The organism is Leyella stercorea, from assembly GCF_021531355.1.
Taxonomy (GTDB): domain Bacteria; phylum Bacteroidota; class Bacteroidia; order Bacteroidales; family Bacteroidaceae; genus Prevotella.
The window spans coordinates 1-43,472 of record NZ_JADYTS010000018.1 but is presented as its reverse complement, the minus strand read 5'-3'; the positions used below and the strand labels follow the sequence as shown (position 1 = coordinate 43,472).

54 protein-coding genes and 1 pseudogene are annotated in these 43,472 nt (G+C 48.1%); 32 read left to right on the top strand and 23 right to left on the bottom strand.

Features of this window, described 5'->3' with window-relative positions; translation table 11 throughout:
• Positions 1-550 (bottom strand): annotated as a pseudogene (locus I6E38_RS06045) (IS1380-like element IS612B family transposase); the annotation flags it as partial.
• Between the two features lie 375 nt (positions 551-925).
• On the opposite strand from I6E38_RS06045, the gene I6E38_RS06040 reads away from it, so the two are divergent.
• Both I6E38_RS06040 and I6E38_RS06035 read left to right on the top strand, forming a co-directional pair.
• Positions 926-2,068 carry an ImmA/IrrE family metallo-endopeptidase gene (locus I6E38_RS06040; RefSeq protein WP_007897423.1) on the top strand — a complete coding sequence of 381 codons (1,143 nt, stop codon included), beginning with the start codon at positions 926-928 and terminating at the stop codon, positions 2,066-2,068.
• Positions 2,059-2,616: a DUF4411 family protein gene (locus I6E38_RS06035; protein WP_005816230.1), complete on the top strand. Its 558-nt coding sequence runs from the start codon at positions 2,059-2,061 to the stop codon at positions 2,614-2,616. Before I6E38_RS06040 ends, I6E38_RS06035 begins: the two co-directional genes overlap by 10 nt.
• A 162-nt stretch (positions 2,617-2,778) precedes the next feature.
• Here the strand turns inward: I6E38_RS06035 and I6E38_RS06030 are convergent, their stop codons facing one another.
• Positions 2,779-3,408, bottom strand: coding sequence for a M23 family metallopeptidase (locus I6E38_RS06030; protein ID WP_007837448.1), 630 nt, complete (start codon positions 3,406-3,408; stop codon positions 2,779-2,781).
• A 220-nt stretch (positions 3,409-3,628) separates the two neighbouring features.
• On the opposite strand from I6E38_RS06030, the gene I6E38_RS06025 reads away from it, so the two are divergent.
• The 16 genes from I6E38_RS06025 (at position 3,629) to I6E38_RS05950 (ending at position 19,902) form a co-directional block, all read left to right on the top strand.
• The gene (locus I6E38_RS06025; RefSeq protein WP_005816235.1) at positions 3,629-4,390 is read left to right on the top strand and encodes a DUF4099 domain-containing protein; all 762 of its coding nucleotides are present in this window, start codon (positions 3,629-3,631) and stop codon (positions 4,388-4,390) included.
• 23 nt (positions 4,391-4,413) lie between these two features.
• On the top strand, positions 4,414-4,638 hold the full coding sequence (locus tag I6E38_RS06020; protein WP_005816237.1) for a hypothetical protein: 225 nt from the start codon (positions 4,414-4,416) through the stop codon (positions 4,636-4,638).
• Positions 4,639-4,675: 37 nt separating this feature from the next.
• Positions 4,676-6,271, top strand: a complete 1,596-nt coding sequence (locus I6E38_RS06015) for a hypothetical protein (protein WP_005816239.1) — start codon at positions 4,676-4,678, stop codon at positions 6,269-6,271.
• 30 nt (positions 6,272-6,301) lie between these two features.
• Complete coding sequence (locus tag I6E38_RS06010; protein ID WP_005816242.1) at positions 6,302-7,444, top strand: toprim domain-containing protein; 1,143 nt, start codon at positions 6,302-6,304, stop codon at positions 7,442-7,444.
• Positions 7,441-7,926, top strand: coding sequence for a PH domain-containing protein (locus tag I6E38_RS06005; RefSeq protein WP_235393102.1), 486 nt, complete (start codon positions 7,441-7,443; stop codon positions 7,924-7,926). The genes I6E38_RS06010 and I6E38_RS06005 overlap by 4 nt, the downstream gene beginning before the upstream one ends.
• Positions 7,907-8,608 (top strand): hypothetical protein, encoded by a 702-nt coding sequence (locus I6E38_RS06000; protein ID WP_005816246.1) that lies wholly within the window; start codon positions 7,907-7,909, stop codon positions 8,606-8,608. Before I6E38_RS06005 ends, I6E38_RS06000 begins: the two co-directional genes overlap by 20 nt.
• Before the next feature lie 17 nt (positions 8,609-8,625).
• Positions 8,626-9,309, top strand: coding sequence for a hypothetical protein (locus tag I6E38_RS05995; protein WP_005816248.1), 684 nt, complete (start codon positions 8,626-8,628; stop codon positions 9,307-9,309).
• 93 nt (positions 9,310-9,402) lie between these two features.
• Positions 9,403-10,065, top strand: a complete 663-nt coding sequence (locus I6E38_RS05990; protein WP_005816251.1) for a hypothetical protein — start codon at positions 9,403-9,405, stop codon at positions 10,063-10,065.
• 15 nt (positions 10,066-10,080) lie between these two features.
• Positions 10,081-10,902 carry a M23 family metallopeptidase gene (locus I6E38_RS05985; protein ID WP_005816253.1) on the top strand — a complete coding sequence of 274 codons (822 nt, stop codon included), beginning with the start codon at positions 10,081-10,083 and terminating at the stop codon, positions 10,900-10,902.
• 32 nt (positions 10,903-10,934) lie between these two features.
• Positions 10,935-11,207: a hypothetical protein gene (locus I6E38_RS05980; protein ID WP_007897422.1), complete on the top strand. Its 273-nt coding sequence runs from the start codon at positions 10,935-10,937 to the stop codon at positions 11,205-11,207.
• A gap of 9 nt (positions 11,208-11,216) precedes the next feature.
• A complete protein-coding gene (locus I6E38_RS05975) occupies positions 11,217-13,016 on the top strand; it encodes a hypothetical protein (RefSeq protein WP_005816255.1) in 1,800 nt (599 codons plus the stop codon).
• An 82-nt stretch (positions 13,017-13,098) separates the two neighbouring features.
• Positions 13,099-15,555, top strand: coding sequence for a MutS N-terminal domain-containing protein (locus I6E38_RS05970; RefSeq protein WP_005816257.1), 2,457 nt, complete (start codon positions 13,099-13,101; stop codon positions 15,553-15,555).
• Positions 15,556-15,559: 4 nt separating this feature from the next.
• Positions 15,560-17,116, top strand: a complete 1,557-nt coding sequence (locus I6E38_RS05965; protein ID WP_005816260.1) for a glucosaminidase domain-containing protein — start codon at positions 15,560-15,562, stop codon at positions 17,114-17,116.
• On the top strand, positions 17,113-17,295 hold the full coding sequence (locus I6E38_RS05960; protein ID WP_005816263.1) for a hypothetical protein: 183 nt from the start codon (positions 17,113-17,115) through the stop codon (positions 17,293-17,295). Before I6E38_RS05965 ends, I6E38_RS05960 begins: the two co-directional genes overlap by 4 nt.
• 72 nt (positions 17,296-17,367) lie before the next feature.
• Positions 17,368-17,973: a hypothetical protein gene (locus I6E38_RS05955; protein WP_235393101.1), complete on the top strand. Its 606-nt coding sequence runs from the start codon at positions 17,368-17,370 to the stop codon at positions 17,971-17,973.
• Positions 17,974-17,979: 6 nt separating this feature from the next.
• Entirely contained in the window at positions 17,980-19,902 is a 1,923-nt protein-coding gene (locus I6E38_RS05950; protein ID WP_235393100.1) for a zincin-like metallopeptidase domain-containing protein, read from the top strand.
• Positions 19,903-20,008: 106 nt separating this feature from the next.
• Here I6E38_RS05950 and I6E38_RS05945 read toward each other — a convergent pair whose 3' ends face one another.
• On the bottom strand, positions 20,009-20,374 hold the full coding sequence (locus tag I6E38_RS05945) for a DUF2958 domain-containing protein (protein WP_005816269.1): 366 nt from the start codon (positions 20,372-20,374) through the stop codon (positions 20,009-20,011).
• A 2-nt stretch (positions 20,375-20,376) separates the two neighbouring features.
• Entirely contained in the window at positions 20,377-20,670 is a 294-nt protein-coding gene (locus I6E38_RS05940; protein WP_005816271.1) for a hypothetical protein, read from the bottom strand.
• Positions 20,671-21,064: 394 nt separating this feature from the next.
• Here I6E38_RS05940 and I6E38_RS05935 point away from each other — a divergent pair, with 394 nt between their 5' ends.
• Positions 21,065-22,327, top strand: a complete 1,263-nt coding sequence (locus I6E38_RS05935; protein ID WP_005816273.1) for an ATP-binding protein — start codon at positions 21,065-21,067, stop codon at positions 22,325-22,327.
• A gap of 140 nt (positions 22,328-22,467) precedes the next feature.
• Here I6E38_RS05935 and I6E38_RS05930 read toward each other — a convergent pair whose 3' ends face one another.
• From I6E38_RS05930 to I6E38_RS05900, 7 genes are all read right to left on the bottom strand, one after another.
• Positions 22,468-23,874 carry an OmpA family protein gene (locus tag I6E38_RS05930; protein ID WP_235393099.1) on the bottom strand — a complete coding sequence of 469 codons (1,407 nt, stop codon included), beginning with the start codon at positions 23,872-23,874 and terminating at the stop codon, positions 22,468-22,470.
• A gap of 54 nt (positions 23,875-23,928) precedes the next feature.
• Positions 23,929-25,380, bottom strand: coding sequence for a MobV family relaxase (gene mobV, locus I6E38_RS05925; protein ID WP_005816278.1), 1,452 nt, complete (start codon positions 25,378-25,380; stop codon positions 23,929-23,931).
• Positions 25,381-25,588: 208 nt separating this feature from the next.
• Positions 25,589-26,473, bottom strand: coding sequence for a hypothetical protein (locus tag I6E38_RS05920; protein ID WP_005816280.1), 885 nt, complete (start codon positions 26,471-26,473; stop codon positions 25,589-25,591).
• 79 nt (positions 26,474-26,552) lie between these two features.
• Entirely contained in the window at positions 26,553-27,047 is a 495-nt protein-coding gene (locus tag I6E38_RS05915) for a hypothetical protein (protein ID WP_005816282.1), read from the bottom strand.
• Positions 27,037-27,450, bottom strand: coding sequence for a hypothetical protein (locus I6E38_RS05910; RefSeq protein ID WP_005816283.1), 414 nt, complete (start codon positions 27,448-27,450; stop codon positions 27,037-27,039). Before I6E38_RS05910 ends, I6E38_RS05915 begins: the two co-directional genes overlap by 11 nt.
• Before the next feature lie 78 nt (positions 27,451-27,528).
• Positions 27,529-27,975, bottom strand: coding sequence for a hypothetical protein (locus I6E38_RS05905; protein ID WP_004319947.1), 447 nt, complete (start codon positions 27,973-27,975; stop codon positions 27,529-27,531).
• Between the two features lie 24 nt (positions 27,976-27,999).
• Complete coding sequence (locus I6E38_RS05900; RefSeq protein ID WP_005816286.1) at positions 28,000-29,112, bottom strand: hypothetical protein; 1,113 nt, start codon at positions 29,110-29,112, stop codon at positions 28,000-28,002.
• A 254-nt stretch (positions 29,113-29,366) separates the two neighbouring features.
• On the opposite strand from I6E38_RS05900, the gene I6E38_RS05895 reads away from it, so the two are divergent.
• The 10 genes from I6E38_RS05895 (at position 29,367) to I6E38_RS05850 (ending at position 33,844) form a co-directional block, all read left to right on the top strand.
• Positions 29,367-29,990, top strand: coding sequence for a recombinase family protein (locus I6E38_RS05895; RefSeq protein ID WP_005816288.1), 624 nt, complete (start codon positions 29,367-29,369; stop codon positions 29,988-29,990).
• Between the two features lie 16 nt (positions 29,991-30,006).
• Positions 30,007-30,690: a DUF3800 domain-containing protein gene (locus tag I6E38_RS05890; RefSeq protein WP_005816290.1), complete on the top strand. Its 684-nt coding sequence runs from the start codon at positions 30,007-30,009 to the stop codon at positions 30,688-30,690.
• 3 nt (positions 30,691-30,693) lie between these two features.
• A complete protein-coding gene (locus I6E38_RS05885; protein WP_005816292.1) occupies positions 30,694-31,230 on the top strand; it encodes a hypothetical protein in 537 nt (178 codons plus the stop codon).
• 194 nt (positions 31,231-31,424) lie between these two features.
• Positions 31,425-31,724: a thioredoxin gene (gene trxA, locus I6E38_RS05880; protein ID WP_005816294.1), complete on the top strand. Its 300-nt coding sequence runs from the start codon at positions 31,425-31,427 to the stop codon at positions 31,722-31,724.
• Positions 31,725-31,734: 10 nt separating this feature from the next.
• Positions 31,735-32,310, top strand: a complete 576-nt coding sequence (locus I6E38_RS05875) for a DUF6155 family protein (RefSeq protein ID WP_007837469.1) — start codon at positions 31,735-31,737, stop codon at positions 32,308-32,310.
• Between the two features lie 14 nt (positions 32,311-32,324).
• Positions 32,325-32,570, top strand: a complete 246-nt coding sequence (locus I6E38_RS05870; RefSeq protein WP_005816298.1) for a hypothetical protein — start codon at positions 32,325-32,327, stop codon at positions 32,568-32,570.
• A 183-nt stretch (positions 32,571-32,753) separates the two neighbouring features.
• On the top strand, positions 32,754-33,191 hold the full coding sequence (locus tag I6E38_RS05865) for a DUF4186 domain-containing protein (RefSeq protein WP_005816300.1): 438 nt from the start codon (positions 32,754-32,756) through the stop codon (positions 33,189-33,191).
• Positions 33,188-33,394: a hypothetical protein gene (locus tag I6E38_RS05860; RefSeq protein ID WP_005816302.1), complete on the top strand. Its 207-nt coding sequence runs from the start codon at positions 33,188-33,190 to the stop codon at positions 33,392-33,394. The genes I6E38_RS05865 and I6E38_RS05860 overlap by 4 nt, the downstream gene beginning before the upstream one ends.
• 9 nt (positions 33,395-33,403) lie before the next feature.
• Positions 33,404-33,640: a hypothetical protein gene (locus tag I6E38_RS05855; protein WP_005816304.1), complete on the top strand. Its 237-nt coding sequence runs from the start codon at positions 33,404-33,406 to the stop codon at positions 33,638-33,640.
• Between the two features lie 24 nt (positions 33,641-33,664).
• Entirely contained in the window at positions 33,665-33,844 is a 180-nt protein-coding gene (locus tag I6E38_RS05850) for a transcriptional regulator (RefSeq protein WP_005816310.1), read from the top strand.
• A 300-nt stretch (positions 33,845-34,144) separates the two neighbouring features.
• Here the strand turns inward: I6E38_RS05850 and I6E38_RS05845 are convergent, their stop codons facing one another.
• Positions 34,145-34,636: an SLOG family protein gene (locus I6E38_RS05845; protein ID WP_005816313.1), complete on the bottom strand. Its 492-nt coding sequence runs from the start codon at positions 34,634-34,636 to the stop codon at positions 34,145-34,147.
• A gap of 3 nt (positions 34,637-34,639) precedes the next feature.
• On the bottom strand, positions 34,640-35,206 hold the full coding sequence (locus I6E38_RS05840) for a hypothetical protein (protein WP_005816315.1): 567 nt from the start codon (positions 35,204-35,206) through the stop codon (positions 34,640-34,642).
• On the opposite strand from I6E38_RS05840, the gene I6E38_RS05835 reads away from it, so the two are divergent.
• Positions 35,200-35,451: a hypothetical protein gene (locus I6E38_RS05835; RefSeq protein WP_225494525.1), complete on the top strand. Its 252-nt coding sequence runs from the start codon at positions 35,200-35,202 to the stop codon at positions 35,449-35,451. The two genes, I6E38_RS05840 and I6E38_RS05835, sit on opposite strands and share 7 nt — an antisense overlap.
• 306 nt (positions 35,452-35,757) lie before the next feature.
• Here the strand turns inward: I6E38_RS05835 and I6E38_RS05830 are convergent, their stop codons facing one another.
• The 6 genes from I6E38_RS05830 to I6E38_RS05805 all read right to left on the bottom strand — a co-directional run bounded on the left by I6E38_RS05830 (position 35,758) and on the right by I6E38_RS05805 (position 38,595).
• Entirely contained in the window at positions 35,758-36,036 is a 279-nt protein-coding gene (locus I6E38_RS05830) for a plasmid partition protein ParG (RefSeq protein WP_005816317.1), read from the bottom strand.
• 7 nt (positions 36,037-36,043) lie between these two features.
• Entirely contained in the window at positions 36,044-36,799 is a 756-nt protein-coding gene (locus I6E38_RS05825) for a ParA family protein (protein WP_005816319.1), read from the bottom strand.
• A 119-nt stretch (positions 36,800-36,918) separates the two neighbouring features.
• Positions 36,919-37,344: a single-stranded DNA-binding protein gene (locus tag I6E38_RS05820; protein WP_005816321.1), complete on the bottom strand. Its 426-nt coding sequence runs from the start codon at positions 37,342-37,344 to the stop codon at positions 36,919-36,921.
• Positions 37,345-37,397: 53 nt separating this feature from the next.
• Positions 37,398-37,754 carry a helix-turn-helix domain-containing protein gene (locus I6E38_RS05815; protein ID WP_007837478.1) on the bottom strand — a complete coding sequence of 119 codons (357 nt, stop codon included), beginning with the start codon at positions 37,752-37,754 and terminating at the stop codon, positions 37,398-37,400.
• Positions 37,755-37,801: 47 nt separating this feature from the next.
• Positions 37,802-38,053 carry a hypothetical protein gene (locus tag I6E38_RS05810; RefSeq protein ID WP_007837480.1) on the bottom strand — a complete coding sequence of 84 codons (252 nt, stop codon included), beginning with the start codon at positions 38,051-38,053 and terminating at the stop codon, positions 37,802-37,804.
• The gene (locus tag I6E38_RS05805; RefSeq protein WP_005816324.1) at positions 38,041-38,595 is read right to left on the bottom strand and encodes a hypothetical protein; all 555 of its coding nucleotides are present in this window, start codon (positions 38,593-38,595) and stop codon (positions 38,041-38,043) included. The genes I6E38_RS05810 and I6E38_RS05805 overlap by 13 nt, the downstream gene beginning before the upstream one ends.
• Before the next feature lie 882 nt (positions 38,596-39,477).
• Between I6E38_RS05805 and I6E38_RS05800 the strand changes: the two genes are divergently transcribed.
• Positions 39,478-39,792 carry a hypothetical protein gene (locus I6E38_RS05800; RefSeq protein ID WP_224204806.1) on the top strand — a complete coding sequence of 105 codons (315 nt, stop codon included), beginning with the start codon at positions 39,478-39,480 and terminating at the stop codon, positions 39,790-39,792.
• 355 nt (positions 39,793-40,147) lie between these two features.
• Here I6E38_RS05800 and I6E38_RS05795 read toward each other — a convergent pair whose 3' ends face one another.
• Positions 40,148-40,534: a single-stranded DNA-binding protein gene (locus I6E38_RS05795; protein ID WP_004319910.1), complete on the bottom strand. Its 387-nt coding sequence runs from the start codon at positions 40,532-40,534 to the stop codon at positions 40,148-40,150.
• Positions 40,535-40,952: 418 nt separating this feature from the next.
• Here I6E38_RS05795 and I6E38_RS05790 point away from each other — a divergent pair, with 418 nt between their 5' ends.
• Positions 40,953-41,099, top strand: coding sequence for a hypothetical protein (locus tag I6E38_RS05790; RefSeq protein WP_007837486.1), 147 nt, complete (start codon positions 40,953-40,955; stop codon positions 41,097-41,099).
• Between the two features lie 264 nt (positions 41,100-41,363).
• Here I6E38_RS05790 and I6E38_RS05785 read toward each other — a convergent pair whose 3' ends face one another.
• From I6E38_RS05785 to I6E38_RS05775, 3 genes are all read right to left on the bottom strand, one after another.
• Positions 41,364-41,546 carry a hypothetical protein gene (locus I6E38_RS05785; RefSeq protein WP_004319908.1) on the bottom strand — a complete coding sequence of 61 codons (183 nt, stop codon included), beginning with the start codon at positions 41,544-41,546 and terminating at the stop codon, positions 41,364-41,366.
• Positions 41,547-41,561: 15 nt separating this feature from the next.
• Positions 41,562-42,146 (bottom strand): hypothetical protein, encoded by a 585-nt coding sequence (locus I6E38_RS05780; protein WP_005816332.1) that lies wholly within the window; start codon positions 42,144-42,146, stop codon positions 41,562-41,564.
• Positions 42,147-43,226: 1,080 nt separating this feature from the next.
• Positions 43,227-43,394 (bottom strand): hypothetical protein, encoded by a 168-nt coding sequence (locus I6E38_RS05775; RefSeq protein ID WP_235393097.1) that lies wholly within the window; start codon positions 43,392-43,394, stop codon positions 43,227-43,229.
• Between the last annotated feature and the right edge of the window lie 78 nt (positions 43,395-43,472).

Sequence of the window (43,472 nt, the reverse complement as noted above, 5' to 3'; positions counted from 1 at the left end):
GAGCGAAGAATCTCTTATGGGTGTCTGCCTGATGAAAACGCACATTCGTGTTACCATCGCTGTTCTCGATATAGACTATCTTGTCACCGATAACATATACGCCAGGCCTGTAGCCGAGGAACTTTTTGTAGGTCGGTTTTGCATCATACTTCTCCGTTTCAAGGAACTGATGGTCAAAGTCAACATCGTATTCCTCAATTTCCTTCAACTCGCCTGTAGAAACCAAAGCGTTTATAAGCAATGTGTTGAGTTTGTCTGCAGTATTGAAATCATAGGTCTTGCCTTGGTCGGAAGTATAGGAGATGTTTTCCTGTGTCAGTTCCTTGATGGCTCTGAGGATGGTATCAGAGCTGCATGTACGAAGGGTAGGATGATACGAGAGATGGCGCATCAGTTGTGACGTTACATCTTCCACGCATGAGCCGCCACAGAAATAAACGCTCATCAGCGAACGGACTATCTCGCTGAACTGATATCCGAAGATACTGCTGCATCTCTGACCCAGTGTTGAGTCGATAACGGGTGAAAGCATGGAGTCAAATTTCTCCATGATTGAAAAAATTCCTCCAAAAGGTGTGAGTTTTTCGAATTTTATTTGTACCTTTGCAGCGCCTTGTTACGATTTTCGCTTGTTTTCTAATTGCAACACTAAGATAAGTGAAAAATCTGACATGGCAAAATCCTGGGCAACTTTTTGTTGCTCAGGAACTTATAAATAAAGTTAAATTATAGTGTTGCGGAATTAAGGTCGTCCTATTTTTGTGTCTTTTTGGTGGCAAAATGTAGCGATTTAGCAAAATAAACATAAATTCCAGTGATATTCAGCATGAAAATTCGCCCATTTAAGTGAAAATGTGTAATTTTGCAACGCAAAATTGTGCCTAAGCATTTGCATCAAAACAACAATAGTTCAATCGAGGCTGATATGAAAGTAGAGATTAACAAGAAACGTTTAGAATACCTGCTGGCATTATACAAGATGTCGGTGGATGACTTGTTGTCTCTTCTGAACAAAGGCAGGAAACGGATAACAGGAGCCGCAGACATCAGTGGAGATTCTATTGATTTGGGGGTGTTGAAGCGTATAGGTGAGATATTCGACAAAGAAGTCAGTTTCTTTCAAGACTATTCTAAGTTGTCAACCAATGCAAGCAGCAGTATCTTCTTCCGCAAGACCTCATTCGGAACAGAGCTGAACTTGGAGTCGATCCGTACTGTAAACCGATTCGAGAGTCTGAAAAACGCTTTGGATGCATACAACAAACTGTCGCAACTGGATGTGAAGTTTGACATAGAACACTACACCCTACAAGATGACCCTAAGACAGTAGCCGTACGTGCAAGAGATTTTTTTTATCCCGGGGAAACTGTCAATCATAGGCAGTTTCTTGTGAAGATGATAGAAAAAATCGCCGATCATGGCATTTTTGTCTTTGAATACATAGAGACATGGAACAAGAAAGAGAAAACCAACATTGACGGTTTTTACCTTAAGCCCAATGTGATAGTGCTTAAGCATCATAAGCATTACAAGCGAGAAATATTCACTCTGGCGCATGAATTGGGGCATTGTCTATTGGGGATTGAAGAAGTGGAGTCGGTGGACATGATGGACATCTCGGCACAGACTTCATACAGTGATGTCGAAAGATGGTGCAATGATTTTGCATATCAGTTCATTATGGGACAAGAAGCAGAAACACTTGCTAACATAGCATGTGTAGATTCCCGTAACGACTACTGCATTGACCTCTTCAAGGCTATCAGTGCACGGACGCACATTAGCCGTCTTGCCTTATATACAAGGATGTATATCGACAGGAAAATCAGCTATTCGAGCTACAGCAATGTCAAGAGTGAATTGGCAGAGGAATACAGAAGAAGAGAGGAACAGGAAAAGTTGAAAAACTCTGAGAAGAGAGGCGGGCGAACACCAAAGCCCATCATTTCTCCGCTATTCTTGAAAACCATGCAATATGCCTATTTCAATGGAGTGGTCAACGAGACCACTTTCTGTTCGAGACTCAATGTCAAACCAGCAAATTTTGAGAGGGAGTTATGGCGATAGTTGTTGATACATGCTCATTGGTGATGATTGCCAAGAATTATCTTCCCTTGGATAAGGACGGACAGTTGTACTCATTCCTGGAAGAGGCGTTCTCCCGCAAGGATTTGATGCTACTTGATGTGATTCTGGATGAATCAAAACGCACCTCCAAAGGAATTGCAGTTGAAAAGATGCCTTTCCTCAAAGACAAGAAATTGGTCATTCCGACAAAGGATCTATTTCCATGTGCCCCAGAGAGATTCAGCAACATGATAGACAACAATTTCTGTGTAAGACTGAAGAAGCAGGAACTGACTGAAGAAGAATACATAGAGCAAAAGGAAGAATACCTTAAAACAGGTGATGCTAAGATTATCATTTATGCACTGAATGTACGACACTCGGACGCTATCCATCTGGAAGAGATGCAAGTAATGACGGAGGAAACAAGGCAGCAGAATGACGGTAAGTTGTTCAAGAAACTTCCTTTGTTGTGTGAGCAGATAGGGATTGGAACACTAACCGTTTCAGAATATCTGCATAGAAACGGGTTCTTTATTGACAAATAGCATAGATATTAGTATCATCTTATGACATCTTTCACGAAATCATATTATATTCGTGAATAAAACACTTGTTTTTCAAGAATAGAAATTGTTGAGGATTAGATATTTAAGACATTATTGCAATGCGGAAGGGGTGATGTGAACGACAAAAGACAAGGCGTTCTATTAGAGTGGATGCTTGATAAGATTGAGAAGAATGGACGGGTCGATGGCTCGTCCTTTTTTTGTGTCTTTGAGTGTGAGGTGCAGGTGGGGACCAGTACTGCGACCACTGTTGCCTGTCAGCGCGATGATGATGCCGGGACGGACGTGGGTGCCTTTGGTGACGAGAGTTTGGGAGAGGTGGCAATAGCTGACGGTGAAGTCGCCGTGACGGAGGGTGACATAGAGGCCTGAACGTTTGTCCTTGCCTACCTTGATGACCTCGCCGTGCATCATGGCGTATGTGGGTTCGTAATTTGCCTTCAAATCAAGCCCGTTGTGTAGGGCTTTTCTTTTTGTAAATGGGTCTCTGCGGTAGCCGAAAGGGCTGGTGACAGAGATATGACGGAGTGGACTGACAAGTGCCGTGTGGCGGTCGGTCTGCTCCGTTTGGGTTTGTAATGGGGCAAAGGCAAGAGAGTCTCGCCGCTGATGCGGCGAGCACGGAGGCAGTTGTTCGGATGTTGCGGACTGCGTCGTTTTTGGCACAGCCTTGCGGTGTACCTTAGTCTGTGTGACGGTATTGAACTGAGCGCATACTGTTGCTGATGAACAGAATATTGCTGCTATTGTGATGAGTAGAAATCGTTTCATGGTGCAAAAGTAACAAGCAATTCTTTGACTGGCATAAAGAACAAAGGGAAGACAAGAAGATTGTAACATAATATAGCAATCGAGTTTGATTTTTGAGCAGAAATCAAACTCAAATAATAATAATCGTCAAAAATAACACGCATTATCTTATGCAATTCTGCTTGTCTCTGAATAGGTATATAACTTTGCATGAGTTTAATTTCAAATTCAAAGTTAAAGTATGAAGCAAGTACGATTTGAAGAGAGCGAGGTGCCTTATCAGACACTGGCTCGTTTTGGTCTCACACAAGAGAAGATTGAAGACCTGCCCATGTGGGCGTTGGAAGATATTGGTCAGGGACGACGTTCACCGTTGCTGCCCATTCAGGTGAATAATGATGAGGGCGAGACATTGAAGAGCCGCACCCGATTTGCGTTGGTCCGTATGGAGGACGGCAAGGTGGATGTGGTCTTCTATCCGCAGTTGGAGAAATCACCATTGGAGGCTTTTACTCAGGAACAGCAGGAGGACTTGCTGGCTGGAAAGGCTATCCTTGCCGATGTTAAGGATGCTGATGGCAGGAGCAGCAAGGCTTTCGTGCAGATTGACACGGAGACCAATCAGGTGATGTCGGTACCTACGCCTGTCATCGGGCGCAACTTGGAGGTGCTGAAGGATGAACTGAAACTGAGTTCGGCAGAACTGACCGTGATGCAGAAGGGTGAGCCGCTCACGCTCATCATGGAGGACGAACAGGTGACGGTGGGTATTGACCTGAACGATAAGACCGGCATAAGGATTAATCAAGGCGACAGTCAGAAGTGGAAGGAGAACACCAAGCGAGAGTGGGACAAATACACCTTCGGGTGCTATGGCTGTTGGGTAATGGGCGATGACGGTAATCTTGACTATGTGCCTGAAGAGGAATACACGGAAGAACTTTGGAATGAGCAGAAGAAGAATGGAGAGCGCAACCGCGCCTCTTTTTCCATGCACAAATAATCTACACATAATATAATAAGTATATGGCATCAAATAAATATTATCCAGAGGATGTGCTCGTCGAGAAGATACAGAGCGGCGAGTACGGTTGGTTGGAGTATGTCAACCATCATTCTGCTGAATGGCAGGAAGAATATGAGAGCTATTGTCTGAACAACGGACTCTGCATTTGTGAAGAGAGTGCGGAGCAGTTTGTCCATCACAAAGATGAGGAACTGGAGAAGGCAATAGAGAACGGTGAAGCATGATAAATGAAGAGTGAAGAATGAAGAGTGAAGAATAAGTATGGCGATAAGAAAGAATACGAATCCCCAACAGATGGACCTGCAACCAGAGATGCGTGACTTGCTCATGCGCAATGGTATGCAGGCTCATGTGGTGAGTAATGGCAGCGGCTATCAGCTTGTGGTGCAAGGGCATGACAGTCCGCTGCTTACCTATAACATCACCGAGAAGCAGATGTTGGCTCTGACCGACTGGGGTACGAATCATGCCAACAAGTTAGCCTACAATACCTTTACGGGCATTGTGGGCAACGACTTCTATATGCCCAAGAACTTCGTTCATGCACGCAATGCCAACGGTCGTGTAGCTATGGGGCTGCACGGCTATCGTGTTGGTATCGGCGAGTATGGACGGATGGGGCGCATCGATATGCCACCACCCTTTTTAGGTTGGACACCACGCAGTCAGGAGGGATTCCATCTTCGCAGAGTTGGAGGACGATTGTTCTTCCCCGAAGCCCCGATTGTGCCTGAACGTTGGGACGGCAGAATGAAGCCTGGCGAATTGCAGAGCGGCGGTTATGGGTTCTATTATAAGGGACAGCAACAGAGTTATAGCCCTCAGCAACAGGATGTGCTGAAAGATTTGGAGGGAATCATAATGCCTTCCATCAGCCGCACGAGAAGCACGGAGCCAGCCAAGCCTTATAAGGAACTGATTACCTCGCCTGTCTATTTCACCAATGAGAAGTGGCAGGAGTGTCTGGCATCGCATGGCATCATCATTGATGAGAATGCGAAGACGCTGACCATTCAGTCGAACAGCGTCAATGCCGACATGGTGTATGACCTGACAGATGAGGAACTGAAGAAACTCACCTCCAACTCCATCAAGGAAGTGCCCGTCGTTCAACGCTTGGAACTGCTGAATGGCATCATCAAGGACGACTTTGCTGACAAAATCCTGATGGACACACTGAATAGCAAGGAGCGCATCGACCTGCATCTGCATCCCGAACTTGAACAGGAGTTGCAGCAGCGTCAGCAACAAGACGAGGAACGGTTGCTTCCGTTGGAAGAGGACGAGACTGTCAGACGTGACGTGTTGCAAGGCGATGCCATGGTGAGAGGTGAAGACCTTGCCTTGATTAATGAGAACAAGGGTTGGTATCGTGAGGGAGCGCATGGGCGTGAAGTGAAAGTCGGTGACATCATGGTGGAGAAAGTGCCTCCGATGGAGGGAGATAAGAAAGGCGAAGATAAGTATCGCATGACCGCCATTATCAATGGAGAAGCCATCACGCACGAAATCAAGCAGAAGGACTACGACAAGTTCTTGGCGGTGGATGACTACCATCGCATGAAACTCTTCTCCAAGGTTTTCAGTGAAGTGGATATGAAGACACGCCCCGAAACCAACGCCGGACTGGGCACGAAGATATTGGCGGCTCTGACGGCAGGAGCAGTCGTTACAGCAGAGGTGGCGCATGACATAAGCCACCATCATCACCATCCAGCCCCGGAGTTCTATGCAGAGCATCATGGCGGTCCACGTCCTTACTTCAAACCGGGAGTGGATTCGCCACAGGAGATTGCGGCAAGGTACTTTGAGGCAGAAGCAAATCATGTTGCCACGGAGATAAGGAGAGGATATTAACAATGTATAATTTACAATTTATAATTTATAATGAGTAGTGAACTGACATACGATGACTTTCTGGACAGGTTGAGCATACAGGAAGTACTGGTGGACGCAGGGTATCATCTGAACAAGAGAGATGGCTTGCGTTATCCGTCGTATGTGCGTACTGACAGTGAGGGCAGACGGGTGCGTGGTGATAAGTTCATTGTCACGCAGAATGGGAAATGTTGCTTCCAACCACCGCAGCAGAAGGTGTATAATGTCATTTCGTTCATCAAGGAGCATCCAGAAATGTTTTCAGAGAACAAGGTGGGAATGTCTCCTGACCGACTCGTCAACCTCGTCTGCAACCGACTGCTCAACCAACCCATAGAGGACAGACCATCGAAGATTACAGAACCAAGAAAGGACGGAAAGCCATTCAACCTGAATGACTACGACATCCACAAGTTCAATCCGCAGGACAGGGAAACGCAGAAAAGGTTTTATCCCTATTTTAAGTTCCGAGGCATCGACCTCTATACGCAGTATGCTTTTCATCGGCATTTCTGTCTGGCTACTAAGCATCGGACGGATGGACTTACCTTTGCCAACCTTGCCTTTCCGCTTGTACTGCCCAAGACACCCGACAAGACTGTGGGCTTTGAGGAACGAGGACGACCGAAGATGGACGGTAGCGGCGGTTACAAGGGCAAGGCAGAAGGAAGCAACAGCAGTGAAGGACTGTGGATTGCCAACCTCACGGGCGAGCCGTTGGATAAAGCAAGCGAAATTGTATGGTTTGAGAGTGCCTACGATGCCATGGCAGAGTATCAGATAAATCCTGTAAAGATGGTGTATGTATCTACGGGCGGCACACCCACCGAGGGACAGATGCGAGGACTTCTGTCCGTTACTCCCAACGCACGGCACTATTTGGGTTTTGACAAGGACGATGCAGGGCGGCAGTTTGTTGCAAACTTCAGGAAGGTGGCAGCAGAGATGGGCTTCCGTCACGAGCATGTGCAAGCCTATCATCCATTGGGTTGCTACAAGGACTGGAACGATGCGCTGCTCAACAAGAAATCAGCAGAACTGATTGCCAAGGGCGAACCAGATACCTTCGACTATGCCGAGTTTATCGCAGCCGGCAAGGCAGAGAAACAAAGGGAAAAAGAAGAAAAGAACACATATCATAGAAGCGTATGAGACAAGAAGATAATAGCATCATCACCTTGTGCCCCAGCATCGGACAGTTTTTCATCAACGAACTGCCTCTGTTGCTGTTGTGCGTGGCAATGCTCCTAATCGGAGGATTGCCCGGTTGTGCATATAGTACCCTGTTGCTTGTCTTCAGCCTCCTGTTCTCCCTCTGTTTACTCTACCGATTCATCTATCTGAGGAGTATCCGCTACCATATCGGGAGCGAGCAACTCATCTGTGAGCACGGAGTGTTTCAGCGGAGCGTGAACTACATGGAGTTGTACCGAGTGGTGGACTTTGCCGAGCATCAGACATTGATACAACAGTTATGCGGACTGAAAAGCGTGACCGTGTTGTCGATGGATAGAACGACACCGAAACTGGAAATGACCTGCATCAGCAACAGCTATGACGTGGTGAGTGTGATACGAACAAGAGTAGAAACGAACAAACGAAGAAAGGGCGTATATGAGATTACGAATAGATAAGATTTGGTTCATTGTCGTGGCATTGGTACTGAGCGTGCCGTCAGCCCATGCACAGATTGTGACTGCCAACCCTTTGGAATGGATGGCATTAGCAGAGGGCAACGAAGCCATCAACGGTGAGATAGAGAAGGAAATCAAAGGTCAGACCAAGACTGCCCTGTTGCAGAATACCATCGCCGCAGAGTTCACCAAGATACACGAATGGGAGAAGAAGTACAACAGTTATCTGAAAACCGCCAGTGGTTATGCCTCTTCCCTCAAAGCCTGTACCTATCTGTACGACGATGGAGTGAAGATATTCATCACCTTGTGTAAGATGCGCAAGGCCATCAACAATAATCCGCAAGGCATCGTTGCCACCCTCTCGATGAACAACCTGTATATGGAGACCGCCACGGAATTGGTGTCCGTCTTCACACTGCTGAAAGATGCAGTCGCCAAAGGAGGCAAAGAGAACATGCTGACTGGTGCGGAAAGGAGCAAGACGCTGTGGGCACTGAACGACAAGCTGAGTGCCTTCAGCAAGAAGCTGCATCGTCTTTATCTGTCTATACGATATTACACCATGACCGATGTGTGGAACGGCGTGACGGCAGGGATGATAGACCGAAGCAATGGAGAGATAGCCACCCAAGCCCTTAGCAGATGGCGCAGAGCAGGACGTATGACCATCAGTGATTAACGATAAAGGAATCAGTCATGAAGTATTTCATATCAATTGCCATTTTTATGTTTATATCATCTTTTGCAGGAGTGCGGGCGCAGAACGACCCGACTCTTGCGGGGATGATTCTGATGTACACCAACAAGGCGGAGAAAGAACTGAAGAATCAGGAGAAAGTGATGCTGCTACAATCCACCGGCCATATCTGGACCAAGGAGGAAGTGGAAGCCACTACCGACCTGCAGCGGGAGTTCAACAACTATCTGGACTCCTTCCGTTCCATCGTCAGCTATGCCGCACAGATATATGGTTTCTATCACGAGATAGGTCAGTTGGTGGACAATATGGGTGGATTGGTGGCGCAGTTGGATGCCCATCCTGCCAACGGACTTGCCGTAGCCCTGTCAGCCAAGCGCAACAAGATATACCGCGAGCTGATTATGAACAGCATCGAGATAGTTAATGACATACGCACGGTATGCCTGTCGGGCAACAAGATGACCGAGAAGGAGCGTGTGGAGATAGTCTTCGGCATCCGACCCAAACTGAAGAAGATGAACAAGCAGTTGAAGCGACTGACGAGGGCGGTGAAATACACCACCATGGGCGATGTTTGGATGGAGATAGACGAAGGGGCAAGACCCACCAAAGCGAACAAAGCCGAGATAGCAGCGGCTGCCAAGAGGCGGTGGAAGCAGGTGGGCAAGAACGTAAACTGATGGAGCAGCGAGAGCAGAGCCGAACTTGTTCGAGCTATGCCGAGTCGTGACAGAAGAAGACGAAGTCAAACCGTGATTAAAAAACGATAAGATATGGGATTTTGGAGTTCATTATTGAAATATGGTGGCAAGGCGGCACGAGGTACTGGCCATGTCATCGGAGTAACTGGAAAGACCTTAGGCAGTGCGGCACTCCACCCGCAACGCACCCTTATGGGAGCCGGCAAGGCTATGCAGACGGCCGCAGTGGGTAGTGCCGCAGGCTATGTGACATGGGAGAAGCTGACCACAGACAAGAGCGTGGCACGCATCGTAGGTGATGCTGTCATCGGCGAGAATGCCACGGAAGCGGTGGCACAAACCGCCAACGATGTGCAACGTCTGACGGGCAAGGCTGGTGAAGCCGTTGATGCGGTGAACACTGTAGCCGGAAAGATGGACACCCAGTTCAGCGGCATCAGTGATTTCTTTAGGAATATGTTCGGAGGCGTAGGATGCGACATGATAGGCAATCTCTTTGGCAATATCGGCAAGGGCAACGTGTCGGGTATGAGCATCGTCGGACTGGTGGCTGCCGCCTTCATGGTATTCGGACGCTTTGGTTGGATGAGCAAGATTGCGGGTGCCCTGCTTGGAGCGATGATCATCGGGAACAATTCTAAGGTGGCGCAAACTCTGCCTAACAGAGGCGGTACGTCTTCACATGGGCAGAACATGAAAGAAGCAGAGACCCAAAGCAGAGGGATGAAACGATAACCAATATACAGTGATATGAGATATACAGAAGAAATGATACTGCGCTCATCGAGCGGCTACTGTATGCCGTTTGAGGAGCCTATAAAGCAGGACGTGCAGATGTCCTTGGGTTACGGAGAGCAGAAAAATCCCGTGACGGGAGAAACATTCTTCCATCACGGCATAGACTTCTCAGTGAACCATTACCTGCTGTCGGCGGTGGCAACGGGAACCGTCTCTGCCATTGGGTCGGACGCGGAGCATGGCATCTACCAGACCATCCGCTACGGCAAATACGAAGTGACTTACAGGCATCTCTCCAATGTCTTCGCCAACTTCTCCCAAAGCGTCAAGGCCGGTCAGACCATCGCCATCAGTGGCGACCTGCTGCACATGGAGGTGAGGTTTGACGGAGAGGAAATCAATCCGTTGGAGTTCCTCACCATGCTCTACGGCAATATCAAGGCATTGGAGCACAATTCCCAAATGGGCATCAATGAACTGGACATGAACATCCCTTCACCCTACGACACCGACCGTCAGGAGATAGAGGCATTGATGCTCCGCTTCCTTCCCTCCTACTTCGAGGACCTTCAACAAGGAGCATACTCTCTGCCCGAACATACGGAGCAGTCGTTGAGAAACATCTTCTCGTTGGGAGCGAGCAAGCATTATTTCTACGAGACCATGCCGAGCATGGCTAATCCCTTGGGCATCGGCAACCGCTGTATGCCTTTGGCGACTAAGGTGCAGAACCTGCTCATTGCCGACTTTCTCAACTATCTTGCCATGCGACATCAGGTATATCTCTCCACGATGGACGAGGTGTTAAAAAAAAACTCCAAGAGCAAGCCCTGACGCATGACGGCATCATCGACCCTCTTGCCGACTTGGACGTGGATATCCAGAGCTTCGACATTCCGAGGATAGTGAGCGTCTATCCCGACCGGGCTGGCGTGAGATGGTGGACAAAGGCATGGTTCAATGGTAAGGAAGAGGGGGAACCCTCCGTGGAGATTGAGGAACGTATGGCCGTGCAGTTCATCCACTGCCAAGTGGACAAGGACGCATGGTTGGAGGAACACTATCCTAAGCAGATGGAGATATATCACAATGCCATCGAGCAGACAAAGGAACAGATATTACAGCAGTATAATATATAAACAAGGTATATGGCAGTTAAGAACAGTCAGCGATTCGCAGAGATAGAGCGTCTGATGGGCGACTACTTCGGGTGTCACCTTGCCCCCGTGATGGGCAGGGTGCAACGGGACTTGTCCAACAGACAGGCAGACGAGATGCGAGCCTACTCCAACAGTACGGCTGGCATCCTACGCTCATTGGCCACTGCCAATATGCCTGGTGATGACCCATACGCCACGCTGAAGATTACAGGCAAGTGGAACAGCAAGACCACCGAAGACTATCTGGCGATGTGCAAGGAGGCTATTGTCGGCAACAAGGATATGCAGCGTGACCTTGCCGTGATGGCTGAGGAATGGCGCAAGGCGGTGGTGACAGAGATAGGACGAGAGCGGTACGATGCACTCTCTAAACAACTCGGTTGTGATTTGGCATACGCCTATATCGATCACCGCATGGAGCAGCTGATGATAGAAAAAATGGTGAAAGACCGTATGCCAACATCTTCTGCCGACTATATCATCCGCAAGGCGGCACAAAGCAGTCTGTTCGGTCTGCCCTACGAACTGAACAAGTCACCCCTTGCCGCAGAGATAGAAGCCAAAGGAGAGGCAGCCTATAAGCCCTCTCGAACAGAGAAGGCAGCGGGATGGGCAGCCGGAGCGGGTGCCGATGTCGTGGCCATGGGAGGGATTGGCTCATGGGCAACCTTCGCCAAGTTTGTCGGTATCGATATGGTGATGAATGTCGGCATGGAGCACCTAAGCAAGAAAGGTAGCAGCCAAGAGGTCTGTGTCGAGGAGTGTATCAGCAAGGGAGTTTTCGGTACGGGCACCAACGTCTTCGCCTCATTCCGCAAACAGGCAAAAGTCATCAAGAACCACGAGAACAGCTATATCAAGGCTACCAACAGCCATTTCAAGAACAAGATTCCCACGAGCAATATCACTTTTATGGATTGGACGAAACAAACCGAGCAGACCTCTTTTCCTTGGAACAAAGGTACGTTCCTTGACCCTCAGAGAAACGAAGCAACCAAACGTACAGGCAAGTACAAGGATGTGCCCTTGATAGTTGCGCCTGGACAGGAAGACGAGTATCTGGAGGTTAAGGCGAGACTGGATGCAGAGGCTGAGAAGGAGAAGAAGGCAGAACCGAAAGAAACTCCTGATTCATCGACTGAAGAGGCAACACCATCTGTAGTCCAGCAGGAGGAAACAGCCTTACAAACAAACGAAAATGGATGGGACGGGCTGTTGCAGAGTTTTGGACTGAACGGCTTTTCAGACATCGGCAAGAACCTTGGTTATGTGTTGGCGATGCTGCCCGATGTACTGGTGGGACTGTTCACTGGCAAGACAAAATCGCTGAATATGGACAATAGCCTCCTTCCTTTGGCCTCTATCGTGGCTGGAATGTTCGTGAAGAATCCTATACTGAAGATGCTGTTGATGGGTATGGGAGGTGCCAATCTGCTCAACAAAGCGGGACATGAGGTGCTGGGCAGGAAACAGCAGGAAGGCATTGCACCTACAGTTAGTCCTGCTGCATCTCGCATTCAGTACCGCCAATATCCTGATGAACCACTCAATCCTCGTATCAGCAACCCGATGCTGCAAGGGCGGTGTCTCGTTGCCAACATTGACCATGTGCCTTGTACCATTCAACTGCCTGACAGTGTGATTGGGGCGCATCAGTCGGGGGCATTGCCGCTGAATACATTGGCTAACGCCATACTTGCCAAGAACGACCAGATGCGACAGATGGCAGCAATGCAGTACGAAGAGCAGGCACGGGAGAGCGTGGTGCGACCGAGGGGAATACAGTGAAGCCCGACAACAAAATTGTCGGGAACGGTGGCTTGGTAAGCCAATTATAGAATGTGATTGAGATAAACAAAAAGATAAAAGCATGAAAGAGAAATCAGAATTTGAGAAGCGGACGGCGGAGAAGCAGGTGTCGCTGCTCACTGAGGCACTGACGAGTGCGGTGGATGCCAAGGGACATTGGTTGAATGCAAGCGGCAAACTCTATCCGAAGCTCTATCCCAAGGGCTTTTCGGTCAGTCCGTTCAATGCCCTTGTCCTTGCCCTTGACTCCGATGCCAAGGGTTGCAAGAGCAATCTGTTTACGCAGTTCTCCGAAGCGAAGGCACGGGGTGAGAGCGTGAGGGAGCATGAGAAAGGTGTGCCGTTCCTGTATTACAATTGGAATAAGTACGTCAACCGCAACAATCCCGACGATGTCATCACCAAGGAGGCATACGCAGAACTGTCGGAACAGGACAAACAGCAGTACAAGGGAGTGAAAAACCGTGAGATCCGTGTGCTGTTCAATATCGACCAGACGCTACTGCCTATGGCTAACGAAACAGCCTACACTACGGCATTGAAGAAGGATGGCACGGTGGAGGATAGAGGTTATGGCGACAAGGAGGACAAGCAGCTGCATGGGTGCGTCAACGGATTCCTTCAGAAGATGAAGGACAACCTCGTGAATGTACGTCAGGACGGCACGGGTGTGGCGCACTACGACACCGAGAAGGATGTCATCTACCTGCCACGGCAGCGTGACTTCGAGCACTACAATGACTATGTACAGGAGATGATGCGTCAGTTGGTGTCTGCCACCGGTCATCAGCAGCGGTTGGCACGTGAGGGCATGGTCATGAAGAACGGCAAAGCCCCGTCGGAGGATGCCGTGAAGAAGGAACGACTCATCACTGAGATAGCTTCGGGCGTGAAGATGCTCGAACTGGGACTGCCTGCCCGTCTGTCAAAGGACAGCCTTAGCATGGTGGACTATTGGACGAGGGAACTGAAGGAAGACCCTTGTCTGATTGATGCCATCGAGAGTGAGGTGAACGGTGCGCTGAAGGTGTTGAAGAAAGCCGAACTGGGTGAAAAGGTGGAGTATGCCACCGACCAGCATCAGCGAGAGACGGCGCAGATACAGGTGCAGTTGCCCAACCACTACTTCGTAGCAGACGAAATCAAGCAGCATCCCAACGAGGAGCAGCGTACTGTGGTCATCGTGCGTGATGATGCCAGCAAGACCGCCGATGTGGTGCTGCCACAGGGTGCATCGTTGGAGGTGAACAACGAGATCAAGGGCATGAACAAGCAACGCTTCACCAATGCCTTGCAGAAAGAGGGTTATGACAACGTGCGTTTCTACAATCCCGACGGAGCCTTGGGCTTCCGTCCCGACGACAGTTATTTCGCCGACAAGAAAATCACGGTATCAAGACTGCGCAACTGGTCTATCGAAGACCTATCCTCGTTGGATGCTTCTGAGGCCGTAACCCACAGCCGTGACATCGGTTTCGACAATGTGCAGTTGGTAAAGGATGACAAGGAGCGGTGGGCATTGTACATCAAGCCCGAAGGTAAGGAGGGCTTTGCCGTCTATCCCGACAAAGGAGACCTCAATCATTTCTTCACCACCTTGAAGCAGTCGATGGACAACATCGAGCGTGTGCGTGAGGAACTGGCACAGAAGTATTATGCTATGGCAGAGGCGAAACCCGACCTGAAGGTGGACATCTTCGGAGGTAATGAGCAGGAGGTTGATTTGAACCGCATCCAGCGTGTGGCAGTATTCCGTGCCAAATCGGGCGAATGCCTGTGTGCAGCCACTATTGACGGCAAGAAGTTGCAGCCGAGAAGTGTCAGTCCGTCACAATGGCAACGATTGTGGGTGGCTCCTGACAGGGATTCCTACAAGCAGAACCTTGCCGCCTCGCTGTTTGCTGATGTATTGCAGAAAGACAACAATGTCGAGCAAAGTACACAAGAGAAGCAGGAAGAAGCGACGGAGGTGAAGCAAGCGGAGACGGCAATTGTCGATAAGCATGATGAACAGAAGGAAGTGGTACTTAAGGAAGATAAAAGCTCTGAACAAAGGGAAGAGAAGAAACAAGAGGAAAAGAAAGAAGAAAAGAAGGATGAAAAGGCTGTCAAGGCTGCTGTCTCTCCCCTTGTCCAACAATATCTTGACTTGAAGAAGAAGCATCCTGATGCCATTCTTTTGTTTCGCTGCGGTGACTTCTATGAGACCTACAAGGATGATGCGGTGAAGGCATCCAAAATATTGGGTATTACGCTGACAAAGAGCAATGGGCGCAAGGATGATGAAGGCAAGCCGTTGGCAATGGCAGGATTCCCATATCATGCCCTCGACACCTATCTGCCGAAGCTCATTCGTGCTGGTGAACGGGTGGCCATCTGTGACCAGTTGGAAATGCCGAAGCAGACAACATCATCGAAGCGTGGAATTACGGAGATGGTGTCACCTGGAAAAGAGACAGGAAAGCAGATGGCACAGGAAAGTCAAGAAACAGAACAACACACCAGTCTAAGGAGATAGGCTTATGGGAAAGAACGCAGCGTATGCCGCACAATATGCGGAGGAAGCCAAAGAACAGATGCGGATGTATGGGATTCCTGCCTCCGTCATCTTGGCGCAAGCCATACTGGAGAGCAGCAACGGACAGAGCCAACTGTCGCGCGAATGCAACAACCACTTTGGCATCAAGGCTACGGCATCGTGGTTGAAGAATGGCGGAGAGTATGGAGTCTATACGGATGATAGGCCCAACGAGAAATTCTGTAAGTACAAAAGCGTGGGTGACAGTTATGAGCATCACTCGCAGTTCCTGAAGCAGAACAAGCGTTATGCGCAGTGCTTCACGCTGTCGCCTGACGACTACAAGGGATGGACGAAGGGCATTGAGCGTGCCGGCTATGCCACGGGCGGCGGTTATGCTGCAAGTCTGCAGCGCATCATTGAAGCCAACGGACTGGACAAGTATGACAGTGAGGTGATGGCTGAGATGCGGGCAGAAGGTCGGTCGTTCGGGGTGGAGAATAATCCTCGTAGAGAAATGCCTGCTGCCCATGTACCGCAGTCTGCCGGGTATTCCTTTCCTGTGGAGCGAGAGGAGTTTCTCTTCATCACCTCGCCTTTCGGCAATCGCCAGGATCCGATGGATGCCACCAAGCAGCAGATGCACAAGGGCATTGACATCAAGACGAACCATGAGGCGGTGTTGGCCACGGAGAACGGCGGCAAGGTGGTGGCGGTGAACCATAATGCGAACACGGCAGGAGGGAAATCCGTCACCGTGGAATACAGCCGTGAGGATGGCAGCAAGGTGCAATGCTCCTACCTGCATCTGTCTGACATAGCAGTAAAGGTAGGTGACGTGGTTAATGCCAGTCAGAAGTTGGGGGTGTCGGGAAATACCGGCACCAGAACCACTGGCGAGCATCTGCATTTCGGAGTGAAGAGTGTATCGGCTGACGGCTCAAAAAGGGATATGGATCCAGCCGCTTATCTGGCAGAAATCGGACAGAAAGGCAACATCAAGCTACAGGCCCTGCATAACGGCAATGACCTGTTGGCAAAATACAAGAGCAATGCGCCACAGGAGCAGAAGGTTTCGTCGGAGGACTGGATGAAGAAAATCCTTTCCTCGGAGGACAGCGGCGTGGGCATTTCGGGAACGAATGACCCTATACTCGACATGGCGATGACCACCTTCATGTCGCTGATGATGTTGGCAGCGCAGATTGACAGCAATGATGAGGAACGACAAAAAGGACTTATCTCTGCCATGGCAGCCAACCGGCTCGTAGATTTGACCTCGCTTGTTCCAGGCATGAGGCAATGCACCATTACTGTGGGTGAGAACGGCAAGACTGTGCTTCATGCAGAGAGCGGTACGGTGAAGATTGACCGTGAACTGACCTCCTCGGAGATGAACCGCCTGTCGCTCATTTTGGGCAATGCCAATCTGTCGGAAGAAAGCAAACGGACGAAGATTGCGGGAATGGTGACAGGCATCGTGGCGACACAGCAGGCTTCGCAGAACTTCGAGCAAGGGATGGAGGCTGAGAGTCAACAACAAAATCTGCAAAGGAAATGAAAAGGATAGCAAGTCATCTGTGTACATTGCTGGTGGGTATGGTAGCTGTGGCAGGACACTTCATGCTTACCCAATGGCTTTTCGGTCAGACCGTGGCCATCATCTATCTCGGCTTCCAACTTATCATAGCAGCGTGGATAGTCTATGAACTGATACGTGCGCTAGTATATGATGATTGAAAAGAGATTATTGTCATTGCTAAGACATTTCACTTGGACGATGGATATGTATAATTCAAATAGTATCGAGCAATGATCAAATGTAATGTAACAGTGTGCGGAACGGTCAGCAAGGCTGCGACCTGCCGCACGAACAAGGAGGGCAAGGCATTCGTGAGCTTTGCCATGAACGTAGTCATTCCAGCGAAGAGCGGGATTAACAAGACCATCGAGGTGTCGGTCATCAAAGATGGGACACTGACGGAGGTGTGCAGCTGCAACATCGGCGAACGCATTGAGGTAGCCGGTGTATTGGTACCAAGAAAATGGGGCGATGTCCTTTATTTCAACCTGTCGGCAAGCAGCATCAGCCACCAGCCTGACGAGGCAGAGGACTGCATCAAGGGCGTGATGGAGTTCCGCGGCAAGGTGGGCAAGAGCATTGAGGACAAGACGGACAAGAATGGTGTGCCGTACTGCCAGTTCTCCGCTTTCAGCGCAGAGAAAGTACAGGACGGATTTGAATACATCTGGGTAAGTTTCTTCCTATTCGATGGCAAATGCGAGGCATGGCTGCAACCAGGCGTGAAAGCGAACATCAAAGGGGCATTGTCTGTCAGTGTCTTCAATGACAAACTGGACTTCTCCTGCCGAGTGTCTGAAATGAGCGAATATGTTCCGCAGCCCTATAATGGTTAATTGACTATGGGAAAGCCTTATGCTAAGGAAGGTCCGAGTGCCGAAGACAAGGCACTCGACCTGTTTGCCGATATGATGATTGAGCGTATTCAGTCGCTGTCGGGCAAAGACGGATGGAAAAAGCCCTGGTTTACTGAAGGTGCGTTGCAATGGCCGAAAAACCTGAACGGACGAGAATATAATGGCATGAACGCTATGATGTTGCTCCTGCATTGCGAGAAGGAGGGTTACAAGATTCCTCGCTTCTGTACCTTCGACCGCATACAGCAGTTTAACAAAACTGGCAAGAAAGACGAGGAACAGAAGCCCCGTGTGTCAGTACTGAAAGGTGAGCATTCTTTCCCCGTGATGCTCACCACGTTTACGGTGGTCAATAAGGAAACAAAGGAACACATCAAGTGGGAGGACTACAAACTGCTCTCTCAGGAAGAGCGCGAAAAGTACAATGTATATCCAAAGCTTCAGACTTACCATGTCTTCAATGTGGCGCAGACCAACCTGAAGGAGGTCAGACCAGAGTTTTGGGAGAAACTGGAACAGGAATACTCGATGCCCAAGGTAGAGAAGGACGAGCAGTTTGCCTTTGAACCCGTGGATAGGATGATAGCGGACAACCGTTGGATATGTCCCATCAAACCGATGTTCGGTGATTCCGCCTATTTCTCCATCAGCAAGAATGAGATTGTGATGCCTGAGAAAAGGCAGTTCAAGGATGGGGAGTCTTTCTACTCGAACCTTTTCCACGAGATGGGACACTCCACGGGTGCGGAGGGACAGTTAGACCGCATCAAGCCCGCTACCTTCGGCTCGGCAGAGTATGCACGCGAGGAACTGGTGGCAGAACTGACGGCTGCGCTGACCGCTCAGCGGTATGGCATGACAAAGCATCTGAAAGGAGATTCGGCTGCCTATTTGAAGTCTTGGCTGGATTCGCTGAAGGAGTCGCCGCAGTTCATCAAGACCACGCTACTCGATGTGAAAAAAGCTACCTCAATGCTCACGCAGCATATCGACAAGATTGCTATGGAGATAGACCAGGAGAAAAAGGCTGAGCAGGAAAACGGGCAAGGGAAAAGTTATCTATCCATAGATGACGGCGACCATGCAGTCTTGGCATATAATGGTTCTGCTGTATATATCCAGCATCATGAGAAGGAGGACTCTGTAAAGATTGCTGTGCCGACGAGTAACGGTCTGGAAGTGAAACTCTCTGTTCCTTACGACCACGGCAAAGACCTTGACACCAATTATCAGGAGGCTTTTGCCCAGTACAAAAGCCTGACAGAGCCTTCACAATCGAAAGAAAACGTCTATTATGCCTCCATCGCCTATCTCCAATCAACGGATGACACATCGGAACTGGATAAGCTAAAGGAGAAAGGTGACTATCAAGGACTGCTGACGCTTGCCAAGGAATACTATGACGGGAACGGCATGGACGAGGAGCAGACCTACAGGAAGCCGTGCCAGAACAGAGGCGATGACCTGCTAATAGAGGACAAGGACTTTGCAGTGGTCTATAACGGGAGTGTCGGCGGTACGTATGAGGTGTTCCTGAAGCATACGGAGCAAGAAGTGCGTGACCATATCACTCGCTATGGCATAGGACGTGCCAGTGAGGACGTGAAGGCTGTGGCGAGGGAGATGACCGCCGAAGAGTTTTCGGAATTGGCGCAGCGAAAAATGCCGATATTCCAAATGCCGAATGGTGGTTTGCTGAACCTGCAATATAACAAGGATAAGGATAGCCTGGATGTGGGGACTGTGACCAATGCAGGACTCTCTGTGAAGCATACCTTCCCTTTCAGCCACAACCATTCTATGGACGCAAACATCAGCTCTGCGTATGAGCAACTGCTTGACATGGAGGAGTACCAGAAGGAAGAGGTACAAGAGGAGCACGTTGCCAAGTCCGCTTGCCGAAGATGAGAGTAGTATCGTAGTATATACTAATCGTAGGCTTTACTACTCATAGTAGGTACTAACAATAGTCAGCCGCAAGGAGTAATGTCCCTGCGGCTGATTTAATTTGGGGTCATTCCATATTATGAAGGAATGCTTGTAAATCCTCGTCTGGAATGCTCTTCAGTTTCACCGGCTTGAAGCCGTCCAACTGCTCCACTTGAAATATCTCGTCCACTCCATATTTGGAGCCATCCACCTTTACGCTCTCCATTTCATTGACGGAGGTATAGCCATACTCCGTTTCATGCAGACCGCATACGATGGTGAACAACGTGGTGTCGTTACCTTCCGGCTGTCCTTCAAGTACGAACCAACGGACGTGTCCGATGAAGAATATTGCCACACAAACGGCATCCTTGCCTTTGCCGTCCTGTGAATACAGAGGATAGGATTTCAGTATCTCCTCCAATACGGGTGTAATCAATCTGCTTGCCATAGTCAATCGTTGTTAAGTGTTCTGTAATACATTCTGTTCTCTACAAGGTGTTCGATGGCCTCTGCTGCCAATCGGCACACCCACTCGTCACGCTGGTCATAACGACCTTTTTGATAGTCGTTGGCAAGGCGTTCCAAGAAGGCAAACACCACCTTGCCCTTTTCGTTGATAAGATAGCGATGGTCATCTGCAAGGGCATTGCCTACCTTGGCGGCTGACCCCATCTGACCGTTTACGAACCGTGAGAAGCACTCGACAAATGCCTGCTCGTTTTCTGATAATCTGTGTAATTCCATACGCAAAGAAATTATTTGTTCAACTTGTTTTTCTTCCCTCCTTTTGAAGCCTTTCGGCTCCTCTTGTCGGGAACTGATTTTTCGTGCATCAAAAGACTGCGGAATGAGGGCGATAAGGCAAGAAAACAGACGGAGGAGTTAATGAAATACCCAAATCTTTGATTTGCGGAAAGCTGTCGTTCAGTCCTCTGCCTGTTAGCATGGCGGTACTTGACCATTCGCCCGGGCAGTAACTTTGCAAAGAAAAATGGGCATCGGCAAGTGGAATAGACACTACAAAACAGGAAAATCATTGATTTTTAGTGCATTTTTCTTTATTTCTTTCTTTGATTTAGGATAAAATATATAACTTTGCCTCCGAAAAAGTGTCACAAGTGACAGTTTTTCGTAAAATATGATAGTAAACAGATATAGATACATAGAACAGTTGAGCCGTTCAAAGAACAACGGGCTCATAAAGATAATCACAGGATTGCGACGTTCAGGCAAGTCGTTCCTTCTGAAGAAACTCTTTCATCAGCATCTATTGGATGAGGGCGTGAGAGAAGACCATATTCTCGTCATCGACATGGAGAGTAGGAAGAACAGAGAGTTCAAGAACCCGGACTACCTGTTGGACTGGGTGGAAAAGATGATGATTGACTATGAGACTTATTATATCATCATCGACGAGGTGCAGGAGGTGGAAGACTTTGTAGAGGTGCTCTCTTCCTTGTCAGTTACCGAAGGGGCGGATGTGTATGTCACAGGCTCCAACTCGCGTTTCCTGTCCTCTGACCTGGTGACGGAATTCCGAGGCAGAGGTGACGAGATACATGTGTGGCCACTATCCTTCAAGGAGTTCATGACGGTGTATGATGGTTCGAAAGAAGACGGTTGGGCTGAATACAGACTGTACGGAGGTTTGCCGCAACTACTTACACAGGTTGGGGATGAGAAGAAGGCTGATTTCCTGCGTCGCCTTTATCGCACGGTATATCTACGTGACATCTACGAGCGGAACAACATAGAACTGAGACCTGAATTTGAAGAATTGTCGAAGACCGTAGCATCCAGTATAGGAGCACCTGTCAATGCACTGAATATAGCCAATACGTTCAAGTCCGTAAGCAATGTGCAGAGCATAACCGACAAGACAGTGTCGGCTTATCTGGAATATATGCAGGATGCTTTCCTTATCGAAAAATCCGAAAGGTTCGACATCAAAGGACGGAAATACATAGGTTCGTTGTCCAAGTATTATTATCAGGACGTAGGTCTGAGGAATGCTATTCTGTCGTTCCGTCAGAGCGAGCCGACACATATCATGGAGAACGTCATCTACAATGAGATGCGTATGCGAGGATGGCTCGTGGATGTGGGTAACGTCTATCATCGAGTGAGGAATACGGAAGGAAAGCAGCAGAGGGTGACATTGGAAGTGGATTTTGTCTGCAACAAAGGGAGCGAGCGGATCTACATCCAGTCGGCGTGGCGTATGCCCGATGCAGAAAAGATGGAACAGGAGAAACGGTCGTTGCGTCTTGTAGATGACTCTTTCCGCAAACTGCTGATCGTGGGAGAACATACCAAGCAGTGGAGCGACGAAAACGGCATACAGATAATGAGTATATATGACTTCCTGCTTGACTGGTCAAGTACTGAGAAACACGGATAAAAAAAAGATATGCGCATAGAATATGCGTTAATACATATATGATTAAGGGAGGGCCTATCCATCACGGACAAGCCCTCCCTTTCTAAAATTTATCAATGAAAAAAAAGTTTTAGTGCTCTTGTTCGGAGCTGTATGTCTGGCTATAGATACAGCAGGATTCTGGTATGGCGGTTCGCCTCATTGGGCGAGTAATCGTCAATGCCGCCATCGAAAATCTGAGAGATGGTGCCATTTTCCATACCACGTTTCATCAGTTCCTCTGCAATGAATCTGGCACGGGAACGGCTGAGGTTATCATTGATGGCTTCACTGCCTGTGGCACTGTCGGCAGCGCCGATGACCTTAACTTTCAAGCCATATTTCTTGGCGATGCGTGCTACTTCGTCGAGATTGACGAGCTGTGACCTGTTGAGCAACCTGTCAGTGCCAAGTTCAAAGAAGAAATAGATGGGCGCACCTATGCAAGCCTTTCCTGAGTGGATGAGCGATAGGTAATCGTCTTCCGGCTCACCTTCAGCATTGCCATATTCTTCTGTACAAGAGGCGGACTCCATGACCTTTGTCTTTTGACCATTACCATACTTGTCTCTCATTTTTGCACGCAGCGAGTTGAGACCGCTGTAGTCGTTTCGAGGATAGCCATTTGTGACGGAAGAAGCGGCATCGTCAGAAAAGAGGTGGCCGTACTTGTCCAGAAGTCCCTCGATGGCAAGAATCTTGCGCAGCTGCTCCAGAGTCTGACAATCTCGATCGTGCTGGGCGTGATAGCGGCTGTTGCTGTCAGAAAGGGATGAGGCGTATGCCGAAAGCCATTCGTTCTGTGCGATGTACGGGCGAGCGTCTATCACTCGCTTCCAGCCAGTCTTGCCGATGCGGACAGAGAGGCCGAGGGATGCGGACAGCAGATGGTCGCCAAGGCGGTGTGCCTTGCCATAGCCGTCAAAATCCTGCATGGTGGTCATGTTGCCTATCTCTGCCGTAACAGCAATGCGTGGGGAGAGATGATACTGCCCCTGTATGCCGTAGGAAATGGCAAAGGGCTTGTGGGCATTCACCTTGTTGTGCAGCATACCCACGCCCACGTATGGAATGACACTCCATCTGGCAAGAGTGTGTACATCGTCCTTGTAGAGGTTGCCGAGGACATTCCACATGAAATCAGCACGCAGGTACTGGTAGTCCTGCGAGGAGTTGTTGCAGTCGTTGAACTGCATACCGCCATAGTTCAGACGACCGCCGACGGAAGGTGTGAACCATTTGCCGATCGACACGGAGAATGCCGGTTTCATGCGACCGAATAGGTCGTTGCATCCGAGCGGTTTGCCGAGGAAGACCGTAGTTCCTCCTGCCGCTTGGACAAACCAGTTGTCCGTCCATGGCGAAGCTACCAATGCCCCTTTCATGTAGGAAGGTTTAAGCGGACGAAGCATACCGTCTGCCGAAAGTCTGCATACAACGGTGGTGGTGTCCGCCGTGCGGTGATAGTCTTTGGCTTGCGCACCCAATGAAAGGGCGAAGCCAAGGGATAGAATAAGTATTTTTCTCATGTTGTTCAATTTAATCTGGTGAATACTATAACAGGTGATACGTGACAGTGCCGCTTATCGTTTCTTCCTTTTGCCGGAAGAGGGGCGCATCATGCGTGCAGCTTTCATCATGCAACGGCGTGCCCAAGCGCGTTCATCCTCGTCATCGTCACGTCCCCATTTGAGGTCGGACGAACTGCCGCCACCGCCATGACCTTCGGCAAAGGTGGTGGCATCATCGACGTAGCCGAGGAATAGAAGCGTGGCACAGTACATCACCTCCGTTCCATTCTCCGCAAAGGCCTGAAGCAGGGAACCGTCAAACACGTCCTTGCCCTCATTGGAAAGCCGTGCCACACGTTCGGAGAACTCGCTGACCATGTTTTCGAGAAGGGCATTTCTGAGAACGGTGTCCGCACCTTGTCGGATAGTATCGGAATATCTGTGTGCCTCCTGCCGCAACTCCTCCGTGCGCTCCTTCATGGCGGTCATCTCCTCACGCAGGGCATCGAGCTTGCGGTCAGCCTCTGAGAGCTTCTCCTGCTTGTCGTCCAGTTTCGACTGGATAGCGGACAGTTCCTGCTCCAGCTCTTGGACTTGCTGACGGAGAGCATCAGGATTGTCGTGACCTGCAAGAATCTGCCGATGCAATTCAGCAAGTGCCGCCTCCTTCTCAGCCTTCTCCTGCAAGAGGTTGTTGACCATTGAGGTGAGTCCTTTTACTCTCCGCTCTGCCAGACGGATGTCCGATTGGAGCGAGGCGAGTGTCCGCTGATGGGTGGCGACGGACTGCTCAATGGTGGTGCACTGTTCTGACAGCTGGCGGCGGTATTCTTCGGTGGTGCGGTGGCGTGCTCCCGTCTCTGAGACGGAAGTTCCGCGCTCCATGCCCCAACGCTTGTTGACATCGGCAAATTCGCTGTGCAGGGCTTTCATCCTGGCAGAAAACTCGTACTTGTCCTTTCCGGCGAATATCTGTTTGTATGCAAACTTGCCGTCCTTGATTGGCAAGAGGGTGCAGTGAACGTGCGGATTGGTTTCGTCCAAGTGTAAGATGAAAGCGACGATGTTCTCCTCACCGTATTTGTCCGCAACAAAGCGGTAAACATCCTTTGCCCATTCCTCAATGTCCTTGCATCGGGTTAGATGCGAATTGTCCGCTCCGTGAGTGAGATTCACCTTCTGGTCACCGAATGCCAATTCTGTCATACGTTCTCGTGAGCCTCCGAAGATGAAATTGACCACTGTGCGGAAGCGTGGCTCTGCCAGTCCCTCGTTGGGGTCTTTGATTCCACGGCTCCGCAGGATGTCTGCCATGCGCTCCGGGATGCTTCGGCTCTTGTCTATAGGACAAACCTTGCCGCCCCGAACCTCGAAGTTGAGCCGCTCACGGCTGCGGTCGTAGTTGCCTGTTGATTCAGCGGATCCCCAACCCTTTTCCGTCCAACGGCGTTGGTGCTCGTTGCTCTGTGCTGTGGTGATTCCCTTAGATGGTCGGAAATCCATAACCTGTTTTGGTGTTGCCATAACCTATTTCCTTTTATGTGTGTACAACTCTCCTGTCTCCAGCTTGCTGCTTGTAAGGACAGCCTCCCGATGGTCGGAGACCAAGAGGGGTATTAGGCTACCCAAATTCCCTCATTTCCGACCAACGGGCAAGCCCGATTATTTTACAGCAATGGCAGACGTGTAAACACTGTGCCAGTAGAAAAGAAGAAGCGTTGTACGGTGATTATTAGAGGTTAATACAGCCTTTTGATGGACAGGAGCCCTCTTGGTTGGCTACAATGGCAAGGAACGGTCGGCAGAGTGACTGAAACTGTGACTTGATGGCTGCGCTTTCCTGATGCAAGGCTGGTGAGCTGCCATCCAATGCCAATTCTGATATTGCCTTTGCCGCCTCGATGAATGAGAGCCAGTCTCCTCCCAGGTCTTTGTAAAAGAAGGGAAGAAGGGAGGTAACGAGGGCGTTATCTGTTTCCTGCGAAAGCACCTGATGGAAGGTGGCTTCGCAGACAGCTGTGAGTGCAGTCATACAAAAGGCGTGTCCTACAGATTCGGGAATGTTTCTTCCGCATGGCACCTTGCCAATTGAATTGCCATTGTCGGCTTTCTGCAAGATAATGGCTACTTCCTCTGTTGCATCTTCGTAGAGTTGTTCACATTCCGAGGCGCAAGCCGATGCGGACATCTTGCCGCTTCGCCATTCGTCCAATGCGGTACACATCTTCTGGCGGAACACATCCAAGGCTGCGTCAATCGGAGAAACGGCAGGTGTCTCAGCCAACATCGGGATGGTGATGATTTGGCTCTTCGTGAGACGGGTGACGGAAATCTGGTTCATCTTCTCCAACTGCTCGATGAAGGTGCGGACAGTGGCGCGGTGCCAATGCCAGCATCCTGCCAGTTCGGTAATGGTGATTACAAACTGCCCGTTGGACAGGCTGAACTCCTGCTTGCACAGATCCTTGGGGATGTACTGTACAGAAGCCTTGTCTACAAGGTCAAGGTAGGCTTCGAGCTTCGACAGCCTTATCCCGGACCTCTCTTTCAAGAACTCCAACAGGGACATCCGTTCAGACATCTTGCCGGAACTCGTTCTATGTTTCTGTTTCTTCATTTCAATAATCTGTTTGGTGAATACTGTTGTTTGTCGCCAGCTCCATTATACAAAAGGAACGGCATGATACAGGTGATACTTAATAGTAGTATATGATGAGCATTTCTGTGTCTTCGAGGAGCATCTTGCGGTCAGCCTTGTTCTTCCACAGCGATATGACTATGCGCGAGGGATAGAACAGTGATGCCAGAAGGACAAAGGAGATGGTGACAGCAAGCGTGAACAGATGAGGAGTGAAGACAAACACCACTGCCGCCAACGCGGCGATGCAGAAGGGTGTCCGCTCCTCGTGCAGACGCTGTAGCCACCTCTCCACATCCATAAAGACAAAGAATATGGCAAACGCTATGGTGGAAGCCACTACGCCTATGTCGTTATAGTGTACACAGAGGTAGAGGAAGTGGAACACGTACAGCAGGATGAGCAGCATCAACCGGTAGAGCTTCCTTGCTGTCACAAGCGCGGTCATGCGCAGATAGAACCGTGTCATAAACTGTCTGCGGCTTCTGTGCAGAATCATCGTCACAAAGAAGAACGCTGACATCAGGATGAGAAACAGTATCTTACTTGTCATAATATGTATAGCATGTGAATAATGGAAGTGGACTCAGGTCGGGCTGGACGACACCGTGTGTGGCAGTGGATATGATACGCTCCACATCCTCCAGTGTCAGTTCTCCCTTGATTATTCTCTGACGGAAAGCTCCGTCGGTTGTCCGAAGGCTCTTGATAGCCTGTTCCAAGTCGTACTCGGCTATCTGCCACACTTGCCCTCTCGTGTAGGGGAAATGATGGTGGATGGCCTTGACCACAAGCACACGGCTGAGGATGTCGGTCATTCTGCCGTTCCTGACTATCGTGTGGTTGCGGACAGTGGCGATGCTCTCAATCTCCAGCCATGTGCGGTGACGGTCGAGAAGATGGATAATCTTCATGTAAAGCGTTTCCTTCATCAGATGGTCGGGAGCTTGTGGCATGACTTTGGCCTTTGTTGTGGACAACAGAATGGAGCGTTGTTGCGGTAGAACAGGACTGTCATCTGGCAAATGTAACTTTCAAATGAAGTCGAGCAGGACTTCCTCCTTGGGCTTCATGTATTTGAAGAACCCGTTCTTGCAATGCAGACTGAGGTCGAGGCATACATCTGCCGACATGTGCTCCAGCGAGTCATAGATGGTCACTTTTATCTGGCTGACCATGCCACGCTCATCTGTGGAGCCGTTGACCTTGAACATCCGTCCGAAAGAAGGGTTGGAATAGGCACAGCAGCTGTGTCCGAACTCCGTATGACGGCTTGGAATGTGGTGATAGAGGATTATCATTTCCATCTCGTCTTCGAGCATATCCATCACCTCCTCTATCGTGAAAGGGGTGTTCAACTGGAAAGTAAGAAGCACGTAATCGTCATACTTGACAGGCTTCTCCATCTTGCGCTTGTCCAGCAGTTCTGGCAACTGCAAAGGCACGACGGCAAGGAAATCATCGCAAAACTGTTCTAACATAATCGTATTCTCTGTTTGGGGTGTTTATAATCTTGTGACATAAATCTTCATCATGAGCATGGGCATATCCGACAGGCGTTGCTTGTCGAGGTGCAGTTTCTTGGCCAGACCGTCCATCTCCTTGGGGAGCGCATCGGCTATTTTGTAGAGGTCTGCCTTGTCCTTGTCGGAGAGCACGCTCACGGAAAGGTCATCCATCGTCATGAACGGCTGCATCATCATCAGGAGGTAGGCGTGCATGGTGTGCTCGTCCTTTACCCTGCCACTATTCAGATCCTCGATAGCCGCTTGTGCGTTGCGCAGCAGACGGTGGTTGGTGCGCATGGAGAGGTATATCATTGCATCCTTGTGGGACAAATCCTTGCGGTCGGCGGCACGGAGTATCTCCCGACAGCAGTGTTCGGTGTTTCGTCTGATGTCACCGATGTCATCGTCAGCAAAATCCGGCAGGTATTGCAGGAAGGATTTGAAATACAAATGCTCTTCCTTGATGAAAGCGAGCAGGTCTTCCTTGCCGTGAATGCCTTGCTTGGCGGATTTTTGCAGGAACAGCAGGTAACGCTTCAGTACCGCCTGTTTACCACCTTTATTATATATAGGCAGGCTATCCAAGGAAGCGAAGAATGGCTGTGCTTCCTTCACGGCTTGCTGTAGTTCCTCATCACCAACATGGGAAGAGGTCTGTTCTCTGAGATAGAGCAGGTCGTGAAAGGTGCGTTGCTTAGACATCGCCATACGGCACAGCTCGATGTGGATGGAGTCGTTCAACTCATGATATACCGTGAACGGGTATGAGTGGGCTTTCCTGACAGTGTCACGTGAGATGCACGATGTCACGGAATCGTCCAACACGCGCCATTCGTTGACAATCTTAACTAATGTCTGAATTGAGACCTTGCCGTTCTGTCGAAGAGTGGTCAGAAAGCCATGATACTCTCTGATGGCTTCATCGCTCGAATGGAACGACTTCGTGCCGTTTCCGTCTGAACATGCTGTCAGCATGACTACGGCAAACGCAGTGGCAATACAAATGGCAAGTCTGATACAGCCATGCGAGTTTGATTTTGCATTATGCAATATTTGCTTCATGCAATGGAGGTTGGTTTGTCCTCCGAAAAGTTGGGTTTCATATTTCATTGTTGTCATTATTTTGAGTCTGATTTTGAAATTGACGGTGCAAAGTTAATGCGTTTCAGCGATATATTTGCAAGAATGACAGTAAGTTTAATCTTATTTGTGTATCATACTTGCGAGTATGATTTTCAATGAAATCAAGTGAAAAGAAAATGGCAAATTATCGTGTTTAAGTATGATTTTTCGTTCAAGTATGATTGTTTCTCGGAAAAATAGTGTACCTTTGCACTTGATTTCATTTAATAGCGTACAACAGTATGGCAAAAGTAGGTTACATCTTTATCGCCACCAATGGCGAAGAGTATGCAGAAGACAAGGCTTGGATGCAGCAATACGGCTGTGTTCAGGTGATAGAGGAACTGTCCGAACACGAGAGGCTGCGCCCGATGTGGAAGCAGCTCATATCGAGTCTGGAGCGCGGCGACGAGCTGGTGGTGTCGAGGTTCAGTAACGCACTGCGTGGCACCCGTGAACTGGCTACATTCATAGAATACTGCCGTGTGAAGGTGGTTCGCATCATCTCCATCCAAGACCGCATCGATACGTTTGACGAACTTTTCCCCGACACCAAGCCCTCACAGGTCATCCGTATGTTCGGGTCACTCTCTGAGGAGTGTGCCGTGCTGCGCAAGGCATCGGCACACATCATCCATCTGCAACAGAATATCCGGCCGCCCAAGAAGTCGGAAAGGGCACTGTCGAAACTGGAGCGTGAGAAGAATATCGTGAACATGTACAACGAGGGGCACAGCATAGATGACATCTTTGCCATCAGCGGCTTCACAAGCCGAAGTTCCGTGTTCCGCATACTCAACAAGCATGGTGTGACGCTGAACCGTGGACCTCATAGTGGACCGCTGAAGAAAAGGAATAAAGAATAAACAAAAAACAGATACAATGAATAAGACATTCAACATCTACTGTGATGAAAGCACCCACATGGTGCATGACGGTCATCCCTACATGCTTTTGGGATGTACAAGTATAGCATACACACAAATCCGCATGGCAAAAGATGCCATAAAAGATATTAAGAAGAAGCACGGCTATAGTGATGAGCTGAAATGGACAAATGTCCACGAGGCCACGTATAAAGTCTATGCAGAGCTTATAGACTGGTTCTTTATGAATGACATGGAATTTAGGGCTGTGGTTGTTGACAAGAGTCAGATTGACGAGAAACGAGAAGACTATACGTTTAATGATTTCTACTTTCGCATGTACTACCAATTGCTGCATCACAAGATGGACATGGATTATACATATAACATATATATGGATATCAAGGACACATGCAGTAGCGATAAGCTGGAGAGGCTCAGAAAAATAATGGAATACAACTCTTCCATTGGCAGGTTTCAGTTTATACGTTCACACGAAAGTGTCTTCATCCAATTGGCAGATGTTCTAATGGGAGCCATCAACTACAACCTTAGATATGAAAAGGGAGAAGTTGAAGGAAGGGTGAGAGCCAAAATGAAGCTGATTGAAAAGATAAAAAAACACAGTAATATCAGTCTCAACACCACAACTCCCAAATTTAGAAAGAAGTTTAATTTGTTTTTTATCGCACTGAAATAGCCAATGAGCAGTTTGAATATTATCAAGAAATACCCTGAGCTGCTGGAACTGGCATATCTCAGTGAACGAGAAAGAGAGCATGATCTTCATGCAATATTCAAGCGTGATATAGAAGATAACTGTCAATTCTCATTCAGAGGGTGGCGCATCTATCCTATAAAGACAGATGGCGAGATTGACATGGCAAGATTGTTCAAGCATCTTACCTGTGAAGAAATCATGGTTGAGAACGAAGACGGTACGACTTATCCAAAGCGAGTATTCGAGATGGCTCGTTCACAAAGGCTTCATTGGATAAATCACCATGTGAGAGAATTGACACCAGACAATCTGGATGTATTTACCATAGAAGAGAGGGACGGCAAAAAGCGTAAGGTCAAGAAAACATACATCTATGATAAAGTGGAAAAGTATGTTATTGTCTTGGAACAACAACGTAGCAACGGATTCTATCTGTTGACAGCATACCATCTTAACAAAGAGTATGGACTAAAGGCTTTGGAAAAGAAGATGAAAAAGAGATTGCAGACACCACTATAAAACGCAAGACCCGAATTGCATCAAAGGCAACCGGGTCTCGAAACTCCTTCTATCTATAGATGAGCGCTGCAAAGGTACGAATATTCTTTGAAATAACGAAGGTTTTTCATTGAATTCTTCTCGATTTTAACATTTGCAGGGCAGTATTGTAAGATAACAGGAAAGAAAATAGCATAATTTTACAGAAAATCGTAATGGAAACATTCAAAGACGTTATATCAAGTGACCAACTTGTCTTGGTCGATTTCTTCGCCACCTGGTGCCAGCCATGCAAGATGATGCACCCCATCCTTGAGCAGGTGAAGGAAGTGTTGGGTGACAGAATCCGCATCATCAAGGTAGATGTGGACAAGTATGGGGTGACTGCAAGTCAGTATGGCATACAGTCTGTGCCCACATTGATGCTGTTCAGACGCGGCGAAGTGTTGTGGAGGACGAGCGGTGTGATGCAGAAATCAGAGTTGCTGGCAACGATTGACCCGTTTTTAAGATAAAAGAGCAGAAATGTCAAAATCTAAATTAAAGTCTGTCCTCATGTCCATGGACAAGAGTGAAATAATAAAAATGGTATTGGAACTTTATTCTGCACGGAAAGAGGCAAAGGAATATCTTGACTTCTATGCAGAGCCGAATGAGGGCCAGAAGCTGGAAGAGTATAAGCACATCATACGGGAAGAGTTCTATCCGAGCAGAAACAGAGAGCCAAAGACACGCTTCTCAGTGTGCCGCAAGGCATTGTCCGACTTCAAGAAACTGAAGCCTTCGGAAGATTCAGTCGCAGAATTGATGGTGTTCTATATGGAGAATGCCTGTCAGTTCACTTATGACTATGGAGACATGTGGGAGCAATTCTATGATTCTGTTGAGAGTAATTTCGACAAGACATTGCGCCACATCGTGCTTTATGACCTTTGGGACAAGTATGATTCCCGAATCAAGCAATGCCTTCGTTGGGCAAGCCCTTGTGGATGGGGATTTCCTGACGCACTGAATGATATGTATGAGGAAATGAAGGCGCAAAATGAGGAACTCCGAAAGAAATACAGGAATTTCAAGATGCCCATCAACGCTGATTATTAAACGAATATACTCAAATGGGGAAACCAAAGAAAAAACATAAGAAAGCGAAACAACTGCCCTTAAGCAAAGAAGAGCAGATTTTTCAAGCGGCAAGAGACCTTGCAGCTGAAATTGGCATATCCTATTCTGAGGCATTAGGGTTTACTTTGGGCATAAAGGACGTAACGTATGGTTGGGAAGAAGACTATACGGAAGAAGAGTTTCAGGCACTGATTGACCACGCTGTGGGAGACACTGATTATGAGCACACCCTCTATTGAATCATCTACACGAGAGGAACGTTTGGATTACGTTCTGAATGAATGGAGATGTCTGCACAACTGTGAGCTGTGCGGTAAGTGCCATATTCTGAAAGGCAGAAGCGAAGAAATACTCTATGCAGACTATATAGACGGCAAGCGGTCATATATGGATATAACATTAGAAATCAGAAGCAACAGATAATGATGTCACAGAAATACATATATCCATCGTTGTTCCAAGAGGAAGAGCCGCAAGAAAGCGTTCCTGGTGATAAGAAAGAGTATGACCTGACGAATCTCTTTGAGAGATTGGCAAAGTCTGATTTTCGCAGCCGGTTCCATCTGTCCAAGCAAGACAGGGAGTATGTAATGGAAAAGGGATTGCCGACGATACGAAAACACGCAGAGGACTTTGTGGCAAAAAGACTTGCTCCGGCTGTCATACCGAACGACGGCAAGCAGACTCCCATGCGTGGGCATCCTGTTTTCCTGGCTCAACATGCCACTGGCTGTTGTTGCCGGGGATGCTTCTTCAAGTGGCATCACATCTCAGCAGGCAGGGCACTGACCAAGGAAGAACAGGAATATGCTGTTGCCGTATTGATGGCATGGATTGAAAAACAGATGAATAAAGGATGAAGATAGAAGAAGCCATAGTATATGTGATGGTAAAGCGAAATGGCGGCATGACAACCGACCAGATTGCCGATGCCATCAATCGTCATAGGCTGCACCTGAGAAAGGACGGTCAGCCTGTGACAAGCAAGCAGGTGTATGCAACAATCTGCCGTTTCCCTGAAATGTTCACAAAAGAAGCTGGCAGAATCATGTTAATGATATGACGTAACGATATGACAATAGATACAACCAACATGTGCTCACACCTTCAGAAGAAGTTGTTTGAACCAGAAGGTGTGTATTATCCTATATGGCAAGCCATGCAGGATGATGAGACCTTGACAGCAGTGGTACGAAGCAGACAGCTGCACATCTACAGAAACGGGAAGAAAATTCTCGTTCTGGCAGGTAAGGCACAACCGAAGATTATAAGGGAAGACAAAATACAAGAGTTAATAACAAGATTATAAACAAAACATCAAATCATCAAAACAATGGACGCAAAAGAAAAAGTATTGGCAACAATGAAAGAGGCTGGTCAGCCTCTCAACGCAGGTAAAATCGCAGAACTCAGCGGTCTCGACCGCAAAGAGGTAGATGCAGCCATGAAGCAGCTGAAAGCAGAGGGTGCAATCGTCTCTCCTGTGCGTTGCAAATGGGCACCTGCAGAGTAAGGTTTATACTGCTGTCTTGAAATATAGGCAGCAGTATCTTTATTTTTATCAAAATGTTAAGGTGAGGAATCTGAATATCCTTGCCTACGGACACAATTATCCGCTGCATCTTTTTGGGGTAAGGTGCAGACGTATGGCTGTCAGCGTATCTTGGTTTAAAGACGCTTAGCGGTCACGGCGGAAGTCGTTTCGTCTCTCTCCGCCGAACAAAGCTCTGAGCACATTGCCCAAAGCTCCGAACACGAAGTAGCAAACGATGATTGCAACAATATCGTCCATAAGCATTTTCTGTTTTATGGGTTATACACTATTATGAAGATTCACTATGTCCAATCCCTGCCTCTTGGCTTCTCTGACGGTGTAGAACGTGCCGCCCTTGGGATTGCCATCGAAGTAGGCTATGAGACGTGAACTGCGGTTGACCATATAGTCGTTGCGCCTCAGAAGGCAGCCATTGTAGTATTGCTCGCTCAATACGACCACGTCATCCACGATGCGCAGGATGGCATCATACTTGGCTTGCTCTTCCTTGCTCCACCGGTCAGACTGACCACGGAACGGCACAACGGCTATCACCTGCAAGTCCTTCAACTCGCATTGCAACGAAAGGGCGGCTTCTGCCGCCAGCAGGTCAAATCCCATTGCCATGCCACAATAGAAATACCGGTAGCCGTCGGCATACGCCTTGGCTATCTCCGATTTGAGACATTGCTTCAACTCCCTCCGCTTGGCGAAAGGTACGCTGCGGTGTCCGCTGAAGCATACGGACACTGCCTTGTCGTACTTTGTCATACTTTACCTTACTTTATAATGTGTGCGTGCGAGGAACATACCGCCAATAACACATGCCCCGAGCCTTTCGAGTTGGTTGGCATACTTGGCATAGCTGAGACCCTTGGTTATCACATCGTCAAAGACCAACACCATTTTGTTGTCGAAGAACGGCTCATCAAACTCAACGACATTCGCCTTGCGGACTTCATCCTCGTTCTTGCGGTTATCGTGGATGGTCTTACGCTCTCCGCATACCCTCACGTGCTCGTAGCCGTTTTCCGCTCCTGTCAATTCACACACCCTGTGGCAGAAAGCCTTGTAGCGGAGTTCGTTGCTCTCGCTTGTGGATGCTGGAACGGGGGCGAAGACGATGTTCACGCAACCCTTGCCGTAGAGTGTCAGCATATTCTCTGCGGTGCGCTGCGCCACTTCCTCGTAGGCTCTTCCGTCCTTGAAGTCAAACACTAATTGTCTGTCGGCAATCTCCTTCTCACCCACATTGCGGATGCGTGCGGGATAGTATTTGCAGAACCAAGTCTGAGGCTTGTCTAACTGCTTTTGGATTTGATAGTCATTCTTGTGTGCCATTGCTCTTATGTTTTTTCTTCCCTTATTTCGGAGGCTTTTCCTGCCTGCCCAAGGGATATTTTTTGCTTTCCAAGAGTGATGGCGATCAAAAAGCCAAATCGGGAGCGAAAAATACGCTCTGCACGCAGAGGAAGATTTTTCGGTCAAATGCAATGGACGATTTGGTGTTTGAACAATCGCCAGCATTACCTTTGCAAAACAATATCCGCAGCGGCAAGGCAGGCGAAAAGAAATCTGTTATGTAAAAGAGGAAACGGGCGGGATGGCGTGGGGCGAAGCTGTATATGGGGAAGGACGATAGTTGATATGAGGGAAAAAGAGAAAATCTTGTAATAGGGAACGACATTGCCTTTTATCAGCATGGAGACAGTCCTACAAGCAGAGAAAACTATTGCCCTAAAAATGAGTTGGATAGTATTTTCTAAAAGTAGTATCGACTACGAATAGTATAATAGTCGAATAGTTTTTACTACCATACTACGGATAGTAAAGTCTGTTTATAGAAGAGATAGCGGTATCATCGTCTGTTCGGCGATGATACCGCGCGGCACTCATGTGTCATGCCGCTTTAGGTATTCTGTCATTGCCTCATTGACAATATCACGCAAGGACATCCCTTTCTTGATGGCGAGGTACTTCATCCTCGTGTGGATGCTCTTGTTGATAAGGAAATTGCAATGCACCGGCACTTCGGTAGTCTCAGAAACAGACACAGGTGGTGCTGGTGTAGTTTCTGTGACTATCTGCTCCTTACTCGGCTTCTTTGTGGAAGAAAGGAGTCCGTTGAGACCGCCTTTCATTCCCTCTTTCAACATACTGCTCTTGCTCATGGCTATGCTATTTTAAGTTTAACACTTCTTTTGCCAAAGACATATAATCACTGGCACCATTGGATTTGGGATTATACTCAAAGATAGTCTTGCCGTTGATGGGTGCTTCTGCCAAAGCCACATTATCACGGATGACGGTCTTGAAAACCTTCTCGTGAAAACTGTCATTGACGATTTCCCTCACGCTTCGGTTCAACGTCTTGCGGCGATCGAACTGGGTGATGACGATGCCGCCCACTTTAAGGTTGGAGTTGAGCCGCTCCTGAACGATGCGGATGATGTCCATCAACTTTGCCATACCTCTCATGGCAAGGTATTGCGCTTGAACAGGGATGATGATGTAGTCGGCTGCGGTGAGGGCATTCAAGGTCAGCAAGCCCAATGACGGTGGACAGTCGATGATGATGTAGTCGAAATGCTCTTTGGCGATGGCTTTGGTGATAAGTCCCTTCAAGATAAGCTCCCGTCCCGGCTCGCTGATAAGCTCTAACTCAGCCGCAGACAGGTCAAGGCATGAGGGTGAGACGGTGATGCCGTTGTGCAACTTGACCAACGGCAAGGTGTACTGTCCACACATTGCGCCATAGACTGTCTGTTCTTCCTCGATGGACAATCCCAAGGCTTCCGTGAGGTTGGCTTGTCCATCCATGTCAATAGCCAAGACGTTCTTCTTACTCAGTTGCAGAGCTGCCGCAAGGCTTACTGCGGTCGTACTTTTCCCTACACCACCCTTGTGATTTAATACTGCAATTATCTGTGTCATAACATGATACTACTATTAGTGAATACTACTTTACTATTCTACTACTGATAGTACATACTAACCATAGTAAAAGCGGATTTACTACGATTAGTACGTACTACTCTCAGTTGATACTACCCTCAGAAGGGAAGGTCTTCGCTCTTGTCCTGCGGTGCATCGGCTGGCGGTACGGGAGCCTCGCCCTCTGCCTTGGCTGCCTTGCGTGCCTTTGTTGCAGGTGTGTCGGTTGCATCCTTCTTCCCTGCATTGACAAAGGCGATGGAGTCAGCTATGATGCTATGCTGTATGTGGTTCTCTCCGTTGCGGTCTGTCCAAATGGAAGAAGTCAGTGTGCCTTCCACAAGCACCATACGACCCTTGGTGAGGTATTCAGCCAAACGGATATGGTTCTCCTTGCTGCTCTTCACCCTTACCCAAGTGGTGATTTGCTTGCCCTTACTGTAGTCGTCCACTGCGATGTCAACAGCCATGAATGTTCCGTGTGTACCTGTGATGACGCGGCAATCCTTTGCTCCGATGCGTCCGATAGTGTGAGTGTAAATCATAATGTGAAAATGTTATAGTGGCAAGTTGGTTAGACTTGCCGTTACCTTGTTATTTAAATGACTTTTCTTGTTGATTGAACATAAGCTATTGCTTCATTCATAATTTCTGCTCGTGACCTACTCTTGTTATCTTGCATCCACTCATCAATTTCAGATTTGAGGAACATGATACGTTTCCCCTTCTTATGGAATGGTATTTGTTTATTGCTTGTCCAACAATAGATTGTGTGTTCAACTGGATGGGTAGGGAGATACTCACTCAATTCGGAAACACTAAGCCATTCCAATCCCTTATCGGGCTGAATTTGAGTCATTAGTGTGGAAAACTTTTCTTCTAAAATCTCCAGCTTGTTTATTACTAATGACAATGCTGATGGCAAGTCATTAAAACTCAATATTTGCTTTTCCATATCAATATATGTGTGGCAAGTTGGTTAGGCTTGCCGTTACCTTGTTATTAATATCCTTTCTTCGTCTGCCTTGTATTGGCGACAAAAGACTTGTTGCTGCCTGTGAGACTGATAGAGCCGCAATTAACAAACTCTCCGTCGGAATAGACTCTGTACTTCTGTCCGCTTACCTCATGCTTCTGTTTGATGCGCTCTCGCATCCACTTCTTGGCTGCGGTCAATGAGCAAAAGGTCTCGCTCTCCTTGGTCGTCTCGTCATATACGATGCACTGGGTCATACATGCTCCTACTTCATCCATGCACCTATACTCGACGTGACATAGTCCAACTGACCGCCAAATATGTCGCTTGGCTCTATGTCGTATTGTCCATCCCTCACTTCCTTGTCCTCTCCAAGAAGCGACAAGTTTCCGTCGGCATCCAAACGTGCTGCGTCTATGACGATGTCACGAGGCTCGTCAAAGAGATAACCTGCCACGATGGGCTGCTCTCCCTCGAAATGCACCTCAAAGCCTCCGTCCACCTCCGTGCCGTACTTGCGAAGAGCCGCTTTCAGCTCGTCCTGCTCCCGGTGCTGCAATGCCTGGAGTTGTCCGTGGATAGTGAGGTCTTGCAGTTCTGCCTCTCGTTTGGTGTGGGTTGCCTCGCCGGTCTTGCAGTCGATGTCATACTTGTGGTAAACCACTGGGATATGGTCTGCCGATGTGACAAGCCATGTGATGTTGTTCACTGAGAAGCCCTGTCTGGTGAGGAACTCCTCGATGTCTGAGCCGAGAAGGTGGTCGGCTACGTCAAGATACTCGATGCGTGCGTCAGCATCATGCAGGATGATAATCTTCATTGCCTTTCTATTTTTAGTGATACAAATAAGTTTGTCGCCCATGTCGCTGGACTTGTTTAACTACGTTGAAGAAACTTACGCTCAGCATAGTGAATAAATTCCCTCTGCGTTCGCTTAACCGTTTCTTTCTCTTCCCTCCTTTCGAGACCTTTCAGCCTGTGGAGGGATATTTTCTGCTCCCACAAGCCGCAAGAAAAGACATAAAGACAAATTATGTGTGAAGAATACTCTTTTCCGAGGAAAAGGAAGATTGTTCACAGTCACAAGACCTCAAGCAGAATTTGACGATTGTCTCAGACGCGGCTAACTTTGCAGGAAATATGCCTACCACTGCGCTGATTGGAAGAAGATTATTGATATTGGCTGCAAGAGGAATGATGTGTTATATATAAAGAGGTAAGAAGAAAGATTGAAACAGTAAGGGTGGGCAGTGAAGTGTTTGCAGGTCTGCTGTACCGACATAAAGCGAGTGTGTTGGCTGACCGGGATGCAAGTCATCAAAGCTTCAGCCTTGATAGCTTGTAGCACGGACAGACAATTCTCTCGCGTCGGTACTTCGGCATACTGTCAGCTTTGGCTAATAGCAACGTGTTGCCATCAGCCAAGGATGTCTGTATGACGACAGACCATGTAACGCTTCGCAAAGGCGTGGGGCAAAGCAGTATAATTTAGAAGTAGATAGTAACGTATATCAGGCAAGAAGAGACAGTTGCGCAACGGACAAATCGGGCACTCCTGTCAGCATGACAAATGTGCCTTGTCCTTGCCGCAGGACACTGAGGCAGATTGGACGTAGCAGACATGTCTGCCACATTCAATATGCCTGAGTGGACAAGAACTGCCTCTTGTATAGCAGAAGAGAAATTGTAAAACAGTTGATTAGTGGTAAAGGTGGTATGGGTGGGCAGAATGGCATTACACGGACATTGCCGAAGCCCGATAATGGGACAGCCAGACAGCAATAAAGGCAGTTATCAGAAGTGTCAGTTTCTGATAGTGACATTGTTGGCTGCCTGTCACATGGGATTCGTGCGGTGTCCGTACAGTAATGCCGTTCTGAAGGTGTGGGGCGAAGCGATACAACGCACTTGGACGAAACCACCGCTTATAACAGAAAATATTTTGCAGTCAAAGAGAAGAAGAATAGTAAAGCAGGTGTGGGTGGGTAGTGAAGCTGTCGCAAGATTGACGGTCTGAATATCAAGGCGAGTGGATAGCCAGTAAAGGACACAATTATCAGAAGCCTCGGCTTCGGCATCTTGTGGCATAGATGGCAGTCCTCTCGCGTTCAGACCTTGGCATACTGTCTTTCTTGGCTAATAGCGACTTTGTCGCCATCAGCCGGGAATATCTGTATGCCAACCATCTTGGTGACGTTTCGCAAATGGTGAGGGACGAAGTGGTTAGAATAAAGGAAGACGGCGTTGCCGTTATGGTTAATAAATGCACATGGTTGTTATTAGAGAAGATTATCACACGCTATAACAGCAGATTGATGTCCCTGAGCAAAACAAAAGCGACCCGAAGGTCGCCTTGTTATGGAGAGGAAAGGCTATTTCTTGCCTTTCTTGGTTGCTGGCTTGGCCGGCTCTTCCGCAGGAGTCTCCTCCTTGTCGGGACACTCGTAGAACTTGGTTGCAACCATGATGATTCTGGAGTGCTTCACGCCATCCTTGTCTGTCCACTCCTCTGGCTTGAAGAAACCCTCGACGGTGAGCAACGTGCCCTTGGTGAGCTTGTCGAATGATTCGGTGTGCTCGTTCTTGCGCCATGCCTCCATATTCATGAAAGCCGATACGCGGTTGGTTTCCTCGCCGTTCTTCTCCTGACGGCCTACTGCCAATGAGAAGCGTGCTACGCTGGCGTTTGCGAACTGACGGATTTCTGCATCCTTACCTACGAAACCTGAAACTGTGAAGTTGTTCTCGATCTTTTTCATTTTGAATTGAATTTAAAAGTGAAACTTAATTTTTACATGCATTCAAAAGCAGGGATGTGGCACCATGTGGGAAGCACCATGAAAATCGTTCGCAATACTCTTTTTGTCGTTGGCGGTAAGGGAGAAAAAGGAAGATTACGCACTATTTTATTGGTCACAGCGATAGCGGCCACACAAGAAGGAGGAAGTCCTTCGCAGCATCACGCTACCTTTGCATGGTAAAAATAAGTGGCTTTCAAATAGCTCAATTCAGAAAAAGACGGGGCCAAACAATGGAACAAAGGTTGTAAGCAAGGAGGCAATCCGTATGCAACAGACAGGGGCACTGCTATGGCTGTATGCCTGGAGAAACGAAGCGGGAAATCCGACCTTACAGCTGTATCATCAGAAGAGTGAGGAGCATGAACACTGATGCACGATGAACGACAAGCCTAAGGGTCAGCTTAGCAATAGAGGCATCAAGCCAAAAGAGGACAGACATCAGAGGATTGGCGATAGCACTGTCATCATGCTAAGACCAAGTTCTGTGTCCGACAAGGAAGAGTCGCAAAAGACAGACGAGTAAAACCAAAAGGCGAAATGACCATTCCTATAACAAGGTACAGAGACGCTTAAAACGGCGAAGGGACTTTGGCGACGTATCGCTATACAGGTGTCGAAGCATCGCTTCTATAACAGGACTGGAGCAAGTGAGCAAACCGCACAACTTGCTCCCAAGGTATTTCAGTTACAACAGCCATAACCTCATTGGAGGATTGTCCTAAAAGAGTTTTTGCAGTCAAAGGAAGAAAGAGTCTGCAAGCCACATAGCCAACAGACTCTCTCCTGATTATTCACAGATGACAACATCATCCTTGTACTCCGTCACTTCCTTGCCGTTGATGAGCTGGACAATGACCTCACAACCCAAGTCCTCGACAATCGTTCCCTCTGTCTGACCTCTTCGGGGATAAAGCAAGGTGCAGAAACACCCTACAACGCCGTCCAACTGCTCCATGTCTATCGTTGCCATATCCGTTCCTCCTTGTTAGCCGAATGTGATTGGATTGATGCAGAAATTCGTGTCCTCTGCCTCATACTCGTATTCATTGATGAAGTCAATCATCTTCTGTTCGCTTCTTCCGTCCTGTGAGACACCAGTCTTCTCACACCACAACTTGATAGCATCACCAAAGGTGGAGTAAGCACCCTCACAATCCTCAAAGAGTTCTCCGTATGCAGTGACGTAGCACTCTTCGGGGAAGAAGTCGTTCTCATCGTGCGTATAGAAGATGTCGCAACCTGGCTCAACCTCTCGCCAACTGATTGAAAGTTCATCGCCAAGTGCCTTGTTCACCTCCTCAAAGAACAAGTCGCATGAAGACCAAGCACTTTCGGTGTCAAAGGACAAGAGGGCATAATCGTCTTCCACGTTCTCCTCATACTCTGCCCAATAGATGTGTCCTCTCACCGAGATGCCTTTCTTCTCGTAGTCAATGCCATAGTGTTCTGCCAAGAGATACAGATACACATTATTACTGTTCACCTCCAACTCTTGGAGTGTGTTCCAAAGGTCTGCCACGGCTTTGCGTGAGCCTGTCACCTTGTACTGAGTGTCGCAAATGTTAGCCATAAGATAAAATTTTTATTTTCTTCCCTTATGTAGAACCAACTACCATCGGGATTGATTAAAGAATTATGTTGCCCCAAAAGGTGTTATGGCTCATCAATGCAAGGTTTTGCCGTCAAATACTACCTCTGCCACAATCAGAGCGTGGAGATTTCACGGACAAACCACAGGCACCGACCTTGCAGGATGAACGCCATGACAGGTACCTTTGCAACACAATTCTTATCAAAGCCCGATGGGGTGGTACATGGCAGACTGCATGGTACAGCAGTGTGAAGTGACGTTATAGGTGGAGATAAGGCTATAAGAGGTTTTTGCAGTCAAAGGAGAAAAGAGTCCACAAAGTGCAGTATCTACAGGACAAAAACACTTTAGTTTACCTTGGTTAGCTCTTATATATATGCTAACCTAAAGTAAACTGTATATATGTCCGTCTAAAACCCGAAAACCGTACGGGTCAGCTTACGTCAGAAACAGAAGTATAGAACCATAGAAGTGGTTCAAGAAGTCTTTCTTCCTTTGACTGCAAAATATTATCTTTGCACGAATCATAATTGCCCTGTAGGATTTAATATAATTTAACACTCTTTGTTGAATGCAAGGAAGAACAGCTTCAATATGCTGAATATCAGTAGTATAACATTGTGTTAACCCTTAATCTGTAGAAAAGGATGTTATCATACAAAGTAATGTCCATTTGTACTTTTTCTATATGGTTTTATACTTACATTTGCATATCATTTGTATCTTGATAACAGTAACTAACTGATTATCAATATACTTTATATTTGAAGATGTAGAATGCGCCTGTTCTTTGTTTTTCTCAGTTTTCATATTTCTTTTATAGTTATCCTTTAAACAATAAATATCTGTATATATAGTCGTCGCATCGGTATTTGTTGATTCATGTAGGTGTCCTTTCGTACTGCAAAATTATAACTTTTATTCCAAACAACAATACCCGCCGATATAATATTTGGAGTAGCTATTGTAGTCGGCAATCTCACCTCGACAGAGAACTGCTGGTTGGGTGTGACGTTATAGAGCAGGTTGACGGCTCCCTTCGAACTCTCAACATTTCCCTCAATGTCCGAGTACTGATATATGAAGAGCGGATTTTCGTCGAACTACACCATAATTGATATACAGCTGTACGGCCTTGCTCTTCTGTTCGTGCTTGGTCACCATTTCGTAGAGCGACTTGAGGTCGATGTCGTCACCACCCAGTCCGTGGTTGGAACCTTGTCCCATAGCATGGGGGTGTGTCAAAATTCACACCCTCTTTTAAAATATCACAAAGCCCGAACTTTCACAAGCTCGGGCTTTGCT

What these genes read in the sequence shown, in the direction of transcription:
- I6E38_RS06040 (WP_007897423.1), top strand. Translation starts at nt 926, where the DNA reads ATGAAAGTAGAGATTAACAAGAAACGTTTAGAATACCTGCTGGCATTA.
- I6E38_RS05960 (WP_005816263.1), top strand. Translation starts at nt 17,113, where the DNA reads ATGAAAAGGATAGCAAGTCATCTGTGTACATTGCTGGTGGGTATGGTA.
- I6E38_RS05850 (WP_005816310.1), top strand. Translation starts at nt 33,665, where the DNA reads ATGGACGCAAAAGAAAAAGTATTGGCAACAATGAAAGAGGCTGGTCAG.
- I6E38_RS06025 (WP_005816235.1), top strand. Translation starts at nt 3,629, where the DNA reads ATGAAGCAAGTACGATTTGAAGAGAGCGAGGTGCCTTATCAGACACTG.
- I6E38_RS06000 (WP_005816246.1), top strand. Translation starts at nt 7,907, where the DNA reads ATGAGATTACGAATAGATAAGATTTGGTTCATTGTCGTGGCATTGGTA.
- I6E38_RS05970 (WP_005816257.1), top strand. Translation starts at nt 13,099, where the DNA reads ATGAAAGAGAAATCAGAATTTGAGAAGCGGACGGCGGAGAAGCAGGTG.
- I6E38_RS05910 (WP_005816283.1), bottom strand. Translation starts at nt 27,450, where the DNA reads ATGCCACAAGCTCCCGACCATCTGATGAAGGAAACGCTTTACATGAAG.
- I6E38_RS05810 (WP_007837480.1), bottom strand. Translation starts at nt 38,053, where the DNA reads ATGGATGAAGTAGGAGCATGTATGACCCAGTGCATCGTATATGACGAG.
- I6E38_RS05885 (WP_005816292.1), top strand. Translation starts at nt 30,694, where the DNA reads ATGAGCAGTTTGAATATTATCAAGAAATACCCTGAGCTGCTGGAACTG.
- I6E38_RS05955 (WP_235393101.1), top strand. Translation starts at nt 17,368, where the DNA reads ATGATCAAATGTAATGTAACAGTGTGCGGAACGGTCAGCAAGGCTGCG.
- I6E38_RS05890 (WP_005816290.1), top strand. Translation starts at nt 30,007, where the DNA reads ATGAATAAGACATTCAACATCTACTGTGATGAAAGCACCCACATGGTG.
- I6E38_RS05815 (WP_007837478.1), bottom strand. Translation starts at nt 37,754, where the DNA reads ATGGAAAAGCAAATATTGAGTTTTAATGACTTGCCATCAGCATTGTCA.
- I6E38_RS06015 (WP_005816239.1), top strand. Translation starts at nt 4,676, where the DNA reads ATGGCGATAAGAAAGAATACGAATCCCCAACAGATGGACCTGCAACCA.
- I6E38_RS05920 (WP_005816280.1), bottom strand. Translation starts at nt 26,473, where the DNA reads ATGAAGAAACAGAAACATAGAACGAGTTCCGGCAAGATGTCTGAACGG.
- I6E38_RS05840 (WP_005816315.1), bottom strand. Translation starts at nt 35,206, where the DNA reads ATGGCACACAAGAATGACTATCAAATCCAAAAGCAGTTAGACAAGCCT.
- I6E38_RS05905 (WP_004319947.1), bottom strand. Translation starts at nt 27,975, where the DNA reads ATGTTAGAACAGTTTTGCGATGATTTCCTTGCCGTCGTGCCTTTGCAG.
- I6E38_RS06035 (WP_005816230.1), top strand. Translation starts at nt 2,059, where the DNA reads ATGGCGATAGTTGTTGATACATGCTCATTGGTGATGATTGCCAAGAAT.
- I6E38_RS05950 (WP_235393100.1), top strand. Translation starts at nt 17,980, where the DNA reads ATGGGAAAGCCTTATGCTAAGGAAGGTCCGAGTGCCGAAGACAAGGCA.
- I6E38_RS05790 (WP_007837486.1), top strand. Translation starts at nt 40,953, where the DNA reads ATGAACGACAAGCCTAAGGGTCAGCTTAGCAATAGAGGCATCAAGCCA.
- I6E38_RS06020 (WP_005816237.1), top strand. Translation starts at nt 4,414, where the DNA reads ATGGCATCAAATAAATATTATCCAGAGGATGTGCTCGTCGAGAAGATA.
- I6E38_RS05875 (WP_007837469.1), top strand. Translation starts at nt 31,735, where the DNA reads ATGTCAAAATCTAAATTAAAGTCTGTCCTCATGTCCATGGACAAGAGT.
- trxA (WP_005816294.1), top strand. Translation starts at nt 31,425, where the DNA reads ATGGAAACATTCAAAGACGTTATATCAAGTGACCAACTTGTCTTGGTC.
- I6E38_RS05805 (WP_005816324.1), bottom strand. Translation starts at nt 38,595, where the DNA reads ATGAAGATTATCATCCTGCATGATGCTGACGCACGCATCGAGTATCTT.
- I6E38_RS06010 (WP_005816242.1), top strand. Translation starts at nt 6,302, where the DNA reads ATGAGTAGTGAACTGACATACGATGACTTTCTGGACAGGTTGAGCATA.
- I6E38_RS05900 (WP_005816286.1), bottom strand. Translation starts at nt 29,112, where the DNA reads ATGAAATATGAAACCCAACTTTTCGGAGGACAAACCAACCTCCATTGC.
- I6E38_RS05860 (WP_005816302.1), top strand. Translation starts at nt 33,188, where the DNA reads ATGAAGATAGAAGAAGCCATAGTATATGTGATGGTAAAGCGAAATGGC.
- I6E38_RS05915 (WP_005816282.1), bottom strand. Translation starts at nt 27,047, where the DNA reads ATGACAAGTAAGATACTGTTTCTCATCCTGATGTCAGCGTTCTTCTTT.
- I6E38_RS05785 (WP_004319908.1), bottom strand. Translation starts at nt 41,546, where the DNA reads ATGGCAACGATAGACATGGAGCAGTTGGACGGCGTTGTAGGGTGTTTC.
- I6E38_RS06030 (WP_007837448.1), bottom strand. Translation starts at nt 3,408, where the DNA reads ATGAAACGATTTCTACTCATCACAATAGCAGCAATATTCTGTTCATCA.
- I6E38_RS05995 (WP_005816248.1), top strand. Translation starts at nt 8,626, where the DNA reads ATGAAGTATTTCATATCAATTGCCATTTTTATGTTTATATCATCTTTT.
- I6E38_RS05975 (WP_005816255.1), top strand. Translation starts at nt 11,217, where the DNA reads ATGGCAGTTAAGAACAGTCAGCGATTCGCAGAGATAGAGCGTCTGATG.
- I6E38_RS05870 (WP_005816298.1), top strand. Translation starts at nt 32,325, where the DNA reads ATGGGGAAACCAAAGAAAAAACATAAGAAAGCGAAACAACTGCCCTTA.
- mobV (WP_005816278.1), bottom strand. Translation starts at nt 25,380, where the DNA reads ATGGCAACACCAAAACAGGTTATGGATTTCCGACCATCTAAGGGAATC.
- I6E38_RS05945 (WP_005816269.1), bottom strand. Translation starts at nt 20,374, where the DNA reads ATGGCAAGCAGATTGATTACACCCGTATTGGAGGAGATACTGAAATCC.
- I6E38_RS05830 (WP_005816317.1), bottom strand. Translation starts at nt 36,036, where the DNA reads ATGAGCAAGAGCAGTATGTTGAAAGAGGGAATGAAAGGCGGTCTCAAC.
- I6E38_RS05855 (WP_005816304.1), top strand. Translation starts at nt 33,404, where the DNA reads ATGACAATAGATACAACCAACATGTGCTCACACCTTCAGAAGAAGTTG.
- I6E38_RS05990 (WP_005816251.1), top strand. Translation starts at nt 9,403, where the DNA reads ATGGGATTTTGGAGTTCATTATTGAAATATGGTGGCAAGGCGGCACGA.
- I6E38_RS05935 (WP_005816273.1), top strand. Translation starts at nt 21,065, where the DNA reads ATGATAGTAAACAGATATAGATACATAGAACAGTTGAGCCGTTCAAAG.
- I6E38_RS05930 (WP_235393099.1), bottom strand. Translation starts at nt 23,874, where the DNA reads ATGAGAAAAATACTTATTCTATCCCTTGGCTTCGCCCTTTCATTGGGT.
- I6E38_RS05825 (WP_005816319.1), bottom strand. Translation starts at nt 36,799, where the DNA reads ATGACACAGATAATTGCAGTATTAAATCACAAGGGTGGTGTAGGGAAA.
- I6E38_RS05845 (WP_005816313.1), bottom strand. Translation starts at nt 34,636, where the DNA reads ATGACAAAGTACGACAAGGCAGTGTCCGTATGCTTCAGCGGACACCGC.
- I6E38_RS05965 (WP_005816260.1), top strand. Translation starts at nt 15,560, where the DNA reads ATGGGAAAGAACGCAGCGTATGCCGCACAATATGCGGAGGAAGCCAAA.
- I6E38_RS05985 (WP_005816253.1), top strand. Translation starts at nt 10,081, where the DNA reads ATGAGATATACAGAAGAAATGATACTGCGCTCATCGAGCGGCTACTGT.
- I6E38_RS05820 (WP_005816321.1), bottom strand. Translation starts at nt 37,344, where the DNA reads ATGATTTACACTCACACTATCGGACGCATCGGAGCAAAGGATTGCCGC.
- I6E38_RS05780 (WP_005816332.1), bottom strand. Translation starts at nt 42,146, where the DNA reads ATGGCTAACATTTGCGACACTCAGTACAAGGTGACAGGCTCACGCAAA.
- I6E38_RS05895 (WP_005816288.1), top strand. Translation starts at nt 29,367, where the DNA reads ATGGCAAAAGTAGGTTACATCTTTATCGCCACCAATGGCGAAGAGTAT.
- I6E38_RS05775 (WP_235393097.1), bottom strand. Translation starts at nt 43,394, where the DNA reads ATGGGACAAGGTTCCAACCACGGACTGGGTGGTGACGACATCGACCTC.
- I6E38_RS06005 (WP_235393102.1), top strand. Translation starts at nt 7,441, where the DNA reads ATGAGACAAGAAGATAATAGCATCATCACCTTGTGCCCCAGCATCGGA.
- I6E38_RS05865 (WP_005816300.1), top strand. Translation starts at nt 32,754, where the DNA reads ATGATGTCACAGAAATACATATATCCATCGTTGTTCCAAGAGGAAGAG.
- I6E38_RS05940 (WP_005816271.1), bottom strand. Translation starts at nt 20,670, where the DNA reads ATGGAATTACACAGATTATCAGAAAACGAGCAGGCATTTGTCGAGTGC.
- I6E38_RS05795 (WP_004319910.1), bottom strand. Translation starts at nt 40,534, where the DNA reads ATGAAAAAGATCGAGAACAACTTCACAGTTTCAGGTTTCGTAGGTAAG.